54 protein-coding genes and 1 tRNA gene (2 of these 55 cut by a window edge) are annotated in these 57,671 nt (G+C 53.9%); 54 read left to right on the forward strand and 1 reads right to left on the reverse strand.

All coding sequences use genetic code 11. From position 1 onward, the window contains the following. The 52 genes from IPH75_02745 to fliJ form a co-directional block, all read left to right on the forward strand. On the forward strand, positions 1 to 2,588 hold the 3' portion of the coding sequence (locus IPH75_02745) for a translocation/assembly module TamB domain-containing protein (protein MBK7140984.1). The gene continues 946 nt to the left of window position 1, outside the view; only the last 2,588 of its 3,534 coding nucleotides appear in the window; its start codon lies beyond the left edge, outside the window; the stop codon is at positions 2,586 to 2,588. Between the two features lie 3 nt (positions 2,589 to 2,591). Further along, entirely contained in the window at positions 2,592 to 4,478 is a 1,887-nt protein-coding gene (locus tag IPH75_02750) for a BamA/TamA family outer membrane protein (GenBank protein ID MBK7140985.1), read from the forward strand. Between the two features lie 65 nt (positions 4,479 to 4,543). Further along, positions 4,544 to 5,710, forward strand: coding sequence for a cysteine desulfurase (locus IPH75_02755; GenBank protein ID MBK7140986.1), 1,167 nt, complete (start codon positions 4,544 to 4,546; stop codon positions 5,708 to 5,710). 18 nt (positions 5,711 to 5,728) lie between these two features. Beyond that, a complete protein-coding gene (mnmA, locus tag IPH75_02760) occupies positions 5,729 to 6,814 on the forward strand; it encodes a tRNA 2-thiouridine(34) synthase MnmA (GenBank protein MBK7140987.1) in 1,086 nt (361 codons plus the stop codon). A 38-nt stretch (positions 6,815 to 6,852) separates the two neighbouring features. Continuing rightward, positions 6,853 to 7,530 (forward strand): metal-dependent hydrolase, encoded by a 678-nt coding sequence (locus tag IPH75_02765; GenBank protein ID MBK7140988.1) that lies wholly within the window; start codon positions 6,853 to 6,855, stop codon positions 7,528 to 7,530. A 158-nt stretch (positions 7,531 to 7,688) separates the two neighbouring features. Beyond that, complete coding sequence (locus tag IPH75_02770; GenBank protein ID MBK7140989.1) at positions 7,689 to 10,547, forward strand: AsmA family protein; 2,859 nt, start codon at positions 7,689 to 7,691, stop codon at positions 10,545 to 10,547. Between the two features lie 24 nt (positions 10,548 to 10,571). Then, positions 10,572 to 11,252, forward strand: a complete 681-nt coding sequence (locus tag IPH75_02775) for an amino acid ABC transporter permease (GenBank protein MBK7140990.1) — start codon at positions 10,572 to 10,574, stop codon at positions 11,250 to 11,252. Beyond that, positions 11,249 to 11,974 carry an amino acid ABC transporter ATP-binding protein gene (locus IPH75_02780; GenBank protein MBK7140991.1) on the forward strand — a complete coding sequence of 242 codons (726 nt, stop codon included), beginning with the start codon at positions 11,249 to 11,251 and terminating at the stop codon, positions 11,972 to 11,974. Before IPH75_02775 ends, IPH75_02780 begins: the two co-directional genes overlap by 4 nt. Further along, entirely contained in the window at positions 11,974 to 13,770 is a 1,797-nt protein-coding gene (locus IPH75_02785) for a hypothetical protein (protein ID MBK7140992.1), read from the forward strand. Before IPH75_02780 ends, IPH75_02785 begins: the two co-directional genes overlap by 1 nt. Beyond that, entirely contained in the window at positions 13,760 to 15,730 is a 1,971-nt protein-coding gene (locus tag IPH75_02790) for a S8 family peptidase (protein ID MBK7140993.1), read from the forward strand. The genes IPH75_02785 and IPH75_02790 overlap by 11 nt, the downstream gene beginning before the upstream one ends. Before the next feature lie 15 nt (positions 15,731 to 15,745). After that, positions 15,746 to 16,687: a PAS domain S-box protein gene (locus tag IPH75_02795; GenBank protein ID MBK7140994.1), complete on the forward strand. Its 942-nt coding sequence runs from the start codon at positions 15,746 to 15,748 to the stop codon at positions 16,685 to 16,687. An 18-nt stretch (positions 16,688 to 16,705) separates the two neighbouring features. Next, positions 16,706 to 17,401, forward strand: a complete 696-nt coding sequence (locus IPH75_02800; protein MBK7140995.1) for a response regulator — start codon at positions 16,706 to 16,708, stop codon at positions 17,399 to 17,401. A gap of 91 nt (positions 17,402 to 17,492) precedes the next feature. Further along, a complete protein-coding gene (locus IPH75_02805; GenBank protein ID MBK7140996.1) occupies positions 17,493 to 18,368 on the forward strand; it encodes a YicC family protein in 876 nt (291 codons plus the stop codon). A gap of 22 nt (positions 18,369 to 18,390) precedes the next feature. Then, on the forward strand, positions 18,391 to 19,020 hold the full coding sequence (gmk, locus tag IPH75_02810; protein ID MBK7140997.1) for a guanylate kinase: 630 nt from the start codon (positions 18,391 to 18,393) through the stop codon (positions 19,018 to 19,020). Between the two features lie 20 nt (positions 19,021 to 19,040). Next, a complete protein-coding gene (gene rpoZ / locus IPH75_02815) occupies positions 19,041 to 19,271 on the forward strand; it encodes a DNA-directed RNA polymerase subunit omega (protein MBK7140998.1) in 231 nt (76 codons plus the stop codon). Positions 19,272 to 19,310: 39 nt separating this feature from the next. Then, a complete protein-coding gene (gene topA / locus IPH75_02820) occupies positions 19,311 to 21,605 on the forward strand; it encodes a type I DNA topoisomerase (GenBank protein ID MBK7140999.1) in 2,295 nt (764 codons plus the stop codon). A 101-nt stretch (positions 21,606 to 21,706) separates the two neighbouring features. Then, positions 21,707 to 22,618, forward strand: a complete 912-nt coding sequence (locus IPH75_02825; GenBank protein ID MBK7141000.1) for a tyrosine-type recombinase/integrase — start codon at positions 21,707 to 21,709, stop codon at positions 22,616 to 22,618. Between the two features lie 9 nt (positions 22,619 to 22,627). Then, the gene (hslV, locus tag IPH75_02830; GenBank protein ID MBK7141001.1) at positions 22,628 to 23,164 is read left to right on the forward strand and encodes an ATP-dependent protease subunit HslV; all 537 of its coding nucleotides are present in this window, start codon (positions 22,628 to 22,630) and stop codon (positions 23,162 to 23,164) included. After that, positions 23,161 to 24,507: an ATP-dependent protease ATPase subunit HslU gene (gene hslU, locus IPH75_02835; protein MBK7141002.1), complete on the forward strand. Its 1,347-nt coding sequence runs from the start codon at positions 23,161 to 23,163 to the stop codon at positions 24,505 to 24,507. The genes hslV and hslU overlap by 4 nt, the downstream gene beginning before the upstream one ends. Positions 24,508 to 24,635: 128 nt before the next feature. After that, positions 24,636 to 25,895 carry a serine hydroxymethyltransferase gene (locus tag IPH75_02840; GenBank protein MBK7141003.1) on the forward strand — a complete coding sequence of 420 codons (1,260 nt, stop codon included), beginning with the start codon at positions 24,636 to 24,638 and terminating at the stop codon, positions 25,893 to 25,895. Then, positions 25,895 to 26,203 (forward strand): MTH1187 family thiamine-binding protein, encoded by a 309-nt coding sequence (locus IPH75_02845; GenBank protein MBK7141004.1) that lies wholly within the window; start codon positions 25,895 to 25,897, stop codon positions 26,201 to 26,203. The genes IPH75_02840 and IPH75_02845 overlap by 1 nt, the downstream gene beginning before the upstream one ends. Next, a complete protein-coding gene (locus IPH75_02850; GenBank protein MBK7141005.1) occupies positions 26,203 to 26,526 on the forward strand; it encodes a divalent-cation tolerance protein CutA in 324 nt (107 codons plus the stop codon). Before IPH75_02845 ends, IPH75_02850 begins: the two co-directional genes overlap by 1 nt. Positions 26,527 to 26,543: 17 nt before the next feature. Further along, positions 26,544 to 27,032 (forward strand): transcriptional repressor NrdR, encoded by a 489-nt coding sequence (gene nrdR, locus IPH75_02855; protein ID MBK7141006.1) that lies wholly within the window; start codon positions 26,544 to 26,546, stop codon positions 27,030 to 27,032. 49 nt (positions 27,033 to 27,081) lie between these two features. Then, complete coding sequence (tatC, locus tag IPH75_02860; GenBank protein ID MBK7141007.1) at positions 27,082 to 27,831, forward strand: twin-arginine translocase subunit TatC; 750 nt, start codon at positions 27,082 to 27,084, stop codon at positions 27,829 to 27,831. A gap of 338 nt (positions 27,832 to 28,169) precedes the next feature. Beyond that, positions 28,170 to 31,487, forward strand: a complete 3,318-nt coding sequence (locus IPH75_02865) for a hypothetical protein (GenBank protein MBK7141008.1) — start codon at positions 28,170 to 28,172, stop codon at positions 31,485 to 31,487. Positions 31,488 to 31,596: 109 nt separating this feature from the next. Beyond that, a tRNA-Gly gene (locus IPH75_02870) sits at positions 31,597 to 31,668 on the forward strand. A 24-nt stretch (positions 31,669 to 31,692) separates the two neighbouring features. Then, a complete protein-coding gene (locus IPH75_02875) occupies positions 31,693 to 32,979 on the forward strand; it encodes a DUF512 domain-containing protein (protein MBK7141009.1) in 1,287 nt (428 codons plus the stop codon). Continuing rightward, on the forward strand, positions 32,976 to 34,289 hold the full coding sequence (gene der, locus IPH75_02880; protein MBK7141010.1) for a ribosome biogenesis GTPase Der: 1,314 nt from the start codon (positions 32,976 to 32,978) through the stop codon (positions 34,287 to 34,289). The genes IPH75_02875 and der overlap by 4 nt, the downstream gene beginning before the upstream one ends. 67 nt (positions 34,290 to 34,356) lie before the next feature. Then, positions 34,357 to 35,649: a SpoIIE family protein phosphatase gene (locus tag IPH75_02885; GenBank protein MBK7141011.1), complete on the forward strand. Its 1,293-nt coding sequence runs from the start codon at positions 34,357 to 34,359 to the stop codon at positions 35,647 to 35,649. Positions 35,650 to 35,652: 3 nt separating this feature from the next. Then, entirely contained in the window at positions 35,653 to 36,075 is a 423-nt protein-coding gene (locus tag IPH75_02890; GenBank protein ID MBK7141012.1) for an ATP-binding protein, read from the forward strand. An 18-nt stretch (positions 36,076 to 36,093) separates the two neighbouring features. After that, complete coding sequence (locus tag IPH75_02895; protein MBK7141013.1) at positions 36,094 to 36,444, forward strand: STAS domain-containing protein; 351 nt, start codon at positions 36,094 to 36,096, stop codon at positions 36,442 to 36,444. Positions 36,445 to 36,476: 32 nt separating this feature from the next. Next, positions 36,477 to 38,384 carry a HEAT repeat domain-containing protein gene (locus tag IPH75_02900; protein MBK7141014.1) on the forward strand — a complete coding sequence of 636 codons (1,908 nt, stop codon included), beginning with the start codon at positions 36,477 to 36,479 and terminating at the stop codon, positions 38,382 to 38,384. After that, positions 38,381 to 38,758, forward strand: a complete 378-nt coding sequence (locus tag IPH75_02905) for a response regulator (protein ID MBK7141015.1) — start codon at positions 38,381 to 38,383, stop codon at positions 38,756 to 38,758. The genes IPH75_02900 and IPH75_02905 overlap by 4 nt, the downstream gene beginning before the upstream one ends. 36 nt (positions 38,759 to 38,794) lie before the next feature. Then, positions 38,795 to 39,778 (forward strand): protein-glutamate O-methyltransferase CheR, encoded by a 984-nt coding sequence (locus IPH75_02910; protein ID MBK7141016.1) that lies wholly within the window; start codon positions 38,795 to 38,797, stop codon positions 39,776 to 39,778. 20 nt (positions 39,779 to 39,798) lie between these two features. After that, positions 39,799 to 40,191: a response regulator gene (locus tag IPH75_02915; protein MBK7141017.1), complete on the forward strand. Its 393-nt coding sequence runs from the start codon at positions 39,799 to 39,801 to the stop codon at positions 40,189 to 40,191. An 11-nt stretch (positions 40,192 to 40,202) separates the two neighbouring features. Next, a complete protein-coding gene (locus tag IPH75_02920; protein ID MBK7141018.1) occupies positions 40,203 to 40,577 on the forward strand; it encodes a response regulator in 375 nt (124 codons plus the stop codon). A 25-nt stretch (positions 40,578 to 40,602) separates the two neighbouring features. Further along, positions 40,603 to 41,202 carry a protein phosphatase CheZ gene (locus tag IPH75_02925; protein MBK7141019.1) on the forward strand — a complete coding sequence of 200 codons (600 nt, stop codon included), beginning with the start codon at positions 40,603 to 40,605 and terminating at the stop codon, positions 41,200 to 41,202. Between the two features lie 36 nt (positions 41,203 to 41,238). Continuing rightward, complete coding sequence (locus IPH75_02930; GenBank protein MBK7141020.1) at positions 41,239 to 43,029, forward strand: chemotaxis protein CheA; 1,791 nt, start codon at positions 41,239 to 41,241, stop codon at positions 43,027 to 43,029. 11 nt (positions 43,030 to 43,040) lie between these two features. Continuing rightward, positions 43,041 to 44,153 carry a chemotaxis response regulator protein-glutamate methylesterase gene (locus tag IPH75_02935; protein ID MBK7141021.1) on the forward strand — a complete coding sequence of 371 codons (1,113 nt, stop codon included), beginning with the start codon at positions 43,041 to 43,043 and terminating at the stop codon, positions 44,151 to 44,153. A 70-nt stretch (positions 44,154 to 44,223) separates the two neighbouring features. Continuing rightward, positions 44,224 to 45,516 (forward strand): PAS domain S-box protein, encoded by a 1,293-nt coding sequence (locus IPH75_02940; protein ID MBK7141022.1) that lies wholly within the window; start codon positions 44,224 to 44,226, stop codon positions 45,514 to 45,516. Between the two features lie 40 nt (positions 45,517 to 45,556). Further along, positions 45,557 to 46,909, forward strand: coding sequence for a sigma-54-dependent Fis family transcriptional regulator (locus tag IPH75_02945; protein MBK7141023.1), 1,353 nt, complete (start codon positions 45,557 to 45,559; stop codon positions 46,907 to 46,909). 159 nt (positions 46,910 to 47,068) lie between these two features. Next, entirely contained in the window at positions 47,069 to 47,833 is a 765-nt protein-coding gene (locus IPH75_02950) for a flagellar motor protein (protein ID MBK7141024.1), read from the forward strand. Beyond that, positions 47,830 to 48,690, forward strand: coding sequence for an OmpA family protein (locus IPH75_02955; protein ID MBK7141025.1), 861 nt, complete (start codon positions 47,830 to 47,832; stop codon positions 48,688 to 48,690). The genes IPH75_02950 and IPH75_02955 overlap by 4 nt, the downstream gene beginning before the upstream one ends. 128 nt (positions 48,691 to 48,818) lie before the next feature. Continuing rightward, complete coding sequence (flgB, locus tag IPH75_02960) at positions 48,819 to 49,190, forward strand: flagellar basal body rod protein FlgB (protein MBK7141026.1); 372 nt, start codon at positions 48,819 to 48,821, stop codon at positions 49,188 to 49,190. A gap of 10 nt (positions 49,191 to 49,200) precedes the next feature. Further along, positions 49,201 to 49,692: a flagellar basal body rod protein FlgC gene (gene flgC / locus IPH75_02965; protein ID MBK7141027.1), complete on the forward strand. Its 492-nt coding sequence runs from the start codon at positions 49,201 to 49,203 to the stop codon at positions 49,690 to 49,692. 19 nt (positions 49,693 to 49,711) lie between these two features. Then, on the forward strand, positions 49,712 to 50,017 hold the full coding sequence (locus IPH75_02970) for a hypothetical protein (GenBank protein ID MBK7141028.1): 306 nt from the start codon (positions 49,712 to 49,714) through the stop codon (positions 50,015 to 50,017). Between the two features lies 1 nt (position 50,018). Continuing rightward, positions 50,019 to 50,384 (forward strand): flagellar hook-basal body complex protein FliE, encoded by a 366-nt coding sequence (gene fliE / locus IPH75_02975; GenBank protein MBK7141029.1) that lies wholly within the window; start codon positions 50,019 to 50,021, stop codon positions 50,382 to 50,384. 66 nt (positions 50,385 to 50,450) lie between these two features. Beyond that, positions 50,451 to 52,016, forward strand: coding sequence for a flagellar M-ring protein FliF (gene fliF / locus IPH75_02980; protein ID MBK7141030.1), 1,566 nt, complete (start codon positions 50,451 to 50,453; stop codon positions 52,014 to 52,016). A 10-nt stretch (positions 52,017 to 52,026) separates the two neighbouring features. Next, entirely contained in the window at positions 52,027 to 53,037 is a 1,011-nt protein-coding gene (gene fliG, locus IPH75_02985) for a flagellar motor switch protein FliG (GenBank protein MBK7141031.1), read from the forward strand. After that, entirely contained in the window at positions 53,030 to 53,728 is a 699-nt protein-coding gene (locus tag IPH75_02990; protein MBK7141032.1) for a hypothetical protein, read from the forward strand. The genes fliG and IPH75_02990 overlap by 8 nt, the downstream gene beginning before the upstream one ends. Then, positions 53,725 to 55,041 carry a FliI/YscN family ATPase gene (locus IPH75_02995; GenBank protein ID MBK7141033.1) on the forward strand — a complete coding sequence of 439 codons (1,317 nt, stop codon included), beginning with the start codon at positions 53,725 to 53,727 and terminating at the stop codon, positions 55,039 to 55,041. Before IPH75_02990 ends, IPH75_02995 begins: the two co-directional genes overlap by 4 nt. Positions 55,042 to 55,047: 6 nt before the next feature. Then, entirely contained in the window at positions 55,048 to 55,497 is a 450-nt protein-coding gene (gene fliJ, locus IPH75_03000) for a flagellar export protein FliJ (protein MBK7141034.1), read from the forward strand. Positions 55,498 to 55,579: 82 nt separating this feature from the next. On the opposite strand, the gene IPH75_03005 is transcribed toward fliJ, so the two are convergent. Continuing rightward, positions 55,580 to 56,872 carry a T9SS type A sorting domain-containing protein gene (locus IPH75_03005; protein MBK7141035.1) on the reverse strand — a complete coding sequence of 431 codons (1,293 nt, stop codon included), beginning with the start codon at positions 56,870 to 56,872 and terminating at the stop codon, positions 55,580 to 55,582. A gap of 275 nt (positions 56,873 to 57,147) precedes the next feature. On the opposite strand from IPH75_03005, the gene IPH75_03010 reads away from it, so the two are divergent. After that, complete coding sequence (locus IPH75_03010) at positions 57,148 to 57,360, forward strand: hypothetical protein (protein MBK7141036.1); 213 nt, start codon at positions 57,148 to 57,150, stop codon at positions 57,358 to 57,360. Positions 57,361 to 57,542: 182 nt separating this feature from the next. After that, positions 57,543 to 57,671, forward strand: partial view of a flagellar basal-body rod protein FlgF gene (gene flgF / locus IPH75_03015; protein ID MBK7141037.1) — the 5' portion only. It continues 591 nt past the right edge of the window; 129 of the gene's 720 nt are visible here — the first part of the coding sequence; it begins with the start codon at positions 57,543 to 57,545; its stop codon lies off the right edge, out of view.

A 57,671-nucleotide genomic window follows, 5' to 3' on the forward strand; every position in this document is an offset into this window, starting at 1 on the left:
ACACAGTGTACGGTCTGATTCTGGATAGATGCGCAGTGGATGGCTCCGGTGAGATTATTTTCAGTCCAAAGCCGGAAACGTATCGGCTTGATCTCGCGATTGAACATTTCAACCTTGAGTCGCTTATCAAGGGAACACTCCCTTCCGATCTCAATGCGGATATTCACATGGAGGGGAGTTCCTTCAAGAGCGAGACCATGTTGCTATCTGTCACCGGCGACTTCTATGATAGCTACTTTGCCGATTATCCGATTCAGGTTGCCAGCGGCAAGGTGGATATTACGACGAAGAAAGTCACTTTCCCCGAACCATTTGCGATCGAATATTACGGAAATCGGTTTGAGGTCACCGGCGATGTCGAGTACAGCAAGGACCTCAGCCTTCTGGTAAACGCTGACCTTCCGAATCTGGAGGCGTATCAGGGGAAGCTCTTTATCAAGGAATTGGCCGGTCGGGCGCATGGCGAAGCATCGCTCTCCGGCTCAACAAAAGACCCTGATCTTCAAGCGTTCATCACTTCTGACTCAGCCTGGATCTACGACATATTCACCGACAGTCTCGAATTGGGAGTGAATGTCAGCAAGATCTTCTCCGAGCAGAGCGGGCAGGTGATCGCGACCGCACTCAATGGAGCACTCTACGACATTCCGTTCGACACCCTGTTCACCTATCTGCAACTGCACCAGCAGGTAGTTGATGTCGATACGGTATTTTTCTATTCACCCGACTTTCGGGCTATGGCTCATGGATATTTGCATCACCGTGAGACGCCTCAAAAAGTGTATGTCGACTCCGTTACCCTGTTATTCCGAGATCAGCGGCTCTACAACAGGGGCCAGATCGAACTGGCCGTTGATGATCGTGGGCTGAATATCGAGCGCGGGGCCATTGCCAGCGGCGGCTCAATGGCCATGGCACTTGGACGGTACGACTACGACGGTGATCTGAATTTGGCGCTTTCGGTCAACGACATTCCTCTCCGTGCATGGGCCAGTCTCTTTCGGCCGGATTTCCCTCTCGATGGCCGAGCTTCGCTTCAAGGGAAACTGGGGGGATCGCTTCGCGCACCTCTCTTTGAATTGACTGGCGAAGTTGACTCGGTTGCATGGAAGGACCTTCATCTTGGCGACCTTCGTATGACCGCTTCGTACCGAGAAAGGACCCTGACAATAGACAGCAGTCTGCTGACCTCGGACACAGGCATCTATCGCGCGCATGGCAACTTTAATGTCGATCTTGATCTGACCGCTGACTCGATACAGATACTGGATCGCCCATTTGATCTGACGATCAATGCCACCGATCATCGCTTTGATCTGGTGGAAGCGTTTCTCCCCTCGGTCGAATATCTGGGCGGGGATATGCGTGCTGATGTTCGCCTGTATGGCACTCCCAATGCGCCCCATCTCGAAGGAGCTGTGACACTCGCCAATGCCAGGCTGAAGTACTACGATCTGGTGGATACCGTATTTGCTGACTCCGCGGAGTTTCGGATGCGGGATAACCAGATAATGGTCGACCAGATCGAAGCCTATGTCAAAGACAAACGTGCCCCCAGCGGCAAAAGTATCGCGACAATCGAAGGTGACCTTACTTTCAAGCAACTCAATAATATCATCTGGAATATAGATGTCTCGTTACCTCGGGCCTTCCCGGTTTACTACGAGTTGGATGATATTCACGCGGTTGTCGAGGGTGACCTTTCTGTACAGGGAGAGTCTCCGCCCGAGGTCACAGGAGACCTGACCATTCTTTCTGCTCGCTATCGGGCGAATTTCGCCGAGGCTGAAGAAGGTTCACCGATCATGGCCGTGCTGGCCGGCGATCAGGCCTGGAATCTCAATATCAATGTGGAGGTCCCCTCCAACTTCTGGATTGAAAACGACGATATTGATGCCGAGTTCGCTGGTTTCCTCAACATCATACGCGAACGGGGAGAGTATCGGTTCATCGGCGAAATGGAGATTCTGCGTGGCCAGGCGCCGCTTTTCGACCGGAGTTGGACCATCCAGTCCGGTTCACGAGCCATTTATGACAACGTCGCCGAACCGAACCCGACACTCGATGTCACCGCCTGTACGATTATTCGTGGGATCGCGACTGACGACGAACCCCGCAAAGATGAAGAGCTCTGTGTCGTTGTCACCGGCACACTTGAAGAACCACAACTGGCAGTCTCCGGAGATGCCGGTTTCAGCCGTGAAGACCTGTTACCTCTGCTGGTGACTAATTCGGCAACCTCAGATGCTAACGGGAGTTCTTTTACTGGTTTGGAACAGCGACTGACGGGCCTGCTCGGGACGCAGGTGTCGCAGATAGGATCGCGTCAATTGAGTCGGCTGGGCGTAGAAACGTTTGAGATCGATCCGCTCTATTCAGGGAAGTTCGACCCGCTTAAGTCGCGGGTAACACTTGGATTCTATACAACGCCTAGTTTATATGTGTACGGACGGTCATCCCTTTCGGGGGCGACTGGACGGGAACTAGGCTTCGAGTACCGTCTGAACAAATCATTCCTGGTGGAAGGGCGCCGCGACGAGGAAGACCTCTACCATCTCAACCTGAAACTTCACTGGGAGTTTAAATAGTCCGTGCGCCGGTTGCTACTGCTTTTCGCATTTTTCCTCCTCGGATCTGTGGTTCAGGCCGCCGACCGTAACAGCCAGCGTTGGATGTTTCGCGAGCCGAAGATTACCAAAATCACAATTATCGGCAACCACTTCTTCGATGAAGGGGATATCAAGGCGAAGCTCTACTCGCGGTCTGCCAATTTTTGGCGCGGACTCCGCGGCGAACGGAGAATGAAGGTCCAACGGGAAATGCCGCGCCGGGATTCACTCGAGGTCACGTATCTCTATCTGACCGAGGGGTTTCTTGATGTGTCCGTGCAGACGGCCTACTTACCCCGCTTTGCCGATTCGATCAATGAAGCCGAGGTGCGCATTACGATCACCGAAGGTCGCCGCTACTATTACGGCCAGGCAACCGTCCAGGGGGATTTCCCACCGAAATTCAGGGGTGATTTTGTTAAGATAGCCAATCGCATGCCGCCCGGGAGAGCCGTCAACCCAGTAGTACTTCGGCAGGCCGAATTCGACATGAAATCTATCCTGGCGAACAATGGCTACCCGTATGCCCAGGTGATCCACACTTTTGATCTCTTCGACTCCCTGGGCTATTCGCCCACGACCTTTTCGATCAATGCAGGTCCGCTCGTTTATTTCGGAAAGGTGAGGATCGAAGGGATCGACGATTACCCCGAAAAGGTGGCGCTTCGCGAATTAAAGATCAAGACCGGCTCGTTGTACAAGCGGGAAGATATTCTCGACTCTCAACAGCGACTTTATGAATCGGGATACTTCAGCACGCTGACTTTGTCGACCGACCCGAATTCGCCGGATAGCCTTAATCCCGACTTCCTCCTGCGCGTGCGCGAGCGGAAGCCGATGTATGCTACTTTCCAGACCGGTGCCGCCCAATCGAAAGTCCGTGATCTGCTCTGGGATTTCACCTTCCTCTTCGGTAAACGGAATTTTCTGGGGACGCGCCGGGTGGAACTTTCTTCGAGTTACCAGTTCGCGCTTGGCTCGGACAGTCGACTGCTCAACCATATCTATCGGGCACGCTACACCCAACCCTGGTTTCTCGGTATTCGCATGCCGCTTGATTTGACGGGCGAAGTCCGACCTGAAGTGAAGTCAGCTACGCAAGACTACGATGTCAGTTCCTGGTCCGTGGCCGCCTCGACTACGCGCAAATTCGGCCAGTATGCGGCCATTCGCTTCGGATTCGAATATCAGTCAGTTACCATCACGGGAGTCCCAGAGGACCAGGTCGAGATCAAGGCAGAGGAGGAGGGCCTTTCCAATCGCCGGAAGCTTATCTTCGACTTTAGAAGGGACAGTAGAGACAATGTCTTCATACCGAGCCGGGGCGCGGTTCTCGATGGTTCACTGCAATACTATGGCGGGTTCCTTGGTGGCGACGAAGATTTCATGAAAGCGGAGCTCTCCTTCGCCAGCTTCCAAGTGGTCTGGCCAGGCTGGATCTCCGCGACTCGGATAAAGGGGGGATGGGCGGACGCGTTCGGAGCGGGGACCGTCATTCCATTGGAAGATCGCTTTTATCTAGGCGGAGCAAATTCCATTCGTGGATTCCGCGAGAATTCGCTCGGTCCACAAAGCGATGGCCAACCAACCGGCGCGCAAGTCTATGCCATCTTCAACCAGGAGTTCCGCTGGAAAACCTTGCAGATCACGCGATCCTGGCCCCTTTACCAGTCACTTTTCTTCGATATGGGGAACGGGTTCGATACCTGGGACCAACTCCAGTTCAACGATTTTGCCTTTGCTCTTGGAACCGGTGTTCAGATTGTCACCCCCGCCGGTCCGCTCCGCATCGACTATGCCCGAACGGTCAAATCGCAACGTTATCCCTTGGCCGACCGCTGGCACTTTACTATCTTGTACGCGTTCTAGTACCACTGTGCTGGGTCCCTGAATTCGACCCCACTTTGTTCTCATAGAAAGAACGGAAAACAGGTATGCAGTTGATCTATTTGGACCATAACGCCACCACGCCGGTTGATCCGGAAGTAGTCGAAGCGATGCTTCCGCACTTGACAGACGACTTCGGTAACGCAAGCTCTGTCCATCAGTTCGGGCGGTCAGCTAAAGTAGCACTTGAATCAGCACGAGAGTCTATTGCCTCGTTCATCAACTGCCTTCCGTCCGAGCTCTTCTTCACCTCAGGCGGTACCGAGTCAGACAATTTGGCGATTCTTGGCACCGCCACACACTTCCGGGGGAAGAAAAAGCATCTGGGAGTGGCGGCCAATGAGCACCACGCCGTAATCGAATCCGCCGAGCATCTTCACCACAAAGAAGGATTCGATCTGTCGCTTTTGCCGGTCGATGCGGAGGGGTTTGCCCACGCTGACCAGCTTCGGCCGCTGCTTCGCGAGGACAGCTTTCTGGTTTCAGTGATGCATGCCAACAATGAGACCGGCACGATCCAGGACCTTCGTCCGCTGGCGGATGTCGCCCACGAAAAAAACGTCCTTTTCCATACCGATGCGGTCCAGTCGATCGGGAAAGTGAAGGTTGATGTCAAAGCGCTTGGCGTAGATATGCTGTCGCTTACTGGACATAAGATTTACGGACCCAAAGGGACTGGCGCCCTGTTTATTCGACAGGGAATCAAAATATCCCCGCTCATGTACGGTGGGTCACACGAGAAAAAGCGTCGCCCCGGCACCGAAAACGTCGCTGGCGCTGTCGGCTTGGCCAAGGCTCTGGAGATCGCGGGCAAACGGATGGACACAGATTTCGCACGCATGCAGGAGCTGGCCGACTACTTCCTTGGAAAACTGGAAACCGCGATTCCCGATGTCAAATTCAATGGCCCGCGTAGCAACCGCATTCCACAAACGGTCAATGTTTCGTTCAAGGGGACCACAGGCGAACCGATTATTCTCGGTTTGGATATGGAAGGGATTGCCGTCGCTTCAGGCTCAGCCTGCACCTCAGGCGCGACTGAGCCATCGCACGTGCTGACTGCGATGGGGATACCGGCTAATATCGCCAATGGTGCTATCCGCTTTTCGCTTGGACGCTCCACGACCAGGGAGCAGCTCGACTACGTCCTGCGTGTTCTCCCGCCGATTGTCGAGCGACTTCGGGCCATGTCACCGGAGTACAACCGCACCTGATGCGCGGCAGATTACAGCATGAGTAAGCGCGTACTGGTAGCTATGTCGGGCGGGGTTGACTCCTCCGTCGCCGCATTCCTGCTCAAGGAAGAAGGGTATGATGTCGTCGGCGCCCATATGAAATTGTGGGACTATGTAGATGTCGGTGGCGATGTCTACCGAGATGGCCGATGCTGCACGCTTGATTCGATAACGGACTGTCGCTTTGTCTGTGATTCGATAGGCGCACCGTTTTACGTGCTGAACCTGTCGGCTCACTTCCGCGACACCGTGATCGAGAACTTCGTCTCTGAGTATCGCGCTGGCCGTACTCCCAATCCCTGTGTGCGCTGTAATTCAGATGTCAAGTGGAACGCCTTCCTGCAGAAGGCGCGCGAAGTCGGATGCGACTATATCGCTACCGGGCATTATGCGTTTATTGAGCAAGGGGAGAACGGGCGCTACTACGTGCGCAAAGGAGTCGATGCCACCCGCGATCAGTCGTACGTTCTCTGGGGAGTTACCCAGGAGGCGCTCGCGCAAACGCTGATGCCTCTCGGCGGACTGCTCAAGAGCAAAGTGCGTGAGATTGCCCAGACTCATAATCTCAGAACGGCCACCAAGCCGGAATCGCGCGAGATCTGCTTTGTCGCCGACAACAACTACCGCCGCTTTCTCAGCGAATATGAAGAGAAGCAGGGACGCCGCTTTGAAAAGGGGGAGATTCGGCACGAGTCCGGAAGGCTGCTCGGTTATCACGACGGGACCGCCTTTTTTACTATTGGTCAGCGCAAGGGACTGGGGATTGCCCACCCGACTCCACTTTACGTGCAACGGATCGATGTTGAGGCAAATCAGGTGATTGTGGGAGATAATGATGGTCTCTTTAAACAGGAATTGGTCGCCGAACAGATCAATTGGATCGCTCGTTTGCCGGGTCGTGAACCGTTTGAGGCCGAAGTCAAGATTCGCTATCTGCATCAGCCTGGGCATGCCACGGTCACTCCCTTGACTGACAGTTCCGCCCGCGTTATATTCAATGACAGTCAGCGTGCGATCTCGCCCGGGCAGTCAGTTGTGTTTTATGAAGGTGATATTCTACTGGGCGGTGGGATAATCGCTTAGTCCGGACTCCCGCTTCGCCCGCGCTTCACGGAGGAATTATGGTACAAGCTCGCTTTCTCGGTCACTCCTGCGTGACCCTCACCGATGGATATATCCGGCTCATTATTGACCCGTTTCTGACTGGCAACCCGCTTGCCTCGATGAAAGCGGAAGAAGTCGAGACAAACTATGTGCTGGTCAGCCATGGTCATGGCGACCATTTCGGCGATACCCTGCAGATCTGCCAAAAGAACGACTGCCTGCTGATCGCCAACTACGAGATCTGCATGTATGCCGCCAAGTACGGCGTCAAAGTTCACCCAATGCATATCGGCGGCTCACACAAATTCGACTTCGGCAGGGTCAAACTGACGATCGCTCATCACGGCTCAGGTGGTGGTGAAGATGCATCGGTCTATATGGGTCCGGCGACCGGATTCCTGATAGAGATCGGGGAACGGACCATTTACCATCCTGGCGATACCGGCCTCTTTTATGACATGAAACTGATCGGAGATATGAATCACATCGACCTGGCATTTTTGCCGATCGGGGACAACTTCACGATGGGGATCGATGACGCGGTTAAGGCGGTCGAATTCCTTCGTCCCAAGACCGTGGTCCCGATTCACTATGATACATTTCCCGTGATTGAAGCTGGTCCGGAGATATTTGCCCAGAAAGTCACCGGCCCTCGCGTGGTGATCCTTAAGCCCGGTGAGGCCCTTGAGATCTAAAAACGATGGGTACTGGTTTGACTGGCAGATTCGAATCCGGATCTGCCGTTTTTCGTCTATGCGCACCGCCGTATGCGCGTGAGTCGCTTTTAAACTTGTCAGTCCCCGAACGTTTTTCTACAATGCTTCGAGAACAGCCAAAAGGTGTACAATAATCGATGAAAAAGATGCTGAAAATAGCCGCGTGGGGAGTCGGATCTCTGGTCGCTCTGATCGTTCTGGCGGTCATTCTGCTCCAGCTTTTCTTCCCGGTCGACAAAGTCCGATCAATGGCCGTCGAAAAGGCCAGCGCCGCGCTCAAACGGCCGATTGAGATCGGAGATGTTTCGCTTTCATTTTGGGGTGGATTGGGAGTCAGGCTCGATAGCGTGACGATCGGCAATCCGGCCGGATTCGAAGGTCCCGCATTTCTCACCACTGACAACATAGACATCAAATTGCGCTTGTTGCCGCTCATCTCGTCGGAGTTCAGGGTCAATCGGCTCATCATCAATCGGCCCGTGCTGAATATGATGAAACTCCCTGACGGCACAAACAACTACACCTTGGCCAAACCGACCGATACCGGTCTGGTCGGTGCCGCAGGCGCAATACCGCCTGAGGGTCAGACTGCCGCTGCCGCGGTCAGTTTCGAAAAGCTCGAGATCCACTCCGGCATGGTCAACTACTCCAATGATTCCGGCGGCTTTAGCATGCAGGCGGAAAACCTCGAACTTTCCACCGATCTGGAGAATCCAACTGAGGGTGTCTACTCCTCAAACGGGAAACTGAAGGTCGATTCACTGCGTGTGACTTCCAAACAGCCCGTTCCGACTGTCCGCGCCGAATTGCTGTACTCGGCAACCTATGACATGAAGAAGCGCCATATCGTCATCGACCGCGCTGATTTCCGATTTAATGAGATCGATCTCGATCTGGCCGGAGAGTTCTTCCATACTGCCGGAGCCGAGCGGGGGAAAGCCACGCTGAAGGCCGAGCAGGTCTCTATTGAGCAAGTGCTGAGTCTGCTCCCCGCCCAATCAGCCAAAGAGCTGCAGAATTTCCGCGTCTCCGGAGATTTCGCAGTCGATATGGATGTCGATTACAATGCCTCGCGCACCGGCAGCGCCCTTATCTATTCTGGTTCGGCGGTCTTCACCGATGTCTACCTGGCACGTCGCGACATGATAGGCGAACTCAAATTCCGCCGGATCGTTGTCGATGCCAAGCCAGACAACGCCCGTTTGAATGTCCAGGATGGGACTTTCGACGGCCGACCGATCAAGGCGAACATTCTGGTCACCAACTTTGCCGCACCGCAGGTGAATGGCGAACTCTCAGGTTATCTCGACTTCATCTTCTTGCGGCCTTTCCTTCCGCAGCGTGGCGGACATCAACTGGAGGGGCTTGCGCGATTCGATTTCCAGTTCAATGGCCCGGTCAAAGACTACCGCAGTATGAACTTTTCCGGTGACATCGCCGTCGAGAGAGGAAAGTACAGCGCCACATTCCTGCCTCAGCCGATCGACAGCTTCACACTGGATGCATATTTCGACCAGAAACTGGTCAATGTCCGCGAATTTTATGGACGGACCGCTTCCGCACAACTCGGCTTTCAGGGGCGCGTCGAAAATCTGATCCCATATATCCTGGCTGATTCTATCGCGGCTCGCGAGATCGCGATGACGGCAGATGGTGCGATCAAGGGCGCGGTCGATCTGGTCATGCTCCAGCCGTTCCTTCCAGCCGCTCGCCAACCGAAATTGACCGGCAGAATGAATATTGATCTGGCGCTGAGCGGCTCGACCAAGGACCTCGAAAACATCCGGCCGCGGGGGAGAGTCTCGTTCGTTAATGCAACTTATTCCGATACCGCGCTTCCCGAACCGATACGGCTGTTTAATGCCGATCTGGTGCTTTCTCCCGATACGATAACGGTAGAGAAGATGCAGGTCGACTTTGTCTCGAGCAATGCGTCGTTCCAGGGGAAGCTCAGCGAGCCGTTCCCCTATTTCCTCCCGCTCAAGACCGTTGATCGCACCAAGCTGAAAAAACCGTTTTTTCAGTTCCGGCTGGCATCGACCCGCTTTGATTCCGACAAACTCTTTCCGGAGGCCACCCCGGGGACCGAGGGCGAGATTCAGCGGAAACCGACCGACACACTTCCGTCACTGCTGCTTCCGGATATTGACGGCGCCGGTACCATGGCGATTGACACCTTGATCTACAGTGCGATCGAACTCACGAATATCAAAGGGAAAGCGAAGATTGAGAATCGTCGCATCAACCTGTATGACATCACGGGCAATGCCTACACTGGTCAGGTGGCGGGGCAGACGACGATCGATTTGAACGACTTCAACGCGCCCAAATACACCGGGCAATACACTGCCACCAATATCGAGGCCAACGATTTCCTGACCCGCTTCACCAAGTTTGGTGGCTACCTGTTCGGGAAGGTCAATGTGAATGGCACGTATAGTGCCACCGGCTGGGAACCTGAGCAGTTTCTCAATTCATTGACCATGAACGGCGATGGCGCCATGCAGGAAGGGAAGCTGACCCTCGGTGCGAATATGCATCAGAATCTGCAGACGCTCGGCGAAAAGGCCGGCCTGAAGGTCGACAAAGAACAGCTATTGAAGACGCTTCGCAGTAAGATCAAAGTTCAGGATGGAAAGGTCATCCTCGACAAACTAACCACCGCACTTGGGGGGCTAGGCGATGCCGAAGTCGAAGGGTACTATTCGTTCGACAACAGCATCAAGTACGACGGAGCCATTCTACTGACCAAAGAACTCTCCCAAAGCTATGCATCCAAGAATGGTCTGGTCGGTTCACTGTTGCTCGACTCAAAAACACAACGCCTGCGTATTCCGCTGGTCATCGGCGGTACTTTCGAGAAGCCGACCATCGAACTGAATTATGCCGCCTTGACCGGCAAACTAGGGGAGTCCGTCAAGCAGGAGACAAAGAAGGCGATCGAAGAAGGAGCGAGCAACCTCCTCAAGAAGCTCACCGGGGATAAGAAGAAGTAGTCTTGGATTTGTGCCGGAGTATCAGTGGACTGGTTAATTCACCAGATTGATATCCTCTCTCGTATCTTCTATTACCTGATCCAGACAGTCCACTGGACTATCCTGATCTCAGTGCTGGCCTATGCGCTCGCACTCTGCCTGGGGCTCTGTTTTGGGATCATGCGGCTGTCCCCAAATAGATTTGTACGCATCATTGCCGGAACCTATGTAAATGTCCTTCGCGGCATTCCCCTTTTGGTCCTGATATTCTTCTTCTACTTCGGACTTGGCGCGGTGGTCAATATGGATCGCTTTGTGGCCGGCGTACTCGCGGTCGGCATTTGTTACGGTGCCTACCTTGCGGAGACTTTTCGAAGCGGCATCCAGGCGATCGACTACGGCCAGCATGAAGCGGCCATGTCGCTTGGCATGACCCGCTGGCAAACGCTCAGACATATCATCCTGCCGCAATCCGTCCGCATTGTGGTTCCACCGGCCGCGAACGAATTCATTGCCTGCCTGAAAGACTCATCACTCGTCTCGATCATCGGGCTTCGCGAACTGACTCGCGCCGGCAGAGAGTATTCGTCGCAGTACTTTCTTGATTTCCACACCTGGCTGATGGTTGCTCTTATCTACCTGATACTCACCTTCTCCCTGACCCGGCTGGTGAAGTTGATCGAGCGCAAAGTCGCCGTGCATGGCTACGGAGTGGAAAAGCGATGATCGTACAGGTCAAAGATCTCGTCTGTCGCTTTGGCGAAATTGTCGCGCTCAACGGCGTCAGTCTCGATGTTGAGAAGGGGGATGTCGTTTGCATAATTGGGCCCTCCGGTTCTGGTAAATCGACGTTGCTTCGCTGTCTAAATGCTCTCGAAGATATCACCTCAGGCGAGGTGAAGATTGACAACCATCTGTTGGACCGTCGTCATAAGCAGATACATGAGATCCGGCTGGAAGTCGGGATGGTCTTTCAGCATTTCAATCTCTTCCCACACTTGAATGTATTGGAGAATGTCAACCTCGCTCAGCAAGTAGTCCGTAAGCGTTCCAAAGAGGAAGCGACGCGGATCTCGCTTGAATTGCTGACCAAGGTTGGACTGGCAGACAAAGTCGACGCATACCCCGGCCAGCTTTCCGGCGGACAAAAGCAGCGCGTGGCCATCGCTCGAGCGTTGGCGATGAATCCCAAGATCATGCTGTTCGACGAAGCTACCTCGGCGCTCGATCCGGAAATGATCGGCGAGGTACTCGAAGTGATGCGCCAGCTTGCCAAAGAGGGGATGACGATGTTGGTTGTGACGCATGAGATCGGATTTGCCCGCGAGGCCGCCGATCGGATACTCTTTCTCGATGCCGGCAAGATCGTCGAATCCGGGCCCCCGTCAGAATTGCTCTCCAATCCAAAGCACCCGCGAACTCGCGAATTTCTGGCCAAGGTACTCTAATGCGAAAATTACTCTGTACTCTTGGGCTGTTCTGTGCCATCGCCGCCGGATCAGCCGCTCAGCAACATGATCACGACCGGAATACCATGGCAAGTGCTCTTCCGGCCGCCGCTCAATATGGATTTAAGATCATTGTTGATGCTGAGAGCGGTGTGGTCAAGGCGACCATGGATCTGGCATATACCGGCGAGTTTACTGTCGGAACACAGTCGCTCGTATTCAGTCTTCCACAGGAATCAGGTTTCCATTTAGACAGTATTCTCTGGCGCGGAACACCAGTCGATAGTTCTCGAATTGTGATGCAGGAGGGAAGACTACTCCTGACCATTCCGATCACATCCGGCGAGATTGTTCCGCTACTCTTTTCGTTTGAGACCAGGATTGACGGTCTTCGGCATTTGTTGGATGCACCTGGCTCGATACTGGTGGATGACTGGTACCCACGACTACTTATCAGCAGCTCTGCAAGTGAATTCGATATTCCTGAGATCGGAGATTTTCACGTTGATCTGCGAGTGACCAGACCGCTGTCTATAGCCGCGCCGGGAACCTGGGTAAACGAGATCGAACAGATCGGCTCCATACCTGATCGTGCGGACACGATCCTCACCGATCTGTATGCTCGTGGCGTCGAGACTCATGCCGACACCACGCGCCCCAGCCAGTACCTTTTCCGTATGACCGGTTCCGAGCGGTTGTCCTTTGCTGTACTAAAGGAAGCCAACTTGACTCGAATCATGTTTGACCGGCATCGACTGGATCTATTTAGTGCCGATCGATTCGATCCCGAGCAACAACGCAAGTTCATTCTGGAGATTGAACGTATTGCTCGCGCAACCGTGAAGGTAATGGGTACCATTCCCGACGGCCGCCATGCTGTGCTGGTCGGACGCCAGGACCCGATCGGACGTGCACCTGACCGACTGGCTTTTGTAAGTGCCGCATCACGTAACTCGCGGGAGATGCTGACATCGTTCGCCTGGGAACTGATCTCACAGTATTTCAATAGAGCTGAGCAACAGCCCGGCTCACTCGCCTGGTCGGAAGGGGGAGCGATCTGGTTGACCGCCTCAGTGCTGCATGACCTTTACGGCGATGATGGCTACCGCATGGTTGAGGATTGGCTGGAAAGACAACTCCCGCCTCGTGACATACGTCAACCAATGGGCAGTTCACCTTTCGCATTCATGGATAATCTGCGACGCCCCAAGCGCCCGTTGAGTTCCTCCGATTCGGCCAAATTCGAAAGACTTTTTGCAGCGCCATCGGCTCTCCAACTCATTGCGGCAGGGACATCCGATGAAGCTGTCACATCTTTGCTGCGACGATATTCCCTGGCGTCGCGCCATCTCCATCCGACAACTAGTGAATTGGTCGATCTTGTGGCGACTGAACTGGGTGAAAAGTGGCGAACTCGACTCGCCGAGTTTCAGGGCAACCGGAAGTCGTTTGACTGGAGTCTCGAAGATGTCCATTTCGAACGATCGGGGAGTGGGTTTCTTGTTACCGTTTCAGTAGGTGCAGTAGCGCTACAGGATCAGCCAGTTGAGATCGCCATGATCGCCGGGTCAGATACAGTGATAGCAGTCCATACTCCAATATTCGCGGGGGAAAAATTCGCACCGTTTGAACAGCAGGTCTCTTTCCGACCGTCGACCATTGTCCTTGATCCGGGCCGCAAACTACCCGACCGAAACAGGCAAAACAATATCTTCCAGTCAAATCGGGTCGGGCTCAGATACCAGAAAGAGGGAGAGGAATTTCCTACATTCCGGAGGCTCGTCAGTGGCGATTAGGAGAATATTGCTGATCTGGCTGTCGCTCACAAGCGGACTCCTCGCTGCAGAGAACACACGTATCTTGAATCGTGCGGCCAATACAATCGCCACTGGTGATTCGACCACCTCGCACTCATTCTGGCTCTATCTCGACAGCACTGCTACCACTCAGGATGACATCATCCTGACCGACCGTGCCCAACGACGTCGAGCCAAAGTCGATCCCAGTGGGTACTTGCTTGATTCACGCGATCTGCAAATCTCCACCGACATAATCAATCGCATTCAGGCAACTGGTGCTCAAATTCGTCATATCTCGCGGTGGCTCCGCGCAGTTTCAGTCGAAGCTACCCCTGATCAACTTGAAAATGCACTGCGGGCGGTTCCTGTTCTTGCTGTCGATTTGGTTTCGCAATTCAAGTTGATTCGCGAGCCGGACCCGGTTCCGGCGGACAAACTAGTTGCACCATCTGATGCCACGGCTATCGAACTGAGCTATGGGCCTTCTCTTACCCAAAACAGAATTGTCTCGGCACAGAAGATGCATGCTGCGGGTTTTACCGGAAAAGGTGTTTTGATCGCGATGCTGGACACCGGGTTTAATACCGACCACCCAGCTTTTGATTCGACCAATATCATCGCCACCTGGGATTTCATTGGCGGAGATGCAGATGTTACCGGCGCCGACTGCTCCACCGATCCGCAGGATCGTCACGGCACAGGAACATTCGCCGCAGTAGGTGGATATGCTCCTGGTTCGCTCGTAGGTACGGCATTTGGCGCAGATTTCATACTGGCCAAGACAGAGATCAGTTGCGATGGCACAGAGATCAAGGTAGAAGAAGACAATTGGATCGCTGCCGCCGAATGGGCTGATTCCATCGGTGCCGACATCATCAGCTCTTCGCTGGGTTACACTGTCTTTCAGGATTCTGGCGACTATAGCATGGACCAGTTAGATGGCAACACCGCCCTCATCACGATCGCTGCCGATATCGCCGCCTCCAAAAATATACTGGTTTGCACTGCGGGTGGGAACGAAAGGGGAGATGCTTCCTGGCCGACCATTATATTTCCTGCCGATGGTGACTCGGTTCTTGCAGTCGGCGCGACTCGTGCAGATTCTGTCATCGCTTCTTTCTCTTCTCCGGGACCATCGGCCGACGGACGCATCAAGCCGGATATAGTCTCGATGGGGCAGTCAGTCTTCACCGCAGCTGCGATTGGTGGATACAATTTCATGTCTGGGACTTCGCTTTCAACTCCCCTCGTGGCGGGCGGAGCCGCACTCGCTTTGGAATCCGACAGCCAGTTGACCGCTATGCAACTCCTTCAACTAATAAAGGAGACCGGTGACCGAGCGGACAATCCGGACAATGACTACGGATACGGTATGATGAATGCCGCCAGAGCCGCCAACATACTTCGCCTGATCGTGCCGGACAGCGTGGAAATCGACTCAGCCTTCTCTACCGAAATTGAGATCTCCACGACGGGCCGAAGCCTCGAAGCTCGAGAGCTGACTGGATTTAACCTCCCCGTTGGTGTTAGTGTCCAGGACAACGGGGATGGAACCGGTCGCGTCAGATTTGATTCAAATTCAGTTCTGCAAAGACGACAAGAGATAGGACTTGTAGCGACGAACTCCACGTTTGCCGACACCGCGATGGTCATTCTTACTTATTCATCTGCAATCAGTTACCCGGTTGCCATCAATGCTTATCCGAACCCATTCACTGACCAGCTGACCGTAGTAGCGGGTGGGATCGCGGACACGGTACGATCGATCATTATTCTCACTGCCGCCGGCGAAAAGGTATGGGAAAGGGTCAACATTTCGTCCGCTTTGTCCGATACCATTACTATTGAATGGGATGGCCGGAATCTAGCCGGTCAGTCTGTTGCGCCGGGTGTTTATCTTGTCTGTGTCACGACACAGCAAGAGGTCAGAGTCGTTAAAGTGATGAAAGTACGGTAAGCAGTGATTCAGGCTATGACTACCGCTCAAGATCTCTCCGTTCGCCGATGCGCTGTCTGTCGCATCAACATGAAGTGCCGATTCGTCTATGTTGATGACGGCGTTGAGAAGCTGGTTGGATTTACGCGCGAAGAGCTGTTTGGTAAGTCATTCCTCGATTTTATTGACGAAGCCGACCGCCCCCACTTCAGTCGCATCCTTGAACAGAGAAATCATTTCGAAGCCAACTTTGATATAACTGCCGTCAACTTATTGTCCCGCGATCAACAGCGGATCCCCGCCAATGTCGTCGTTTCGCTGAACTTCATCGCCGGCAACCCCGTGAATTTCCAGATCATCATCGATGCCGGTTGCCAGGAAGAGCCGATCCAGCGGATCGCGTTGGAACGACTCGATTACCGCGAATTCGTCGACAAGCTGTTGTATGCCGATCCAAATTCCTACGTGGCGGACGCCCTTGATGGGATCTATGAATATCTGGGTGATGAGCAGTGTCTGATCTACCAAGTCTCCGGTGAACAGATCGAGCCGATCTACTGGCATTCTGCCCAGCCGAAAACCGGGATCAGCATGACTCAGGAACCAAAAGCACTGCTCCAGTGGGTGGCGATCTCGGAAGAGACCTACAGCTTTCTCGATCCGGACAGTGCTCGACGCGCAGTTGAACGATCCGGACTTGCCCCAAATGAATATATCAAACGATTGAGACTGGGCGGTGAACTCTATCTGGTCAGGGTGCTGCTGGAGGAGATCACCGAAACCGAGGAACAGCGTAATGCGCTCCGTGGAATCGATCAGGCGATTAGCCTGGCTGAGCGACTCGCCCCACAGGCGATCAACGCTGATTCCGCCTTGGTGTCCGAAGGTAGCTCAGTGCTCAACGATTTGAGATCGTCCCTGGCCTCCGCAATGCGGATCGCCACCATGCTTGGAAAATCAAAAACGGAATCGCATTAAAGAAATCGACACACTATCATGGACCTGACTTTTGCTCTTCTCCTCGTGGAGCCGAGCAGATACCATGCACGGCTTATCGAACGGACATTGCATCAGCGATGCCCGGATGGCCGCATTGTGACTGTCCCGTCCGCCCGGGCGGCGATCAGTGAGCTGTCGGCGCGATGCTACGATATTGCGATCATTGACTACGACCTCGAAGAGTTCGATGGCATTGAACTTCTCCAACTGATCCGTCGCGAAGCCGCCGAACTTCCCGTGATCCTGCTCTCCGCGCACAAATGCGAACAGGTGGCATCGGAAGCAATCAACTACGGCGCCTATGATTTCCTGACAAAAGATGACACCTACCATCTGGTGCTTCCCCGGATCATCCAGGATTCCCTGCGTCGCGCTTCGCTGGTTCGTAAGAACCGTGAGCTGGAAGATCGACTCAGATCACAGGATCAGGTTGATGGGATCGCCCTCGCGTCTGCGACGCTGGCCCATGAGATCAACAATCCGCTGATGACAATCCTTGGCGTGACCGACCTGTTGAGTCAGTGCCCCGCGTTCGCCGATCCTTCTTCTCGTGAGAAATTGCGGGTGATCGAAGAATCGGCTCGACGGATCCGGTCGGCGGTCCTGAAACTGTCGAGAATGAGCGAACCGGAAGTTGTGCATACCGCCGGCGGGTTGTTGCTTGAAGCTTCTTCACGCTCAAATCGTGACTGATCAATCGATTACGCGCTTTCCTCCACAATAATCATTGACAACGAGCCGTCAGCGCCTATTTTAGTCCCTTGCTTTCAAGAGGATACGCAATATGTATTCAATGACAGGCTTCGGCCGCGCAGAGGTTTCTTCACCAGTCGGTAGTTTGACCGTCGAAGTTTCCTCAGTTAATAACCGCTTCCTTGAGATGTCGGTTCGGATTCCCCGTCAGTTGTCGTTGCTGGAGATGCAGATACGAGAACTGATCTCCTCCCGCGTTAATCGCGGGCAGATCAACCTATCGGTCACACTGGACGACACCGATGCGTTGGTCCAACGAACCCTCATTAATAAGCGCCTCGCGGCGGCTTACACCAAGCAGCTACGCGCTTTGGGCAAAGAGCTGAAAATGGAAGGGGATGTCTCCCTGGAGGAGCTGGTCCTTATCCCGGATATCCTCAAGCCAGACAAAGAGAGAGTCGACCACGAGCAGGTCTGGAAGCTGGTCGAAAAAGCACTCACCAAAGCTCTGACCGACCTTATTGCTATGCGCAAGAAGGAAGGGCAGGCGATGGCGACTGATATGCAGAAGCGCCTGGTAGCCATGAAGAAAGCGATCGGCGAGATTGAAAAGAGATCCACCGGCGCCACCGTGATCTATCGCGAAAAACTGCAGCAGCGAATTGCGTCATTGCTGGAGTCCGGACAAGCTGAACAGCTTCGCCTTGAAGAAGAGATTGCGCTGTTTGCCGAACGAACAGACATTACCGAGGAATGCACTCGACTCAAAAGCCATATCGACCTGTACCAGCAGGCTTTGAAAATGAAGGAGCCGGCCGGCAAGCGGCTCAATTTCATCCTGCAGGAGATGAATCGCGAGGCGAATACGATCGGCTCCAAGTGCTCCGAGTTCGCCATCTCTTCGCTGGCGATTTCGCTCAAGGAAGAGATAGAAAAACTTCGCGAACTGGTGCAGAACGTTGAGTAATACTTCGAGATCCGCACACTCCATGACTGTTTCTCGCCCTGGAAGGATCGTGATCATTTCGTCTCCTTCGGGAGGTGGCAAGACCTCGATCTGCCGCCGGCTACTTACTCCGGCGCGACGTCGTGCTGGCTGGACCTTTTCTGTCTCGTGTACCACACGGCAGCGGCGTCCCGGCGAACGAAACGGGCGTGAGTACCATTTCGTCGATCAGGCGAAATTCGATCAGATGGCCAAACTTGGGTACTTCGCGGAACATTTTCGGGTTCACCAGTATAACTACGGTACTCCGCGCGAGCCATTAGAGAAGGTGAGACAAAAGGGCGGCACCATCATACTGGATGTCGATATCCAGGGCGCCTTCAAATTAAAGAAGGAATATGCCGACGCGATCATGATCTTTGTGCTGCCGCCATCGGTTCCAGAATTAAAGAAGCGGCTTCGTCAACGTGGGACCGAGACCGATCAGCAACGTCGCATTCGGTTTGAACGGGCACTGCAGGAAATGCGCGCATTCAGTAAGTTTGATTATGTCGTTGTGAATCAAGAGCTTGAAGTGGCCGCACGACAGGTTTTGAGTATCATCGAGGCGCATCCGTGCCGCATCGATAGTGTGAATGTGGAACAAATACGCTCTATAATAGGTTTAGCCTGACGCTACCCCAGGAGGTTCGCATGCAGCCAGTAAACGTCGAAAACGTCGACAAAGTCACTCGAAATCGCTACGAAGCAGTTATTGTGGCGGCGCAACACGCCCGTCATTTGAACTCCCTTCGTCTCGCCAAGTTGAAACGGCTCAACGAGGAAGACACCGGTTCCGATATCGAATCGCGCAAGATCACGATGGTCGCACTCCGAAATCTTGTCGAGGGAAGGGTAAAGTTTGAGCGGAAAGATTCGAAATAGGTAGAGAGTCTTCCGTCCTTTCAGTTACGCAGGAGATCAATGTCTAAAAACCTTCTCATTGTAGAGTCACCGGCCAAATCCCGGACCCTGAGCCGTTTCCTCGGCAAGGATTTCGAGATACTGTCCACTATCGGGCATGTGGTCGATCTTCCCAAATCCAAGTTGGGAGTCGATCCCAAGAAGAAATTTGCTCCGGACTATCAGGTGATCAAGGGGAAGGAGAAGGTCATTGCCGAATTGCGCAAAGCTGCCAAAAAGGCTGACAAGATCTTCCTGGCTCCCGACCCCGACCGCGAGGGTGAAGCTATCGCATGGCATGTCGCCAACGAGCTGAAAGATTCGCGCAAGAAGTGCGTACGCGTCACGTTTAACGAGATCACCAAAAGCGCGGTTAACGATGCGATCAAGAATCCCCGCGAGATCGACATGGACTTGGTCAATGCCCAGCAGGCCCGGCGTGTGCTCGATCGCCTGGTCGGTTACATCGTTTCCCCGTTCCTTTGGAAGACCGTTGCCCGCAATCTTTCTGCCGGACGCGTGCAGTCTGTGGCGCTTCGCTTGGTTTGCGAGCGCGAAGAAGAGATCCGCAAGTTCGTCCAGCAGGAATATTGGCAGATCGCCACTCAATTCGAGACCAAGAAGCATGAGTCGTTCACCGCTCAGTTGGTGAAGATCGACGATCAGACGGTCTCCAAGCCGGATGATGATGGCACTACCACAGGCAAGCGGATGGTGATTCGCTCCAAAGAAGAAGCCGACAAGTTTATCGCCGAGATGCGCAAAGAAGCGTATACGGTCAGTTCCGTGAAGGATTCCGAACGGATTCGCAAGCCGTCGCCGCCGTTCATCACCTCGACCCTCCAGCAGGAATCTGCCAAGGTTTACGGCTTTTCGCCCAAAGTGACTATGGGTATTGCACAGGCGCTATACGAAGGTATCGAGATCGGCAAAGAGGGCGCCACCGGGTTGATCACCTACATGCGTACCGATTCGACCCGAATTTCAAAAGAAGCTCTCGACGGTGTCCGCGACCACATTAATAAGAACTATGGTGAAGAGTATTGCCCCGACAAGCCGAACTTCTATAGTCGGGCAAAAGAGGCGCAGGATGCTCACGAAGCGATCCGCCCGACTCACCTCGACCTGACGCCGGAGAAGGTCCGCAAGCATTTGACGCCGCAGCAGTTCAAGCTGTACAGCCTGATCTGGAACCGCTTTGTCTCCTCTCAGATGACCAACGCGGTTTACGATGTCCGCACGGTTGACATTGAAGGCGGCAAGTTCCTGCTGCGCGTGACCGCTCAGCACCTCAAGTTTGATGGTTTCCTCAAGCTGTATCATGAGGAAAAAGAACCGGATGAAAACGGCAACGGCGAAGGTCTCGATGCGCAACTGCCGGTACTGAAAGCGAAAGATCCGCTTACCTTGCAGGATGTGATGCCCACTCAGTCGTTCACTCGGCCACCGGCTCGCTACTCGGAAGCGGCGCTCATCAAGCGCATGGAAGCTGACGGGATAGGCCGTCCGTCGACCTACGCGACTATCGTCACGACTATCAAGGACCGCAAGTATGTCGAATTGAAAGAGCGAAAACTCTTCCCGACTGAACTTGGCGAAGCGGTCAATAAAATACTGGTCACCTACTTCCCGGATGTTTTCAATATCGAGTTCACCGCCAATATGGAAAAGGAACTCGACTTGGTGGAAGAGGGGACCGATGATTGGGTGAAAGTGGTTGGCGATTTCTATACGCCATTCATGGCCACGATCAAGGGTCTCGAAAAGAGTCACGACAAGATCAAAAAGTCGATGACTGAGACGACTGACATCAAGTGCGAAAAGTGCGGTTCTCCCATGATCATCAAGTGGGGTCGCAATGGCCGATTCCTTGCCTGCTCATCCTACCCGGACTGCAAGTCCACCAGACCTCTGCCGGGTGAAGAAGCTCAGGCGAAAACGGATGAAAAGTGCGAAAAGTGCGGCGCTGAAATGGTCATCAAGACCGGGCGGTTCGGTCGGTTCATGGCTTGCTCGCGTTACCCTGACTGCAAAACTACCAAGGCTTTGACACTTGGTATTACTTGCCCGAAGCCGGGCTGCGGCGGTCAGATCATGGAAAAGACCACCAAGGGACGGAAGCTGTTCTACGGGTGCAGCAACTACCCGAAGTGCGACTTTGCCAGTTGGGATAAGCCGGTCAAAACACCGTGCCCCGTCTGCAATCACCCCTTCATGGTCCAGAAGACTTCCAAGGTCAAGGGGGACTTCACCAAGTGTCCGGAGTGTGGGCACACGGTCAATGAAGAGGCTGCCGCCACCAAAACTGTGGCGTAATTCTGCCGTATCGATTGGATTCTCTAAGCCCATGCCCAGCATGGGCTTTTTCATTGGGGAAACCGATTGATTCCGCCCTACAATTTCGATATGTTCGAGGCATGCAACAAAAGACGCTGGTCGCGTTCCTCAAGGATCTGGCCGAAACCAAACATCGTTCCGCTAAAACGATCGAGGCATATCGTCATGACCTGAGTAACTGGCTGACCTTTCTCAATACTCAGCAGGACAAGTTTCCCTCCTCACCCAAGAATGACCCGCTCTATTTGCGCATGTATCTGCAGCAGCGGATGTCCGATGGCGTCTCCAATCGTTCGATTGCTCGATTCCTTTCAGCTCTCTCCGGCTATCAAAGATTTCTTCAAAGGCATGGCGGGAAAGATGAGCTGTTCAAACTTCCCAGGATCAAATACACGAGCAAGCTTCCAACGTTTGTCCCCCAGGGTGAAGCGTCGAGATTATTCGAACATGGCAATACCCGTGAGGACAAACAAACCTACTCATATTGGCGAGACTATCTGATGGTGGCGCTGTTATATGTCACCGGACTTCGGCGGGAAGAGCTTGCCGGACTGCGCGTCTCTGATATCGACCTGCATCGCGGGCTGGCCACAGTGATCGGTAAAGGGAATAAGGAGAGAATCGTACCCGTCGGCGAAGCAACTCTCGAGGACCTCAAGCGCTTTCTTGAGGTGAGACGCCTACACACCGCCGCTACAGAATCGGGTTCTCCGCACCTATTTCTCAATAAGAAAGGTGAACCGCTGACTGTCCGCTCAGTCGACCGCCTGGTGAAAGCCTTCGGCAAGGGAGAGGGATTGGAATTCACTCCGCATACCTTGCGGCATTCGTTCGCGACACATCTGTTGGAGAACGGTGCCGATCTGTTGTTGATCAAGGAGATTCTTGGACATAGTTCGCTGTCTACTACCCAGAAATACACGCACGTCACCAGTGAAGTGATGAAAAAAGCGTACCATTCGGCGCATCCACGCTCCGGTTCCCGCAAATAGGATAAGAGAATGAAACTGCATGCTACGACGATCATAGGATTGGTCTACAAAGGTCAGGCGGCCATGGCTGGCGATGGCCAGGTGACCTTTGACGATCAGATACTGAAAACCAAAGCGGTGAAGATCCGCAAGATGTATAACGGCAAGATCCTCGCCGGTTTTGCAGGCGCGGCGGCCGATGCCCTGGCATTGTATGAGCTGTTCGAGAAGAAGATCGACGAATTCAATGGTAATCTCCCGAAGGCATCGGTAGAGCTGGCCAAAGAGTGGCGCACCGACAAAACTCTGCAAAAACTTGAAGCCGTCATCGCGGTTGCCAGCAAAGAGCATATCTTTCTGATCAGCGGCAATGGCGATGTCGTCGAGCCGGATGACGGAATTGTCGCTATCGGTTCCGGAGGCGGTTATGCGCTCGCGGCCGCCCGCGCCCTGATCTTTGCCAATCCCAAAATGCCCGCAGACAAAGTCGCCGAGAAGGCCCTTGAACTGGCCGCCGAGATATGCGTCTTTACCAACAAAAATATCAGTGTGGAATCGATCAAATGAAGCAAAACGGCTACTACACTCCGCGCGAGATCGTGGAACACCTCGATAAATATATCATCGGTCAGGCCAACGCCAAGAAGTCGGTCGCTATTGCGCTACGCAATCGCTGGCGGCGCCAGAACGCGCCGGAAGACATCCGTCATGAGATCATGCCGAACAACATTATCATGATCGGTCCGACCGGGGTCGGCAAGACCGAGATAGCCCGCCGTCTCGCCGATCTGGCCAAAGCCCCATTTCTCAAAATAGAAGCTTCAAAATTCACCGAGGTCGGTTATGTAGGACGCGATGTCGAATCGATGGTTCGCGACCTGGTTGATATCGGCGTCAACATGGTTAAGATGGAAAAGTCCCGCGACCTGACAGAAAAAGCCAATCTTGGTACAGTAGAGACCATCCTCGACCTCCTGCTTCCGGAACCCAAATCGACAAGAGCGCAGGAAGAATCCGAGCAAAAGGAAGCGACATCCCCCACCCGCGAACGCTTTCGAAAGATGTTGCTGGATGGGAAGCTGGATGAGCGTGAAGTGGAACTGGAAACGCCGCAGTCACAGTATCCAGTGGTCGAGATCTTCTCCCCGATGGGGATGGAAGAATTGGGAGTCAATTTCCAGGAGATGTTTTCCGGACTGATGCCCAAGAAAACCAAACGTCGCAAGATGACGGTGAAAGAAGCCCGTAAATACATTCTCAGCGAAGAGCTGAATAAACTGCTCAATATGGATGAGGTCATTCCTGAGGCGCTGGAACGAGTTCAGGAGTCCGGCATCATCTTTGTCGATGAAATAGACAAGATCGCCGGGGAAGAGAAGTCGGTCGGACCGGATGTCAGCCGCGAGGGAGTCCAGCGGGACATTCTCCCGATTGTCGAGGGTTCGGCCGTCATGACCAAGTATGGCATGGTGCGAACCGACCACGTGCTGTTCATCGCTGCCGGCGCCTTCCATTCTTCCAAGCCCTCCGATCTGATACCGGAGCTTCAGGGCCGTTTCCCCATTCGCGTGGAACTGGACACCCTTACCGCCAGCGACTTTGAACGAATTCTGACTGAGCCGAAAAATGCGTTGGTCAAACAGTACAAAGCACTTTTGGAGACGGAATCGGTCGACCTGCAGTTTACTCCGGATGCCATTAAGAAGATCGCAGAGATAGCCGAGCGCGTAAATCGTGAAACTGAGAATATTGGTGCCCGACGGCTGCACACCGTGCTGACTACCTTGCTTGAAGATCTCCTTTTTGAGCCACCTACCCGCAAGAAGAAAGTCACGATCAGCGGCAAACAGGTAGAAACGCGGTTGGCCGCCATAGTCGAGAATGAAGACCTGAGCAGATACATACTCTAGAATTGCCGGACAAAGTCGGCCCGCCAGCCTGTTGACCATTGGCAGGTTGTTGCGTAGATTACCGACAAGTATGTCGCCGAGACCAGAAAAGAGAACACGCTCGACGACCCCACAGGAGCGAAGGAACCATGTCTTACTTGAAAAAAGCTGACCCCGAACTGTACGATATCATGCTCAAAGAGACGGAGCGACAGGCGACCAAACTGGTCCTGATCGCGTCCGAGAATTATGTCTCGGAGGCTGTCCTCGAAGCCAACGGCGGCGTCATGACCAACAAGTATGCCGAAGGGTATCCCGGAAAACGGTACTATGGCGGCTGTGAGTTTGTCGACCAGGCAGAGAATCTTGCGCGCGACCGCGCCAAAGAGATCTTCGGCTGCGAGCATGTCAATGTTCAACCTCACTCCGGTTCTCAGGCCAATATGGCGGTTTACTTCTCAGTACTCAAACCGGGCGATAAAGTCCTGGGGTTGGCGCTATCGCATGGCGGCCACCTGACCCACGGCCACCCGATCAACTTCTCCGGTATGCTTTACAATTTTGTTGGCTATGAAGTCGACCGCGAGACCGAAGTGATCGATTACGACAAGCTGATTGCACAGGCCAAGGAAGTACAGCCGAAGATGATCGTTTCCGGCGCGTCGGCTTATCCCCGATTCCTTAATTTCGAGAAGATACGCGAAGCCTGCGATGCGGTCGGCGCCTACATGATGGTTGATATTGCCCACATCGCAGGATTGGTGGCGGCAGGGTTACATCCATCTCCGGTCCCGTATGCGGATTTCGTTACTACCACCACGCACAAAACGCTCCGCGGCCCCCGCGGGGGAATGGTTCTCTGCAAAGAGAAGTATGCCGCCGATCTCGATCGGACAGTTATGCCCGGCATTCAGGGCGGACCGCTGATGCATGTGATCGCCGCCAAGGCTGTCGCATTCAAAGAAGCTTTGCAGCCTGAATTCAAAGCCTACCAGAAGCGGATTGTCGACAATGCCAAAGTCCTGGCCGAAGCGCTCAAGAAACGCGGCTATCGCCTCGTCACTGGCGGCACCGACACCCACCTGATGTTGATCTCCTTTGTCGGCGAACCAAACATGACCGGCAAGAAGGCAGAACAGGCACTCGATAAGGCGGGGATAGTCGTTAATAAGAACACAGTTCCGTTTGACCCGGAGAAACCATTTGTCACCTCGGGTATCCGGATCGGCACCCCATCCGTCACGACGCGTGGCATGGGGACGCGCGAGATGGAGACGATTGCCGACTTCATCGACCGTGCACTCAAAAATCGCAAATCAGATGAGATCCTGGCCGATATCGCTCGCGAAGTCGCCCAGTTCTCCGGCCAATACCCGCTTTATTCCGAACGGCTGAAGGAGACAGTTTGATGCTTTTTCAGCTCACCATGTTCCCGACCGACAAGCGGGGAGATTCCGTCTCTGCGGATGTCGCCAAAGTGATCGATATCATTGATCGCTCGGGCCTTCCGTATCGCTTGACGGCGATGTCGACCATTGTCGAGGGAGAATGGGAACCGGTGATGCGCGTGATCAACAAAGCCAGATTGATGCTGCGACGAAACCATAGCCGCATCTATATCAGTATAACGATTGATGACCGGAAAGGGGCCAAGGGGCGGCTGACCGGCAAGATCGAATCGGTCAAAAAGCGGCTCGGCCGGGAAGTGAGGAGCTGATGGATTCCATTCGCGTCGTTTATATCTCTATCCCGCAGGATGAAGCAGACCGGATGGCCCGCTCTCTGGTCGAAGAACGATTGGCCGCCTGCGTTAATATCGTCCCCAGAATATCATCCTACTTTTGGTGGGATGACAAGGTTCAGCACGATGACGAAGCGCTCCTGATCGTCAAAACGACCCAGGAGAAATTTCAGAAGTTGATGGACTTTGTGGTGGAGAACCATCCATACGAACTTCCCGAGATCATCGGCCTTCCGCTGGTATCAGCTTTCCCGGACTATGTCGCCTGGGTCAAGGCAGAAACGAATCGCGAGTCCTGAGCCTGATCCTCTAACCCATGCGTTGCCCCCAGTGCGGATATGAGGAAGATAAGGTGGTCGACAGCCGACCATCGCAGGACAATCGTGCCATCCGCCGTCGCCGTGAATGCCTCTCCTGCGGCACTCGCTTCACTACTTATGAGTATGTTGAACAGTCGGTCCTGATAGTCCTCAAATCCGATGGTCGCCGAGAACCCTTTGACCGCAACAAACTACTCCATGGTATCAAGCTGGCCTGTAATAAGCGGCCGGTTAATTCCGCTCAAATTGACCTGATTGTGCAGGACATCGAGGCTTCCATTCATGACATTGGGAAGGGGGAGATCGACTCCAAGCAGATCGGTGAGCTGGTAATCGCCAAATTGCGCGAGGTTGACGAGGTTGCCTATATTCGCTTCGCTTCTGTTTATCGCGACTTTCAGGACATGAACGAATTTCTCGATGAATTGAATCGCCTGCGGAAGCACAAAGGGAAGCGGTCACCCGGCCAAGCTCCCTCGGAATAGCCTACACATTAGGTTTGACTTTCAATCGATTGGGTTTCAGATTCCACCTATGTCGCCAACTGACCAGCCAGTAGAGGATACCCAGCCAACCCGCAAGCCGGGGGAGATGCCGTTTCTGGAGCACCTTGAGGAGCTTCGTAAGCGGCTAGTCTGGTCGGTACTGATTGTTATTGTTTTCTCCGGAGTCGCCTTTACCTTTGCCGACCAACTGGTCGCCTGGTTTATCGCCCCGCTTGACGGCGTCAAACTGCATGTTACTGAGGTTACCGGCTCGTTTTCCGCCTATCTCAAGATCTGTCTCTTTGCAGGTCTGGGAGCTTCGCTCCCGTTCCTATTTTATCAGCTCTGGGCGTTCGTCGCGCCGGGACTCTACCCCAAAGAACGGAAGTTGGTTATTCCATTTCTGGTGGTTGCAACTTTGCTATTCGTTGCCGGTTCTGGGTTCTGCTACCTGTATGTGCTCCCCGTTGCCCTCAAATTCATGATCGGATTTGCCGATGACCTGCTCAGCCCGATCATCACAGTCAACTCATACATCTCATTTGCCGGAATGCTACTGATCGCTTTTGGGCTCAGTTTCGAGCTGCCGATCATCGCCTTTCTGCTGGGCAAGCTGGGCATCGTCTCTTCGTCATTCCTTTCCAAAGGACGACGGATCGCGGTTGTGCTGATCCTGATCGTTTCGGCGATCCTGACTCCAACACCGGATGTTGTCACTCAGCTACTTCTGGCAGTCCCGATGTACCTGCTGTATGAGACCTCGATCGTGGTTGTGCGTGTGACGGGCCGCCGCAACTGACGATTCCATACCATATAGTCCTGACTTGTCCATTATAGTTTTGTCTTGCATAGATCAACTCAGTGGTCTATTTTAAAGCAGGAGTCAGAGGGGACCGTCTCCCCGCACGCCAGGCGAAAAGTACAGCGCCACCGGCATCGAGTCGGTGGCACTATTGTATATGTCGTTCTCATTTCAGCAATTTACGTCGAAAGTCAAGTAGACCGGACGTCGCAGGAAGCGATCAATCCGGTGTACCGTTATTATAGAGGGCTTCTCACGTACGCGGAGGTTGGAGCGCGAAGGTCGTTCGACCTCTGAGAACATCGGTCAACCGACATCGGGTAGGAGGAGAAGGTATGAGGCACAGTTTTAGACTGTGGATCGTCCTCACCATTCAGATCGTGGCCCTCACCGCGATCACTGTCCAATCAGCTAACCGCCCAGACAATCCCGACCTCAAAAAACAACCCGTCACCAAGCCGACTGTAGTACTTGATCAGGGGAATGGCGCGGCAGATGCTGTCCGCACCCGATCTCTTGTCTCGATCAATGCGGCGGTTGACTCGCGAGGAGCACTGGTCGCGCAAACCTGGCGTGACTGGCAAGCCAATTCCACAATCGGACGGACCGTGGATTTCACTCCGCCCTCCAGTGGACTACCGGCTGTGCAATTTGCTTTCATCTACAAGGCCTCCACCGCCACGCTCGACAGAAACCACTGGGGGTGGGGTGCGTTTGAAGCGGTCTCCCCGGGTGGCTCATTTGTTCCTCCGGGAGGATTGGATATTCATTGTGGCTCTGACTCACCCCCCGGTTCCTGTTCCAATGTCGCGGGTGTATATCCCAAGATAGCTGTGGACCAGGAAGGGGCTGCCTATCTTGCTGGCTATGAATTCCCTGATATCGGTACAAACCCGAATCTCACCCAATTGAAAGTAACACGCGACAGTGGGCCAATTGACGGTGACTTCGGTGGAATTCTTGATGGTTCCGTTATGGCGGAATCGGTACGTGATGCCGGCGGAATTGAAGGGGGAGAGACCTTCTGGCCCACCATGGACATCTCCGAATTCGGCGGTGTTACGACCATCTATCTTGCGGCGTTTGAAAGTGTCACCGGTAATGACGGCGCTATGAAAGTCTTCCGGAAGGTTGGCTGGTCGGAAGCCAATCCGGACAATAGCTGGGAACTGGTTTTCGTCGATACGTCTTTCTTTCCTTCGCAGGACATTTCATGCGACCGAGTTTCTTCCAAGGTAGCCGTCACCTGGACCAAGATGACCGAACAGGGGAGACTGGCAGAGAATGTTTTTGATTCGGATGTCTGGTATGCGGAATCACCTACCGGAGCCTCCGGCACCTGGACCCGCACCAACGTCACGAATTACTCGGGTTCCGGTTACCGTGCCTGGCTGGAGGTTGCTTCTCTGTACGACTATCAGAGCAGACTTCATCTCGTCTGGAATGCATCGGTCACGGATGGAGTCGATTTTGGTTCCCGTCGCTGCCGCCTCTTCCATTGGTCGCAGTGGCATCCAACTATATTTACCACGGTCTATCGTGCTGATTGGGATCCTGCCGACATATACTGCTCCAGTGGTTCTAATGCGATGAATGTCGCCAAATTCTCGATCGCCGAATGCGATAACCGCCTCTTTGTCGTCTTTTCCAGTTTCAATGACCCTGTCACCGGACACTCAGATGATTGTTGCGCCAGTGCGCCTGCCAACCAGGGAGCCAACGGTGAGATCTTCGTCAGTGTGTCCGGCGGGCTAAGTGGGATTGCCTGGGACTCCCCACGCAACATTTCTTCGAGCTACACCCCTGCTTGTGATACCGGGACCTGTGCCGATGACCAACTGCTGGGGGTGAGTCGCTATGGGATGGATGACGCGCTCTACCCAAGTAACGACTGGTCTAATGCGGTCAGTTATGCCATGGATGGGGGCACGCCGGGGAATAAGTTCATTCAAGTCTGGTATATGACAGATAAATACCCCGGAGGGTCTATTCTCTCAACGCCCCAGGGACCACCAACGCTCAATGACATGCGCTGGATACGTCTGGCCTGCAACCCAACACCTAAATGCAAATTGATCGCGACTCCGGCATACATCGATTACCCGACAACAGTGGAGCCGGGCATTCAATCAGACATGACTCTCTCGCTCTACAATCAATGCTCTGTCCCTCTGGCGATATCAAGCGCCGAAGCGGTGCAATTTGATGGTCCGGCCGGCTGGTTGGCGGTGTCTAATGTTCCATCGACAATCAACGGCAGTGACTCGGGAGATGTGACGGTTCATCTTAACAACGGTGGAGTTCTGACCAACCCTGGTGCACAGTATCACGGGTATCTTAAGTTCCGATATGGTTCACCGGTTGATTCGATCACCGTTGGAGTAGACCTCTGGGTTCACTACCCGTATGTCCCGTCTGTCTATGATACAGTCGTGTCACAATGCGGGATCTCACTCACCGTCAACAGTATCGGGAATATGGGGAATAACTACCTTGGCGGAGTGAACATGAACTTCCCGCAACCATCCCCAGAATGCGATACCGGTGTTGGAACATTGAGCCGCGGGGATGCTGACATCTATTTGGGCGATGCCTCGCCGGTCATCATTCGCAAGCCGGCTGAAAATACATATGTTGCTTCCTGGGCGATATTTCAGGACGGTTTCGCCTCGCAATGGGGATTCAGACAATTGGCAGAATCTTCGCCGCGCGGGTCATTCACCGGTGCTCGGTGGGACGGCTACAATTCCGGTACCTTCTGCACTTCAGACTCACTCGTGAAAGTTGAGAAGACTTGGTATGCCCCAACTGGAGCTACCAACGCCGATAGTTGCACCTTCATCATCCAGCGAATGCGAGTCTTTCCCTATAGTATCGGCCAGTCCGTGACTAATCTTGCCATAGGAGAAGCCTTTGACTGGGATATCCCGACTGACTCAGGCACCAGCAACAATATCGGCGGATTCGATGCCACTCGGCGACTTCTCTACATGCGCGGGTTCAACTCAAGTGACGCAGGCGTTGATTGCTATGATAACTCCCTCCGCTATGGCGGTGCCGCATTGATCAGGATGCACATGAAAAACTGTGTCTCCTCGACCACACTGTATGCCGGACTAAATGCCGCCAACGACACTTTTGTCTATCCTGCGGGTGGATTCGTACCCGAACAGCAATGGAACCAGATGAAGAGCCCGGGGTATTCGACTGAACCGCGTATTACTGACCTGCATTCGATGTTGGTATACAAGAATGAAATGTCGACAGGATGGACTCTGCCGGCCAATGATACGCTGACCATTTGGACAGCGATGGCGGTGACCCGCCCGACGGGGGGGACGCCGGTGCAAGTTCTCGATTCACTCAAGAGGACTATCGATAAAGCCGTAGCCTGGACTCGAAATGTGCAGACTACCTGCCTTTCCTGCTGTGTTGGTACGACCGGAGATGTGAATGGCGATGGTAAAGTGGACGTAGGGGATATATCAGCCATTATTAACGGGCTGATCTTCCCGCCGCTTCAAACCACTTGCCTAGCAGAAGCCAATGTCAATGCTAGTCCGACACCGACACCAGATCTGTCGGACTTGTCGCTTTTGATCGCGTACCTGACAGCTACGCCTCGTCCAATACTCCCCAATTGCCCGCAATAGAAGGGGAGAGTTGGGTAAACTGATTGGCTGACAGATGGTTAGGCTCCCGTCTCGATGTTTAGTTGTTGACATTCGGGCCGGGAGCCCTTACTTTACCGGTCCAATATAAGCGGGCGTAATTCAGTGGTAGAATGTCAGCTTCCCAAGCTGGACGTCGTGGGTTCGAGCCCCATCGCCCGCTTTTTTTATTGGTATACAAAACCGAATGAAAATACTCGAGATCGACCCCGCATCGCCGTTATTCGGCTATATCCGCCCCGGTTATTCCATTCTGACTGTCAATGGTCAGAAGATTCAGGATGCCATCGACTTTCGCTACAAGATCGCCGATGAACGGGTCCAGATCATCTTCGCCGACGACAAGGGAGAAGAGATCGACTTCAAATTTCACGATGTTGCCGCCGGTGATCTGGGAATCACGCTCGATGATCACAAGGTCCGCACCTGCAAGAATGATTGCATTTTCTGTTTCATCCGTCAGCAACCCCAGGGGATGCGTCGCGTCCTCTATATCAAAGACGAAGACTATCGCCTCTCGTTTACGCACGGCAATTTTGTCACGCTGTCAAATACCACCGATGAAGATATCGAGCGAATAATCGAACAGCGCCTGTCGCCGTTGTATGTATCGGTCCATGCGACTGATGACACCCTGCGCCGCTGTATGCTCAAGAACGAGAAACTGGCGCCCATCATCCCGCGACTTCGCCAGCTTGGCGAAAACGGCATCTCCATTCATACACAAGTTGTGCTCTGTCCCGGCATCAATGATGGACCGCAATTGGAGCGGACCATCAATGATCTGGTCGACCTCTATCCGGCGGTAGAAACACTGGCGGTAGTGCCGGTCGGCTTGACCCGGTATCGTGACGATCTGCCGAATCTCCGGACCTATCGGGCCGATGAAGCTTCCACCATTATTGACTATGTCGAGATGCGCCAGAAGGAAATCCTCAAGGCGTGCGGCAGTCGGTTCGTCTGGGCCGCCGATGAGTTTTATGTTCAGGCCCACCGACCTTTCCCCAAACGATCCGAATACGAAGAGATGAATCAGTTCGAAAACGGGATCGGCATGGTGAGGGAGTTCCTGACCAACTTCAATCGCAAAAAAGCGTATCTGAAAAAACAGAAATACCAGAACAAGCGGGCGCTTTTCCTGACCGGGTATTCGGCCAGTCCATTCCTTACAACCGAAGTACTGCCTTTCCTGACCGATGAACTGGGGCTTCAAGTTGCCATTCAGCCGGTCAAGAATCGCTTCTGGGGGGAGATGGTCACCGTCTCCGGTTTGCTGACTGGGCAGGATCTGCTTCGCGAAGCGCGCGCCAGACTTGATGACTACGACCTGCTGGTACTTCCTCCGAACTGCCTCAACCAGGACGATCTGTTCCTGGATAATCTCTCACTATCGCAGTTTCAGGCGGTCCTGCAGAAACCTGTTTACATTGGTCAGTATGACCTGGCGGCAACCATCAAAGACCTGTTTATATGAGCCTTCCCATAGTGGCGATAGTCGGGCGTCCCAATGTTGGGAAATCGTCGCTGTTCAACCGACTTCTCCGAAAGAAACTGGCGGTAGTTGATCCCACACCTGGTGTCACACGCGACCGCAATTACGCCGTCTGTGACTGGAATGGACGGGAATTCCGGCTGATCGACACCGGCGGTATGGTGCCCGACTCCAGGGATGAAATGGAACGGCTGATCATGGATCAGTCCGAATTCGCTATACACGAAGCCGACCTGGTGATCCTGGTGGTCGACGCACAAACCGGAGTCGACACAACTGACCTGCGCATTGCTCGCGCGCTCTCTAAGGCATCCAAACCACATCTCCTGGCAGCCAACAAGGCGGACAATGCATCCCTCGACCTGAATGTCTATGAGTTCATGAAGCTGGGGCTGGGCGAACCGTTTGCCGTTTCCGCCTCGCTAGGACTCGGCATCGGTGAACTGCTTGACGAACTCATTGCACGACTTCCCGCTGAGGACGCCGGAACGGCCGAAGAAGAAGGGGCGATCAAAGTCGCTGTGGTCGGTCGACCGAATGTCGGAAAGTCATCCTTCATCAATAAGTTGACCGGAGAAGATCGGCTCATCGTGTCGCCAATTGCCGGGACTACTCGTGACTCGGTCAATACACTCCTGGAAATGGGCGACAAGAAGTATCTCCTGATCGATACCGCAGGACTCCGTCGGCGGTACAAAGTGCAGGAGAATATCGAGTTTTATACGACCCTCCGCACGGCTCGCGCAATCGATGAATGCGATGTCGGCGTTGTACTCATGGATGCGGTGGACGGGTTAACCGCAGGCGATATGCGGGTACTCGGCGATGTTATTGATGCTCGTCGCGGCGTTATTCTGGCCGTCAACAAGTGGGACTTGATCGAAAAGGATGACAAAACCGCAGACACTTTCACGGCGCAACTTCGCGAATTGCTCGGACCAATGGCGTTTGTCCCGATCATTTTCATTTCTGCTCTGACCGGTCAGCGCGTCTCCAAAGTATTGGCGACTGTCGATGCCGTGCATGAGCGATATCATTCCCGTATCGCCACCGCCGAACTCAACGTTTTCCTGCAGGAAGTCTACGGCAAAAGAAAGCCACCGGCCAAACAGGGGAAGTACATTCAGTTCAAGTATCTGACCCAGTCTGAAACCTCGCCGCCAACGTTTGTCTTCTTCGTTAATCTGCCTGAGTTGCTGGACAAAGGGTATATCTCTTACCTCTCCAATCAACTGCGGACTCGCTACGGATACGAGGGCGTACCGATCCGCCTGAAATTCCGGCACAAGTAGCTCTGCCATTTCTTCATATCTTCCAGTCCGACCTTAACTTCGGCGCATTCCTGCCGATACAGCTTTTATGCTGTCCGAAGCTGCTACAACTACCCAGATCGAAGACTTAGAGGCCCGTCTCGAATACCGGAAAGCACAACTCCGGGATCTCGCAACTATGGGCGCAGTAATCACTTCGATTCATGAGACCGGCGCCGTCCTGTCCGTGGTCATGGATATGGCCATGGGATTGGTTGGCGGAGAGGTCGGCCTGATCATGCTGACAGAATCAGGCAAAGTGACCAACAAAGTCTGCTGGGGAGTCAGCGAAGAGTTTGTCAAGGCGCTGATGTATCAGGATGGCAAGGATCTAGCCACCTACTGTCTCGAACACCGGGAAACCGTAGTCCTTGCGGATCTCGGCATCAAGTCCGAAGAAGGTATCACGCTCAACACCGTCGTAGCGTTACCGATCCAGACTTCCGAGCGGTGTCACGGGCTGATCGTGATGTTCAACAAGACTGATGGCGGAAATTTCTCGGCCGACGATCAGGAAGTCTTGGAGATGCTGCTTCGCTTTGTCGCAGTCGCGATCGACAATACATTGCTGATGAAGGAACGGTTGCAGCGTCAGAAGATCCAGCAGGAGATCGCCATTGCCAAACAGGTGCAGGAGACGATCCTTCCTCAGCAACTTGACGAAACTCCGGGAGTCGACATCGGCGCGATCTACTTTCCCGCGCGTGATGTCAGCGGCGATTTCTACGATGTCATCAAAATATCGGAACAGACGTTTTATGTCGTGATCGGCGATGTCTCGAACAAGGGCGTTCCGGCGGCGTTGGTGATGTCGGCCTGTTCGGGCATTATCAAGACAGTCGTGGAAAACGAACCGACCATCTCCGTTTCGCAACTGGCCCGTCGAGTGAATGAGTTGATGGGGCAGGGGATCATCAAAGATCGCGAAATGTTCGTCACGCTTTTCTTCTGCAAATTTGATCTGGCGGGAATGCGGCTGAGCTTCTGTAACGCTGGCCATCTCCCTGGTCTGTACTGGAATGACGAAACTCAAACGATAGATTCACTGGCGGCCGGTGGCCCAATCATCGGCCAGTTTCCGGGCATACGTTTCATAGAAGAAGATCGTCCGCTTCATCGGAACGATCGACTCTTTCTCTTTACCGATGGATTGACCGAGGCGGAAGATGCCGACGGTCACCTGTTTGGGCGCGAACGCGCAGAGCAGGTGCTTACATCCGAGATCGATCTTCCTCCCAAGCAATTCTGTCTGAAAGTCAAGGAATGGGTTGACCGCTTCTCCGAAGGAACCACGGAAGATTCTCACGATGATTTTACCCTGTTGCAGGTGAAAGTGAACTGATCTATGCCCACCTACGACTTCCGATATCCATCTCGTCTGGAATCAGAAGAGCGGATGCTCGATGACTTTGAGGCTGCCCTCAACGAAGCCGGAGTCCCCCGCGAGGACTGTCGGGGGTTCTTACTTGCAGTCTCCGAAGCATTTAACAATGCCATGGTGCATGGCAACGGGAGCGATCCGTCCAAACAAGTGACAGTCCGACTTGACGTTAAGGAAACAGCCATCACTGCCGATATCCTCGACGAAGGGCAAGGTGGTTTGGCTAGGCTCCGGGCTCGAAAACCAAGAGGTCTGCTGGCCGAGGGCGGAAGAGGGATCGACTTGATCGGACACTTCGCCGACTCGGTCGAATACTCGCAGCAGGACAATGGGGGGCTCAAGGTCACCATCCGTATTGCGCGACACAAAGCTCAGACAACTCTATAAAGTCATGCGGAGGACAGCATGGAGATGATAGTACGTGAAAAGGGTCCGGTTACGGTTATCCAGCTTACCGGACGTCTCGACCTCGCGAGCGGCAGTTCGCTCAAGGAACAGGTCAAGAAACTGTTAGCCAAGAATGAAACGACGATCCACCTGAATCTCGCCCAGGTCGAGTTTATCAATAGCTCCGGTCTCGGCGCGCTGGTCTCGATCATGAAGGAAGTCCGCCTGACCAAAGGTCGGTTGACCCTCTCCAATCTTGCCAGCTATGTGCAGGAGATCTTCGATATCACGCAGCTCTCCCATATCTTTGAAATTTACCCGACTGAAGACGAAGCGCTGACATCGTTCCAGGCAGTTGGCATTCGCTAAACTGCAAGTCAGGTAACTCAAGGGGTAGCGACATGAGCCACGTGGTTGAAACAATTGGGGAACTGCTGTCTCGACTTCAGTCGCCGGATTTCTTCGAACGAGAAGAAGCGGTCAAGGAGCTGGGACGGTACCGCGAGGATGAAGCGGTGGCCGGCTTGGTGCTGGCTATCGAGGACGCCGATCTCGGCATCCGCGAACTGGCCGCCGATTTCCTTACTGAGATCAAGGGGAGGACCGCGTCGGAATTACTTTGCCGATTCCTGGCCCATCCTGACATTGGTACGCGCAATCTCGCGTCGGAGATCCTCGTCCGCATCGCCGGCGAAGCGGTCCCGGCGCTCATCGATCATCTCGACGATGACGATGCCGATGTGCGCAAATTTGCCGTAGATATTCTCGGACTGATCCGTGACGAGCGCGCTGTTCAGCCGCTCTGTCAGAAACTCTGGGATGAGTGCAACAATGTGGTCTGCTCGTCCGCCGAAGCCCTTGGCGAGATCGGCTCGCCGCAGGCCGTTCCGAACCTGATCGCCGCCGGCGACAAGATCGATGACGTCCGGCTTCAGGCTATCGAGGCGCTGGGAAAGATCGGCGATGCTTCGGCCTTGCCCTATCTCTACCAGACTTTGACTTCCGACGATCCAGTCGTGCTTTATTCAGCGATGGAGGCGATCGGGGCCATCGGTAAGCCGGAATCCGTCAAGGAACTCCAGCCATATCTCGATCAGCCAGACCCGACCATAGCCGAGACCTGCCTCAATGCGATCATCAGCATTTCAATTCGCAATGATGGTTGCAGCAGTGTTGACCTGCCGCTGGAGCGTTTCAGCACGTTCCTGTTCGATGGGATCAAGCGCGGCAATCGCGATATCACTGAATTTACGCTTAAACGGCTTTCACATTGGTATGGATCCGATGTCATTCGGAACCTGCTCAACGTGGTAGAGTTCGTTGATGATGACAAATTCCGCCGTGTCGCCGATGCACTCATCGATATCGGTGCCCCGGCTGTCCCGATGATTGTTGATAAGCTGCTGGTCGCCGAAAAGGAGACCAAACTCCGCCTGCTTGATTTACTCAAGCAGTGCCCGACGAGCGACATCACCGCAGACCTGCTCCGTGTTGCCGATGACCAGGACCAGGATGTTCGCCAGAAAGTGGCGCACCTGCTCGGTATCTCCGGCAATGCGACCGCCATCCCGGTACTCAAGCGGATGGCCTCCGATAATAATGGCCATGTTCGCGCGGCAGGATATGCCGCTATCGGCTGGTTGGCTGGCGAAGCTGATGTTGATTTCATCTTCTCCGGACTTGAAGACAAATACAATGATGTCCGCGAGTCCGCGGTCGGAGCGCTGATCATTGTCGGCGGCGCCAAAGTTGTCGCCAAGTTCACTGCCGACCTCTATCACCCGGATATCGACCGTCAGCGCCTGGCGGTGACAGCTCTCGGCTGGATCGGTGAGTCTGAAGTGATCGAACCTCTGTTACGTGCCACCAATCATCCGGATCCGGCGATCCGCAAGTCGGCCATCTCTTCGCTGTCCAGGATCGGTCAGATCGGCAACGTAGAACCGATCGTTCTAGCATTGAATGACGAAAACTCGGCTGTTCGCAAAGCCGCGGTGACCGCATTGGTTGCTCTTGAAGAAGAGCGCTCTATCAAGCATATCAAATTCCTTCTGGATGATCCGGATGTCTGGGTGCGGTATCATACGATCACCGCCATTGCCGACCTGGGCGTCAAAGAGAACGCTGATTACCTCATGCCGTTCCTTGATGATCCTCAGGATATCATTAAGATCGCTACGGCGAAGGCGCTTGCTGAACTCGGGGCTACCCTCGCTCTGCCTGCTCTCGAACGGTTACGCAAAGAACGGAATCAGGATCTGGTTGCCGCAGTCAACCTTGCGGTTAACACCCTGGGAGGAAAGCAGTGACACAACAACCGTCATTACTAGTTGTCGATGACGAGTTGCTGATCCGCGACCTGTTGTACGACTTCTTTACCGGCCAGGGGTGGTCGATCGCCGTCGCAGAAAACGGCGAAAAGGCTCTCCAGGTGATGAAGAACCGTTCAATCGATGTCGTCCTGACCGATGTGCGCATGCCGGAGATGGATGGCATGACTTTGGTCGGTGAACTACGACAGCATCATCCGGAGATTCCCGTGGTGATCATGACCGGATTTCCGTCGGTCGATAGCGCAGTGGGGGCACTGCGTAACAGAGTATATGACTATGTTATCAAGCCATTCAATATCAACCAGCTATGTAAAACGCTTGAGGCTGCGCTGAAAGATGCGCAGAAGTGAGTAGGTGAGCAAAAGGGGCTGGGCGCGAGGGACAGTATGCTGGTAAATAGCGAAGTTGAACTGGACATGACGCTCGATGAGTTCGTGATGATTCGCGATTTCATCCTCGAAAAGAGCGGCATATTCTTCGCCGAAAACAAGATGTATCTGGTTCGCAATCGGCTCGCCAAGCGAATGGCCGAATTGCAGATCAAGACCGTCCGCGATTACTTCTATCACGTAAAATACGATCTCTCTCTTCGTGAATTCAATAAGCTGATGGATCTCGTCACTACTAACGAGACCAGCTTTTTCCGCAACGAACCGCAATTGCTCAGCTTCTCTGATGAAGTCCTGCCGTTGGTTATAGAGGAGAAGCTGAAGGAACGGGGCCCCAAGTCGCTGCGTATTTGGTCGGCTGGGTGTTCCACCGGCGAAGAGCCGTACACGCTGGCCGTTATCATCCTGGAACGGCTAAAATCGCTGGCTGGCTGGAATGTCGAAATCGTTGCCAATGATATTTCGGAGCAAGTACTCCAGAGGGCACGCCAGGGGGAGTATAGCGGCATCACCCTGCGCAATATCAGGCCGGAACTGCTGACCAGGTATTTCAGCAAGGACGGCGACAATTATCGAGTGAAACCGGAAGTTCAGGCCTTGGTGAAATTCTCTCACATGAACCTGAACGATCCGCGTAAGATATCGGTCGTATCCAATATGGATGTGATCTTTTGTCGTAACGTCATGATCTACTTCACGGAAGAAGTAAAGAAGCAACTGGTGCGCGGATTTTATAACGCGCTCAAGCCGGGCGGCTACTTCTACATCGGCCATGCCGAAACGCTTCATGGGATATCCAAAGCGTTTAAGCTGGTCTATTTCAAGAACGCCCTGGTTTACCAGAAAGAGGCCGCGGCCGGAGTTGTGCGCGTCGATACGACTGCCGCCGCCGGTTCGTCACCTGCAACCTCGGCATCGTCGGGCGCCATCCGGGCAATGGACCTGCTGAGCAAAATCAAACCGATAGCGGTCAAGCAATAAGAGGGATAGAGGGCAGGATCATGAACCAGACAATCCTGGTGGTCGATGACTCTCCGACGATCGTGAAGTTCGTCAGCTTCTCACTGCGCAACGGTGGCTACAATGTGGTCACTGCCTGCGACGGGATGGATGCTCTCGAGAAAGTGTCGCGATTGACCGAGGGAGTACATTTGGTCATAACCGATCTGAACATGCCGAACCTGGATGGCTACAGCCTGATCGCGACCTTGCGGCAAAATCCGCAATATCGCGAAGTGCCGATTATCATCCTGTCATCGGAAGGAGGGGACGACGATCGTCAGCGCGGTCTCGACGTTGGTGCTACCTCTTATCTGGTGAAGCCGTTCAAATCGTCGCTGTTACTCGATGAAGTAAGTAAAGTGCTGCAACTGCGCGCGGGTGCGCCCGCCTAAGAGGAGCCTATATGTCCGATCTCAAGATCATTGCGGTTGATGACAGTCCGACCATGCGCCGGATCATCATCAATACGCTCAAGCGCGCCGGCTATGAAAACGTCATCGAAGCAACCGATGGCAAAGATGCTTTGGCGAAAATGAAAGTCGAGCATGTCAGTTTCGTTATTACCGACTGGAATATGCCCGAAATGGACGGCCTTGCCTTTGTGACGCAGATCCGTGCCACCGACGAATTCAAGAATTTGCCGGTACTCATGGTGACCACCCGGTCCGTTAAGGAAGACATCGTGGAAGCGATGAAAGCAGGCGTCAATAATTACATTGTCAAACCGTTTACACCTGAGACTCTGAAAGCCAAGATCGACCAGATCCTGGCGGGATGACGGGCGGACTAACAGGAGATGTGCCATGACGACAAATAAATTCAGCCAAAGCCGCATCCAGCAAGAGCTCCAGGAACTGACCCAGTCAGTAGCCGGTCTAATTGAGAATTTCCATCGTCTCAAAAACCCTCTCGTCGAGTCTCGCGAGAAGGTCCCACAGGCGACCGATCAACTCGATAAGATCTCGCAGCAAACCGAGGCTGCGGCTCATCGCATGCTGGATATGATCGAACAGATCACGCAGCGCGAAGAACAGATGATCGCCGGGCTCGGACAGATTAGCCAGCTCGCGGCCAAAGGGGAACATGCCCCCATTTCCGGACTCGCCCAGGATCTCAGTGGCAAAGCAAATACGACGTTGAACGACGCGTTCACTATCATGAATACTCTGCAATTCCAGGATATTACGTCGCAACAGATGGACCATGCCGCGGCGTTACTCGAAGACATAGAGAACAAACTGCACTCGATTTTGCAGGTCATTGGCGGAGATGAGTTCCGGGTGACGGTCGAGGAGCCGAAGATACGCAAGGAACGGGCGTATGATCCTCATGCAGAGATGACCGACAACCATGCCAAACAGTCGGACATCGACAATCTGTTTCTCCAGACGAAGAAAAAATAGGACGGGGCTATGGCGAACGATATCGATCTCGACGAGATGAAAGAGATCATCGACGACTTCCTGGTGGAAGCCGATGAACTGCTGCATTCTCTTGACACCAATCTGGTAAAGCTGGAATCGAAACCCAACGATCTCGATCTGCTCAACGAGATCTTTCGGGCTGCCCATACCATCAAGGGGACCTCGAGCTTCCTCGGTTTTGAACAGGTCACGAACCTGACCCACAAGATGGAAGATATTCTCAACAAACTCCGTAAAGCGGAGATGGTGGTAACGCCGACCATCATGGATCTTCTGCTCGAATCGCTGGACATACTTAAGGTCCTGATCAGTAACGTTCATGAATCAAACTTCGAAGAGATCGACCTGACCGAGATCATCGGCAAGCTGATAGCTGTACAGGAAAGTCAACCAGGTGCAGCTCCCGCGACCGTGAAAGCCGAGCCAGTCGCGGTTCTGCAGCCAAAGCCCCTCAGCGAATTGGCGGGGACGCCGATCACTGTCTCCGAGGCACTCAAGAGCACCCCGCAAGCACCTCCGATTGAGGCACCAGCCGCCTCGTCAGCAGACGTTACAACTGGTGGCGCCAAAGCGACCATGAAAAAAAGTGCGCCGGACGGTAAAAAGCCGGCCGGAGATCAAACAATTCGTGTCGATGTCGATCGCCTCGACTCTCTGATGAACCTGATGGGCGAACTCGTCCTGGGACGAAATGCTCTGGTACAGACAGTCGGCAAATTTGTCAACGAGGACGCCAATACCCAGCACGTCGAGCAACTCAACCAGGCAGCCGCTTCGCTTAACTACATTACCACCGAACTGCAGATGGCCGTAATGAAAATGCGTATGCAGCCGGTCGGTAAAGTCTTCAGCAAGTTCCCGCGCCTGGTCCGTGACCTGACCCGCGATAACGGCAAGCAGATCGAATTGATCATGTCCGGCGAAGAGACCGAACTCGATAAATCTGTTATCGAAGAAATCGGCGACCCGTTGGTGCACATCATCAGAAATTCCTGTGATCACGGCATTGAGATGCCGGATGCCCGTACCGCCAAAGGAAAGCCCGCAAAAGGGACTGTCGCGTTGGCCGCCTGCCAGGAGGGCTCCAACATTGTCATCCGTATCAAAGATGATGGCAAGGGGCTCGATGTCGCGGCAATCCGCGATAAGGCAGTCGAACGTGGACTCGCCACGCGTGTCGAGGTCGACAAAATGCCCGACAAGGAAGTCTTCCGCTATATCTTTGAAGCTGGACTTTCAACGGCCAAGGTCGTCTCTGATGTCTCCGGTCGCGGTGTCGGGATGGATGTCGTCCGGACAAATATCGAAAAACTGAACGGTATGATCGAACTGGACTCGAAAGTTGACCAGGGAACGACCATTACCATCAAATTGCCACTGACCCTCGCGATCCTGCAGGGCCTACTAATTGACTCCGACAAAGAAGTGTATATCCTGCCGCTGTCTTCAGTGGTCGAGACAGTCAAGACAGCGCAATCGGATGTCAGCTATATCAATCGCAAACCGGTCCTTCGGTTGCGTGACGAGATCATTCCGATAATCAATCTGGGGCAAGCGCTGGGACGCACCAAGAGTGGCCTGGTCCTGGCTGAAAAACCCTATATCGTTGTGGTAGGTCTAGCCGACCAGAAGATCGGGATCAACATGGATCGATTCCTCGGACAGGAGGAAGTGGTGATCAAGTCGCTCGGCAGCTACCTGGGGACAACTGAAGGTATCGCCGGCGCCACCATTCTGGGAGACGGACGCATTCGCCTGATCATAGACCTGATCGGCCTGTTCAACCTGGCCAAGAAGACCGCATAAGGCAGATTGACATGGCGATTGAGGCCCCCAGCCCAACTATACGCATTCTGGTAGTGGACGATTCCGCGTTCATGCGGAAAGCCATTACCATGATGCTCGAGTCTGACCCGCTCATTAAGGTCATTGGGACGGCCCGCGATGGTGAAGAGGGGGTAGAGAAAGTCCGCCTTCTCAAACCGGATCTGGTCACTATGGATATTGAAATGCCGAGGATGGATGGCCTTGCAGCATTGCGCGAGATCATGCTTAAGAGCCCCGTACCCGTAATGATGGTCTCTTCGCTGACCACCTCCGGAGCACAGGCGACCCTGGAGGCCCTTGATCTCGGCGCAGTAGATTTTATCCCCAAGCAGATGTCCTATGTCAGCCTTGATATTGTGAAGATCAAGGAAGACCTCATTGCCAAGATCAAGGATATTGCCAAGCGGAAGCACATCCTGATGTCCCGCCATCGTCAGCGTCAGTTCTCCCAGATCGGCAAGGGGACTGCCGAATCTCCAGTCTCCAAGACAACGGTTCAGCTTCCCGAACAGAAGTTCATCCGCAAGCGTCAGCACCAGATCGGTCTGGTCGCGATCGGTTCCTCCACCGGCGGGCCACCGGCCCTTCAGTCGGTGATCACCAAGCTTCCGCGCAATTTCCCCGTCGGAGTGGTGATTGCGCAGCACATGCCCCCAATGTTTACCAAATCGTTGGCGGATCGACTTAATACGCTCTCCACGCTAACCGTTCGCGAGGCGCAGGATGGCGAACGGATCGAGGCTGGCTTGGTGCTGGTCGCACCCGGTGGGCGTCACCTGACCGTCAAGCGGCGCGGAGGGCAGGTCTTTGCCTGCGTCTCCGACGAGCCGTCGACCACGCTCTATAAGCCGTGCGTCGATGTTATGCTTAATTCAGTCGCGGAGACCTATGGCCAGCAAACCATGGGAGTCATCCTGACAGGGATGGGGAATAATGGCATTCAGGGGATCCGTCAGATCAGGTCAAAAGGGGGAGTGGTGATCGCTCAAAACGAGCAAACATGTGTTGTCTACGGTATGCCGCGAGCGGTCATCGAGGCCGGCGTGGCCGATCATATCGCCCCCATCGAATCCATTGCTGCTGAAATAGCCAGTTACTTCTAAGTTAAAGTTTTTGTTGAATGTATACCTCCTTAAGGCTACCCTTTTGGTCAGCTTGAAGGAACGTATGCTCATGGATGAAGCCAGAGACGCCGCATCGATTGTGACGCTCGAATCGGATGAACTGCATCGGTTTACCGAATCGTACGCGTCTTTTACCCGTATCATCAATAGCCTGCAGCGTCAGTACATAGAACTCAAAGATGAGTTTACCAGCCAGAACGCCGAGCTAAAAGATACCAACCAGAAGCTGGTCGACATGACCAGAAAGAACCTGGCCGTATCTGAGTTCCTCAACTCCATCCTGACAGCAGTCTCCGTCGGTATAATTGCAGTTGATCAGCAGGGGCGAATTACGCAGTTCAATCCAGCCGCTTCGCAAATGCTCGGCATGTCCGCCAGCGAGGTCCTCGGTAGGCCGTATCGCGAAATCCTTCCCCCGGGTACCCCCGTCAATGCTAACGCGCTGCGCGCATCAGAAAGCGGCAAATCAGTCGAGTCAGTGGAAAAACATCTGGATCTCCCGGATGGAACCCGTTTGGCGCTCTCCGTCTCAACGGCGATCCTTCGTGACGATGCAGGCCGTTCGGTCGGCGCAGTCGAGGTCTTTCAGGACCTGACTCGTGTAAAACGGATCGAGCAGGAGCTGGGTCGTCTATCGACCCTGGCGGCATTGGGAGAAATGGCCGCGACTATCGCGCACGAAGTGCGCAACCCGCTGGCCGGGATCGGCGGATTCGCCGCTCTTTTGAAACGTGATCTCAATATCGATGATCCCAAGCAGAAACTGGCCGACAAGATCATCACCGGAGTCGAGAATCTCAACCGCACCGTCACCACCTTACTCAACTATACTCGCTTTGAAGAAGTCAATAAAGAGGACCTTACCTATACCGAGTTCGTGCAGCGCTCCCTCGACCAGTTCCGCTTTGATAATGGCGAGCGATTGCGGGCGGTATCGCTTGAATTGACTCCCGAAGAGAGCAGCTATGAGGCCAAAGCGCATATTGATCCAATGCTGGTCAGGCAATTGCTGTTTAACCTGCTGACCAATGCGGTTGAGGCATGCGGAGAGAAAGGGAGTATCTCGATCTCAGTCCGCCGCTTGTCCCGCGACGATGCCCATGAAAAATACAGTGACAAATTACTGCTGGGTCATAGAGAGACTGTCCTTGAAACGACTGTCCATGACTCGGGTCACGGCATCAATGCACAGGTACTCGACAAGATCTTCTCGCCGTTCTTTACGACCAAAAGCACCGGCACCGGACTTGGTCTGGCGGTGAGCTGGAAAATAGCCAAAGCACACGGGGGGAGATTATCGCCGATAATCATCCGGCCGGTGGTGCACAATTCACATTTGTGATCCCTTCGAAGATTGACCACGCTGACATGGAGCGCACAGGATGAAGTATGCTGTACTGATCGTGGATGATGATAAACTGGTGAATGAGTTTTTGACAGAAACCCTCACCCGTGCCGGATACAAATGCGTTTCCGCATTTTCCGGCGAAGAAGCTGTTCATCGATTTAAGTCCCAGACGTTTGATATTGTTCTCACCGACCTCAAGATGCGGGAGATGGACGGCCTGACTTTGCTGCATCAGATCAAGACGGTGTCGCCGGACACGACCGTTATTATGATGACCGCCTATGGCACGGTTGAGACTGCGGTCAAGGCGATCAAGCTGGGAGCCTATGATTTCCTGCTCAAGCCGGTTTCACCGGAAGCCCTCGAGCATATCCTCTCCCGAGTGACCGAGGTCCTGGAGCTACGCTCTCAGAACCGGATCATGCAGGCCGACCTGGCACACAAGTTCCAGAACATCATCGGCAAGTCGAAAATGATGAAGGAGATCTTCGATCTGATCCAGTCGGTCGCCAATGCCCGCTCAACCGTGATGATCACCGGATCTTCCGGTACCGGTAAGGAAATGGTCGCTCGCGCCATACACTATGCGTCGAACCGCGCCCAGAATCCGTTCATCAAACTCAACTGTGCCGCGCTGCCGGAGAATCTGGTCGAGGCGGAGCTGTTTGGCTATGAAAAAGGGGCGTTCACCGACGCCAAGAAGACCAACCGCGGCCGCTTTGAGCTGGCCGATGGCGGCACTCTATTGCTCGACGAAATCTCCGAGATGCCGCTGAATCTGCAGAGCAAACTGCTTCGCGTGATCCAGGAGCGCGAATTCGAACGCGTTGGCTCAAGCCAGACGATCTCTGTCGATGTCCGTATCATTGCCACGTCGAATCGCAATCTGAAAGAGTACATTTCCCAGGGGCTGTTCCGTGAAGATCTCTTCTATCGCCTCAATGTCATTCCGATCTACTTGCCGCCGCTCGCGGACCGCAAGGAAGACATTCCTGCCCTGACGCAGCATTTCATTGAGAAGTACAATGATGAGAATGGTCGGAGCATCAAACGGATGGATGACGGCGTGATGCGCATGTTCCTCCGGTATCACTGGCCCGGCAATGTTCGCGAACTGGAAAATATGCTGGAACGTGCAGTTGTCACCGCTAAGTCGGAGATTCTGACCGATGATGACTTCCCGACCGAATTGGCCCTTGGTCCAGTGGCCGATGACCTCCCGCCGCTGAAGGTGCCGATGAAGCTCGAAGAGGGGAGCAAGTACTTGATTCTCAAGACCCTTGAGAAGTTCAACGGCAACAAAACCAAGGCTGCAGAGGCTCTCGGGATCACCACCCGGACCATCCGGAACAAGCTGGCTGAATATCAACTGGAGCAAACTAACTGACAATCGTTCAATAGATTTGCGAGAGGCCCGCTCCGGCGGGCCTTTTTCTTACCCGGAAACATTTGCCTGATAAACATTTGAACAGTTCTGCCGATAGTTTAGTTGACCGGACAGCGTCAGGCAATTCAGCCCGACAACCCCGTTCAGTAAACGACGACTATGGATCTGGCAACACTTATCGGTCTCATACTCGCTTTTGGCGCGGTGGTCGGCTCTTTCGTAATGGAAGGAGGTCACCTCGATGCCATCTTCCTCTTTCCCCCAATGCTGATAGTGATTGGCGGAACGTTGGGTGCCACCATTGTAACCACTTCCTTCGGTACGGTCCTGCAGGTACCGACTTACCTTCGATTGGCATTCTTTGGTCATTCCCATAGATTGACCGAATCGATCGACATGATCGTCCGCCTGGCCGAAAAGGCGCGTCGCGAGGGGATTCTGGGCCTCGATGCTCATATCAAAGATTTTAGAGATCCGTTCTTTCGCAAAGCTCTCCAGTTGGTGGTCGACGGAACCGAAGTGACCGCACTTCGCGAGATCCTCGAGACCGAGATCGCTTACATGGAAGAGCGCCACAAAAAAGGGATAGCCTTCTTCCAGAAGGCCGGAGGATTTGCACCTACGCTTGGCATCCTGGGGACAGTCCTCGGACTGATCCACACCCTCGGGAACACGTCCGATGCCTCCAAAATGGCGACCTCAATCGCCGCCGCCTTCATTGCCACTCTTTGGGGAGTCGGCCTGGCGAATCTCTTTTTCCTGCCGGTCTCAGACAAATTGAGACTTCGCCACGAAGAAGAGATGATCCACCTTGAACTGGTCGTCGAAGGTATGGCCGCGATCCAGTCCGGTGAAAATCCGCGCAATATCCGCACGCGCTTGCTGGCATTCATCTCGCCGCAACATCGCGGCGTGGAGGAATGACCATGCCCCGTCGCCGTCGCTCTTCCAACGATCACGAAAATCTTGAACGCTGGCTCCTGACCTACGCTGACTTGATCACCCTGCTCCTGGCCTTTTTTGTCGTCATGTACTCCATGTCCCGAGTTGACGCCAAGAAGTTCGGCAAGATGGCCGAGGCACTCAATGGCGTGCTCAAAGGGGGAGATAGCATCATCAAAACTGAAACCGAGTCCAGGAAAACCGGCCACGGACTACTGCAACTCGGCAATCTCAAGATGATCCAACAGCAGATCGAAGAACGATTCAAGGAGATCAATCGGCAAGGGGAGATCAAATCCGAATTGACCGAACGCGGCTTGGTAGTCCATATCATGGAATCGGCATTGTTCAGTGAGGCTTCGGCCGACCTCCAGCATCGCGCTATGGAGATTCTCGACCTGATAGCCGACAAAGTCCGACCACTCCCCAATCATGTCCGGATCGAGGGTCACACCGATGACCGACCGATCAATACGGTGGTTTATCCGTCGAATTGGGAACTCGCCTCAGCCCGTGCGACTGCGGTCGTGCGCTACTTTTCCGGCCTGCACGGGATCGCCCCGGACCGGATCTCCGCGCTGGGCTACGGTGAGTACCGTCCAATACGCCCGAACAATTCCATTGAAAATCGTGCCCAGAACCGTCGGGTCGACATTGTCATCTTAACGATGGAACTGACAGTCCAGGAGCCTTCATCTGAATACTATTATGGTGAGAAGTCGGATTCCGACACACTGACCACAGTCCAACAGACTTTTCCCACTCAGCCGGGAAACGATTTCCCGCAACAGCCGCTGAACTGGGAACAGCTCGACAGCCTCAGAACCGCAACTCCTTAGCATTCAACAGACAATCCGCATTCTCGTAAAGTTGGCACCGTCCTTGCAATTGACAAGGTCGGAAACATACGGCTACGAGTACATATATGGAAAACGGACTGTCAAAATTCTTATTCACGAAGATGGGCGTGCCCAACTTCTCGAAGTACCTCGATCTCGGATCGTTCCGGCAGAAGCTTATCTCCGGAAACATGGCCAATGCGGCCACTCCGGGCTATGAGGCACAGAATATTGAGTTTGAGCGTGAGTACCAGCGACTCACCGGCAACACCAACCACCTCGCCGGTGCGTTGACCAATCAATACCATATACCGCTCGGTGAGCATAAGGCGAAGCCGCCGCGTATCGATCATGAGAAGGTCAAGGACGGCGATGTCAATTCGATCGATATCGACGAAGAGATCGCCAACCTGGCTCAGAATGAACTGCAGTTCACCATTGGGGCCGAACTGCTGAAACGTAAATTCGATTCCATGCGCAACGCGATAACCAGTAAGTAGGGATAGTGAGATGGCCGGAGTACTGCACGCGATCCAGTTGTCAGCCAAAGGGCTGACTATCCAGCGCAAGAAAATGAATGTCGTCGCCGAAAACTTGGCGAATGCAGAAACGACCAAAACGGCCGACGGCGGCCCGTATCAGCGCAAACGCCTGTTGGTCAGGGAAGCCAAAGAGGCGGGGAATTTCGATTCCTTCCTGCGCCAGGCCGACACGCCGCTCGCTCGCACCCACCCCGAGCACAAACTCGGTAACTCTTTCAAAGTGCGCGAGGATTCTGAACTTGCCTCGGTCGAGGCAAAACAGGTCGAACAAAAGGACTCGTTCAAGCTGATCTATGATCCGACCCATCCGGAAGCGGACGAGGAAGGATATGTCAAACTGCCGGATATCGATATCATCACCGAGATGGTCGATATGATGGTGGCAAGCCGTGCCTATGAAGCCAATACCACGGCGATTGCTGCCTCCAAGAAAATGGTCAAAGATGCTTTGGATATTTAGTGGTGTGAGGTAAACAAGAATGAAGATCAACCCCGTAGGGATCCAATCCTACCAGAACGTACCCAAACGCGAAGACAGCGCTGCGGGAATCCCGTATCGCGAAGCAGAAGCCGCTTCGGTTTCGATCGAACCGAAAAGTACTGCCCAGGGTTCAAGCGTCGCGGTCAAGGCGAAATCCGGCAACTACGCCGACACCCTGTCCACCGAAGAACGCCGCGCTCTTGAACTGGTCTTTGCACGATTCAAAGAGACCGGGCGTTTCGGACGAACCGATGGCGAGAAGGTCGAAGGCGGCCTTGGCCAATTGATCGACGTGAAAGTCTGATATGAGTTCAATAATCTCCAACTCCAGTCGTGTTGTTCCTGGCCTGATCGAACCGCCGGGCGGCAGAGTGATCCTTGAACAGGTCACGCCGCCCGACGGTCAGGCAAATCCGCTCGGCTTACCCGTCGGCGGCCAGGCCATTTCTCAGCCAGATTTCGGCGACCTCCTGTCCAATGCGATCAATTCAGTGAATGATCTGCAGCGCCAGGCTGGTGCCGCGCAGGAAGCGCTTTTGGCGGGGGAACCGGTCGAACTGCATGATGTCATGATCAAAGCGGAACAGGCCGGCTTGGCACTCGACTTGACCTTGGAGATCCGTAATAAGCTGATCAATGCGTACAACGAGATCATGCGGATGCCGATGTAAGGAATAGCACTGGAACTTCTGACCCGGCCATGGATGGCTGGTCATGATCGACACATAGGATTGAGTATGGGAAGCTTTAAGGACGTTTTCAAGAACTTCTCCGGAGTGGTCGGGCGAATGACCCCGAGCCAGGTGATGATGCTCTTTGGCGTTGTCGCCGGCACCATTGTCGGAGTTGTCCTGCTGGTCGGATGGGTGAACAATGTCACCTATTCCCGACTCTACTCCAACCTTGAAGAGAGCGAAGCCGGCGAGGTGATCAGTTATCTTAACGATAACAAGATCCCGTATAAGCTGGAGGACGGCGGGAAGTCGATTGAGATCCCCGCGGATGACGTCTATAAGACGCGCATCTCTCTCGCCGCTGAGGGACTCCCTCGCGCGGGGTCGATCGGCTATTCCATCTTTGACAAGAACAACCTTGGCATGACCGATTTCCTGCAGAACCTCAATTTCCGACGGGCACTCGAGGGGGAATTGACCCGGACGATCATGCAACTGTCTGAAGTGCAGGCGGCCCGCGTTCATATTGTCATTCCCAAAGACCGCCTGTTCAGAGAAGACAAAAAGGAGGCAACCGCCTCTGTCTTATTGAAGTTGAAGGGACACGCCCAACTCGCACGGGCACAGATCGCAGGGATCTCCCACCTGGTGGCATCCTCTGTCGAGGGCTTGAGCCCCGAAAATATCACCATCGTCGATTACGAAGGCAACCTGATGTCCGGCGGTCGTAAGTCCGATCCGCTGGCCGGGCTGTCCACCTCGCAATTGGAAGTGCGCCAGAATGTCGAATCATATTTGCAGGATAAGGCGCAGTCCATGCTCGACGGTGTTCTCGGCAACGGCAAAGCGATCGTCCGTGTCACCGCCGACCTCAATTTCCAGCAGGTAGAGAAGACGGCTGAAACCTATGACCCGAATGCGCCGGTCATTCGCTCCGAAGAACGGACACGCAATACCAACGCAACCACAGATAAAGCTGAGCCACCCAACGAAAGCAACCAGCAGGAAAATTCCGAGACTATCGTCACCAATTACGAGATCAACAAGACAGTCGAACATATCATCAATGCGGTCGGTACGATCGACCGGCTGTCCGTCGCCGTTATGGTTGACGGTACCTATCAGATGCCCGAGGCTGGCACCGGCGATGGCGCCGGAGCGCCCGTTTACCAGCCCCGCTCACAGGAAGAACTGGACAAGCTCGCCGCAGTCGTGCGCAACGCAGTTGGATTCCAGCAGCAGCGCTCCGATCAGATCGAAATGTTCAACATTCCGTTCGACCGTCAGGAGTTCCAGCAGGAGCAGCTACAGCTCGATGTTATGTATCAGCGCGACTTCTACTGGGATATTGGAAAGAAAGTCGGGCTGGTATTGCTGGCGATCTTTGCCTTCTTCTATCTCAAAGGGAAACTGAAAAAGCTCTTCTCCGGTGTCGGTAACATGCTTTCTCCGCACCCGGCTCACCGGGCGCAGCATGCGGGCAGCGTTGAGGGGATCGAAGACGAGGAGCAACCTTCAGCTATCGTCCTGGAAAAACGTAAACCACGCCTGGTCGACCATATGCAGCAGACCGCGAAAGAGCGGCCTGAAGAGGTCGCTAAGGTCATTAAGACCTTGATGATCGAGTAGGATGAAAAATATGCAATTCGATGACATGTCACCCACCAGGAAAGCGGCAGTCGCACTCGTTGCTTTTGGTCCCGAGGTCTCTGCTCTGGTTCTTAAGGGAATGAATGAAGCGGACCTGGAAAAGCTGACGATAGAGATCGCCAACCTTCGTGACGTCCCTCCGGAAGTCGAAGAGAAGGTGATCGAAGAGTGTCAGCAGATATTCATGGCCCGCCAGTACATTTCTCAGGGCGGTATTGACTTTGCCTCCCAGATCCTCGAAAAGGCGGTTGGTTCGCATAAAGCGCGTGAGATCATGCACCGGCTCGAATCCTCTTTCAAGTCGCGTGGTTTCTCGCTTCTCAAAGATATCGATCCCAAACAACTTTCTGGGTTCTTCCAGAACGAACATCCGCAGACCATCGCCCTGGTGATGACCCAGTTGTCATCGCAACAGGCCGCGGCGGTCCTGTCGGAATTGACGCCGGAACTCCAGGCCGAGGTTGCTCTTCGAATCGCTACCATGGAAAAGATCTCGCCTGAGATCCTGAAAGAGATCGAAGCGACTTTGGAGGCTCACTTCGGCTCCGCCAGCACACGAGACTTAAGCGTCTCCGGTGGTGCTAAAGCGATTGCCGAAATTCTCAACCTGATCGACACCACCGCTGAAAAAAACATTCTCCAGTCGCTCGAGGCCGAAGACGCCGATCTGGCGGCTGAGATCAAGAATATGATGTTTGTCTTCGACGATCTGATCCTTCTGGATGATCGTTCGATCCAGCGCGTTCTCAAGGAAGTCGAGACCAAAGACTTGTCGATCTCACTCAAGGCGACCAGCGAAGAGGTCAAGAACAAGATATTCAGTAACGTCTCCGAGCGTGTTGCCGTCATGATCCGCGAAGAGATGGAGTTCATGGGGCCGACACGACTTTCCGATGTCGAAGCGGCTCAGGGACGCATTGTCGAGACCGTCCGTCGCCTCGAAGAAGAAGGCCAGGTCATTATCTCCGGCCGCGGTGGCAAGGAAGAAATCATTGTCTAAGATCATCCGCTTTACGACCGAAGCTCCGGCGATCTATATTGGCGAGCGGCAACGTGATCTCCAGTCAGAGTCACGAGCCGAGCAGAAGCTCGCGGCGCTTTTTCCGAAAGTCAGTTTTATTACCGACTCAGATGGCGCTCGGCTCATCCCAATCAATGAGGTCTACAAGTTCGAACAAGTGGTCGAACGGATCCAGGACGAGTCCTATAAAGCCGGTTTTAAACAGGGATATACCGAAGGTCTGGAGAAGGGGAGAGACGAGGCTCGCAAAGTACTATCGCAGTTTGATCAGGCGATCAAAGATGCGGTCAATCAGCGAGAGGTGATGCTCCAGGAAAGCCGCGACAAGATCCTTGATCTGGTGATCAAGATCAGCCGTAAAGTGACTTTCGATGCGATCGAGTGCGATCGCGAAGCAACCGTCACCATGATCGCTCGAATCATTGACACGCTCGTGGACCGTTCGCGACTGGTCATCAAAGTACATCCCGACCATCTGGCAATAGTAGAACAGAATATCGATCGATTCCTGCAGAATTCGACTGCCATAAAGGAACTCCGTTTTGAAGCTGACCCGCGGGTCAAGTTCGGCGGATGCTTTATCGAGACCCCTACCGGTGATATTGATGCCCGGATCGAATCTCAGTTCGAAGTAATCAGCGATGCCGTCCTTGGGGCGGACCAGTCATGAGTTATGTCGCCTACGACATGTATGCAGACAGGATCGCTCGCGCGAACACGGTCAAGCATTTCGGGAAAGTGACCCAGGTAGTCGGCCTGGTGATCGAATCTGCCGGCCCAGCAGTCTCAATCGGAAGACTCTGCACCATTGAAAATCGTGAAAGCGGAAGCACTGTTCAGGCGGAAGTAGTTGGATTTCGGGATAACCGAATCTTGTTGATGCCCTATGGTCCGATCAGCGGCATTACCCCCGGTGCCATAGTCACATCAACCTCCGATCAACTTCGCATTCCTGTGGGGCCGGAGCTCGTCGGGAGAGTTCTCGGCGGATTGGGGCAACCGATCGATGACCGTGGCCCGCTGACTTGCCGTGCCACCCGTTCGATTGTAGCGAAAATTCTCCCCCCAATGCAGCGACGTCGTATCTCCGAACCGCTCTACACCGGTATCAAAGTGATCGACCTGATGACAACGATCGGCAAAGGCCAGCGTATGGGCGTTTTCGCCGGATCAGGTGTCGGCAAGTCGGTTACTCTCGGCATGATGGCGCGCGCTTCCAATGCAGATATCAACGTCATTGCCCTGGTTGGCGAACGAGGACGTGAAGTCCGCGAATTCATCGAACGCGATCTCGGCGCTGAAGGCATGAAGCGTTCAATTGTTGTCGCCGTAACCTCGGATCAACCTGCGCTCATTCGTATCAAGGGCGCCATGGTCGCCAGTGCAATAGCCGAGTATTTCCGGGACCAGGGGAAAGATGTCATGCTGCTCATGGATTCCGTCACGCGACTGGCCATGGCTCAGCGCGAGATCGGGCTCGCCGTCGGCGAACCCCCAGCCACCAAAGGTTACACACCGTCAGTCTTCGCTATGTTGCCAACCCTCCTGGAGCGTGCCGGTAACGCCGAGCGTGGCTCGATCACGGGATTCTATACAGTACTTGTCGAGGGTGATGACTTCAATGAACCGATCTCGGACGCCGTCAGATCGATCCTGGATGGCCACGTGGCGCTTTCCCGTCGCCTTGCCGCACTCAACCAGTATCCCGCTGTCGACGTGCTTGACTCTATCAGCCGACTCATGAAAGATGTCACTCCCCAGGAAGAAACGCAACTTGCCGCCAAGGTCCGAAAGACCCTGGCAACCTATAGAGAAGCCGAAGATCTGATCAATATTGGCGCCTATGTAAAGGGTTCAAACCCTAATATCGATTTCGCCATCTCCAAGATGGAAAAGCTGAACGCCTTCTTCCGTCAGGGGATCTACGAACTGGTGCCGCACACCGACGCTGTCGCGCAACTGCGTGCCATCATGGAAGGGTAGACCGAGGTGAAGAAGTTTCGCTATCGGCTCGAGCCAGTCCTCAAGATGAAAGCGCATGTTGAGAAACAGCGCCAGAAAGAACACGCCGTCGCGGTTCAGCAGGTATATATCCAGCAGGAGAAACTCCAGTCGATCGCCTCGGAAAAGCAACAGACCATCGAAAGCCAGCGAGAACGGTTGACCGGGCCACTGCATCCTCACCAACTGCTGATCGCCTCCCGTTACCTGGTCAAACTGAAACGCGATACAGTCACCGGCTCAGAATTGCTCCGTGCGCTGGAACGCGAGGCAGAGGTACGAAGAACTCGATTAGTCGAGGCGACCAAACAGAAAAAGATCCATGAAAAGCTGAAAGAAAAACAGCAACAACGTTTCGTCGCCGATATCGAGAGCCATGAGAAGAAGGAACTCGATGAGATTGCGGTCAATGGATACAGATTTCGACACCGGCAGTAACCACTGCCACACCTCCACCAACACAAAAGCCTCCTGAAAGGGAGGCTTTTGGTCTTATGGAGAGTATGTCTGGCTGCGGAGATTACTTCATCAGCAGCATCTTCTTCGTCGCAGTGAAATCGTTTGCCTGCAGTCTATAGAAATAGACGCCGGAGGCGAGCTGATTGCCCGATGAGGAACGCCCATCGAATGAAACCTTGTGCGTGCCTGCGGACATCGACCCATCTGTCAGCGTCCGAACCAGTCGGCCGGTAATATCATACAACTCGATCTTGACATTCGAAGCGCGCGGTAGCGCGAATTCGATCACCGTTGTCGGATTAAACGGGTTCGGATAATTCTGCATCAAAGCAAAATCACGGGGCAGTAACGAACCATCCTGATCGTCTACATCCGTCGCCACGGAAACCTGCAATTCGCCTGAGCGGAAGATAGGTCGCACCTCACGATTGCCGTCAACAGCGGTCAGGAGAAGAAAAGTCCCCTGTACACCGGCATACGAAGCGCTGTCAATGGTGATGGCGGTATCCGGTGTTGATTCGTCAATGCTGAACCAGGCTTGCATGAATAGGCCTGTGCCCGGAGCAAGTGGGACATCATCGCCAAAGGTGATCTGCCCGAGGCACTGATGCAGGGCATTGGAATATTGAGTGAATTTGGACTGGGCGGGATCTGCCCGCATACCCTCGAATGAGAGCGAATCAAAGGTCAGTCGATCTGACCCCCAAGTGAGGGCAACTGAGACATCGCGCGTGTTGCGCTCATTAAACAGGAAGATATCCACAGCTACCGACATGCCGGCCACACCGCTTCCATTGGCGACCCAAATGGAATCAAAGGAGGGAGGGTTCTCCGCCACTGTCAAATAGCCTTTGACGAACTCAGGAGTAAAAGCCACTACCGATGGTAGGATGAAATCTGTAGTGAAGGTCGCGTCGGGCGCCCAGGTTATTGAATCGATGACCGCCGTTTGCTGAACTACCGTTTCATCATAGGACAGATAGATATGCCCCAGCAGGCCATTCCCAACTGGAATATTCTGAGCGCCGCCTTCAAGTGCTGAGACGTTCAGGATTTTTCCGTCACTGCTGATGCGTCTGTTGCGAAAGGCCACATTGGCGACTCTGCCTCCAGCGAATGAAAACGAGTCGATCCGTATTCCGACTCCGTTGTGCTGAACCGTCATTTCCACGCCATACAACTGCTCGTCGTTGTAGAAATGTACCGGTACCACGCCAACTCCGGAGATAAACGAAGCGACCGAGTCGATGCGCAACGTATCGCGAATACCCGGATCGGCCTGCCCTCGAGATTCAAGGGTTGCCACCAAAAGGAGCGCGAGAATAAGAACAAGAATTCGTAAGTTTTTTTGCATATTCAATCCCCGATGTTCACCCATAAGAGCAAAATCCGTGCTGGGGGCCGTTTCTTAGCAGGTCTGCAGGAAGGCTCACCTGTCCGATGCAGTGGTGTAATCTAAGTGGCTGTCTGCGAACAGACTTGCCACTGTACTAAATATATACACCCGACCGCCCTTTCGCAATCCCGTTTTCAGTATGCAGTTCACTGCCTAGCTCATGCCTCTACGGGGCGGGAATCAGTCAAATCAGGTTTTCTCAACTCGGGACTGCACCTGCCGATGTATTCACTATGTCCTCAATTCGTACTTACCGTCAGGCCGAGCGATGCAGCTACACCAAGGTCTGCTACCTGGCAGAATCGCTGAAATGTTTTGGCTTCAAGACCGACTGCCCACTCTACATGCGCTGCAATGACGAGCCCTGTGACGAATCGCGCTTTCATGAGGCGATGGACCGCCTGATCGACAAGACCCGCGCCAAACACCAGAATCTGCCGGTCTGACCGGGAACGGGAAATCCTTTCCCCACGATCCAATCCTAATCTTCCGAAACAAGCCTTCTCGTCTCTCAATCGCCTCTACGATTACTCGTGTAATTGATTGCCAGATAGCGTCTTGTGCGTCCGTCAGTGGTTCTGGCACAGCCGATGCTTAACAGTCATCGGAGAATTCTATGATAAAAGGCATGTATACATCCGCGTCCGGCATGATTCCGCGAGTCCAGCAACAGGAAGCGATCGCCAACAACATCGCCAATGCTGCCACCGCCGGATTCAAGAAGGACGACATTTTCGTTCGCGAACTGTCCAAAGCA

This window comes from bacterium (genome assembly GCA_016708025.1).
GTDB lineage: Bacteria > Zixibacteria > MSB-5A5 > GN15 > FEB-12 > FEB-12.

Bases quoted from the DNA above. Each gene is read 5' to 3' on its own strand.
- IPH75_02900 (MBK7141014.1), top strand. From the start codon at position 36,477: ATGAGCCACGTGGTTGAAACAATTGGGGAACTGCTGTCTCGACTTCAG.
- topA (MBK7140999.1), top strand. From the start codon at position 19,311: ATGTCTAAAAACCTTCTCATTGTAGAGTCACCGGCCAAATCCCGGACC.
- hslU (MBK7141002.1), top strand. From the start codon at position 23,161: ATGAAGCAAAACGGCTACTACACTCCGCGCGAGATCGTGGAACACCTC.
- IPH75_02910 (MBK7141016.1), top strand. From the start codon at position 38,795: ATGCTGGTAAATAGCGAAGTTGAACTGGACATGACGCTCGATGAGTTC.
- IPH75_02755 (MBK7140986.1), top strand. From the start codon at position 4,544: ATGCAGTTGATCTATTTGGACCATAACGCCACCACGCCGGTTGATCCG.
- IPH75_03010 (MBK7141036.1), top strand. From the start codon at position 57,148: ATGTCCTCAATTCGTACTTACCGTCAGGCCGAGCGATGCAGCTACACC.
- IPH75_02795 (MBK7140994.1), top strand. From the start codon at position 15,746: ATGACTACCGCTCAAGATCTCTCCGTTCGCCGATGCGCTGTCTGTCGC.
- IPH75_02770 (MBK7140989.1), top strand. From the start codon at position 7,689: ATGAAAAAGATGCTGAAAATAGCCGCGTGGGGAGTCGGATCTCTGGTC.
- IPH75_02950 (MBK7141024.1), top strand. From the start codon at position 47,069: ATGGATCTGGCAACACTTATCGGTCTCATACTCGCTTTTGGCGCGGTG.
- IPH75_02845 (MBK7141004.1), top strand. From the start codon at position 25,895: ATGCTTTTTCAGCTCACCATGTTCCCGACCGACAAGCGGGGAGATTCC.
- IPH75_02955 (MBK7141025.1), top strand. From the start codon at position 47,830: ATGACCATGCCCCGTCGCCGTCGCTCTTCCAACGATCACGAAAATCTT.
- IPH75_02940 (MBK7141022.1), top strand. From the start codon at position 44,224: ATGGATGAAGCCAGAGACGCCGCATCGATTGTGACGCTCGAATCGGAT.
- IPH75_02840 (MBK7141003.1), top strand. From the start codon at position 24,636: ATGTCTTACTTGAAAAAAGCTGACCCCGAACTGTACGATATCATGCTC.
- IPH75_02915 (MBK7141017.1), top strand. From the start codon at position 39,799: ATGAACCAGACAATCCTGGTGGTCGATGACTCTCCGACGATCGTGAAG.
- mnmA (MBK7140987.1), top strand. From the start codon at position 5,729: ATGAGTAAGCGCGTACTGGTAGCTATGTCGGGCGGGGTTGACTCCTCC.
- IPH75_02995 (MBK7141033.1), top strand. From the start codon at position 53,725: ATGAGTTATGTCGCCTACGACATGTATGCAGACAGGATCGCTCGCGCG.
- IPH75_02805 (MBK7140996.1), top strand. From the start codon at position 17,493: ATGTATTCAATGACAGGCTTCGGCCGCGCAGAGGTTTCTTCACCAGTC.
- IPH75_02895 (MBK7141013.1), top strand. From the start codon at position 36,094: ATGGAGATGATAGTACGTGAAAAGGGTCCGGTTACGGTTATCCAGCTT.
- IPH75_02930 (MBK7141020.1), top strand. From the start codon at position 41,239: ATGAAAGAGATCATCGACGACTTCCTGGTGGAAGCCGATGAACTGCTG.
- IPH75_02885 (MBK7141011.1), top strand. From the start codon at position 34,357: ATGCTGTCCGAAGCTGCTACAACTACCCAGATCGAAGACTTAGAGGCC.
- IPH75_02945 (MBK7141023.1), top strand. From the start codon at position 45,557: ATGAAGTATGCTGTACTGATCGTGGATGATGATAAACTGGTGAATGAG.
- nrdR (MBK7141006.1), top strand. From the start codon at position 26,544: ATGCGTTGCCCCCAGTGCGGATATGAGGAAGATAAGGTGGTCGACAGC.
- IPH75_02925 (MBK7141019.1), top strand. From the start codon at position 40,603: ATGACGACAAATAAATTCAGCCAAAGCCGCATCCAGCAAGAGCTCCAG.
- hslV (MBK7141001.1), top strand. From the start codon at position 22,628: ATGAAACTGCATGCTACGACGATCATAGGATTGGTCTACAAAGGTCAG.
- IPH75_02825 (MBK7141000.1), top strand. From the start codon at position 21,707: ATGCAACAAAAGACGCTGGTCGCGTTCCTCAAGGATCTGGCCGAAACC.
- fliG (MBK7141031.1), top strand. From the start codon at position 52,027: ATGCAATTCGATGACATGTCACCCACCAGGAAAGCGGCAGTCGCACTC.
- IPH75_03005 (MBK7141035.1), bottom strand. From the start codon at position 56,872: ATGCAAAAAAACTTACGAATTCTTGTTCTTATTCTCGCGCTCCTTTTG.
- IPH75_02890 (MBK7141012.1), top strand. From the start codon at position 35,653: ATGCCCACCTACGACTTCCGATATCCATCTCGTCTGGAATCAGAAGAG.
- der (MBK7141010.1), top strand. From the start codon at position 32,976: ATGAGCCTTCCCATAGTGGCGATAGTCGGGCGTCCCAATGTTGGGAAA.
- IPH75_02800 (MBK7140995.1), top strand. From the start codon at position 16,706: ATGGACCTGACTTTTGCTCTTCTCCTCGTGGAGCCGAGCAGATACCAT.
- fliE (MBK7141029.1), top strand. From the start codon at position 50,019: ATGAGTTCAATAATCTCCAACTCCAGTCGTGTTGTTCCTGGCCTGATC.
- IPH75_02920 (MBK7141018.1), top strand. From the start codon at position 40,203: ATGTCCGATCTCAAGATCATTGCGGTTGATGACAGTCCGACCATGCGC.
- IPH75_02875 (MBK7141009.1), top strand. From the start codon at position 31,693: ATGAAAATACTCGAGATCGACCCCGCATCGCCGTTATTCGGCTATATC.
- IPH75_02850 (MBK7141005.1), top strand. From the start codon at position 26,203: ATGGATTCCATTCGCGTCGTTTATATCTCTATCCCGCAGGATGAAGCA.
- IPH75_02785 (MBK7140992.1), top strand. From the start codon at position 11,974: ATGCGAAAATTACTCTGTACTCTTGGGCTGTTCTGTGCCATCGCCGCC.
- gmk (MBK7140997.1), top strand. From the start codon at position 18,391: ATGACTGTTTCTCGCCCTGGAAGGATCGTGATCATTTCGTCTCCTTCG.
- rpoZ (MBK7140998.1), top strand. From the start codon at position 19,041: ATGCAGCCAGTAAACGTCGAAAACGTCGACAAAGTCACTCGAAATCGC.
- tatC (MBK7141007.1), top strand. From the start codon at position 27,082: ATGTCGCCAACTGACCAGCCAGTAGAGGATACCCAGCCAACCCGCAAG.
- fliF (MBK7141030.1), top strand. From the start codon at position 50,451: ATGGGAAGCTTTAAGGACGTTTTCAAGAACTTCTCCGGAGTGGTCGGG.
- IPH75_02865 (MBK7141008.1), top strand. From the start codon at position 28,170: ATGAGGCACAGTTTTAGACTGTGGATCGTCCTCACCATTCAGATCGTG.
- IPH75_02765 (MBK7140988.1), top strand. From the start codon at position 6,853: ATGGTACAAGCTCGCTTTCTCGGTCACTCCTGCGTGACCCTCACCGAT.
- flgC (MBK7141027.1), top strand. From the start codon at position 49,201: ATGGCCGGAGTACTGCACGCGATCCAGTTGTCAGCCAAAGGGCTGACT.
- IPH75_02970 (MBK7141028.1), top strand. From the start codon at position 49,712: ATGAAGATCAACCCCGTAGGGATCCAATCCTACCAGAACGTACCCAAA.
- IPH75_02780 (MBK7140991.1), top strand. From the start codon at position 11,249: ATGATCGTACAGGTCAAAGATCTCGTCTGTCGCTTTGGCGAAATTGTC.
- IPH75_02935 (MBK7141021.1), top strand. From the start codon at position 43,041: ATGGCGATTGAGGCCCCCAGCCCAACTATACGCATTCTGGTAGTGGAC.